We start from the raw sequence: 44,093 nt of genomic DNA on the forward strand, positions 1-44,093 counted from the left end.
GGTTTTAATCGCAGAACCGATCGCAATTGCTGCAATTAACGTCCCTCCCAAACCTCCCAACCACCAGTATTTCGTCGAACAGTCGGAAATCTGGGCACCCAAACGGCGCAAAGTGTAATGGTACCCAATTACGATTACCGATAAACAGATAGTAAAAGTAGGGTGCGTCAGCTATGATTATTTTCGGAACAAACCAACAATTTCAAGCTGACGCACCATTAATTCCATGGTGCGTCAGAATTAGACTTTTCATGCAGATTACAAATCTCACATCTGACGCACCCTACTACTAATTTTTGTGAACACAAAATCGGGGATTAATTGTTAATTTGCAAAGCTCTCCCGCGCCAAGTCCATCCCCAACCTGTTTCGGTTTTAATCGCAGAACCGATCGCAATTGCTGCAATTAACGTCCCTCCCAAACCTCCCAACCACCAGTATTTCGTCGGACAGTCAGAAATTTCGGCACCCAAACTGCGCAAAGTGTAATGGTACCCAATTACGATCGCACATAAACAAATAGTTAACAAGGTAATCGGCAAATGGTAATTAGTAATTGCTAATTGGTAATTGGTAATTATGTTGGCAATTTCACCGTTAGCCAGCAAAATACCTAATGCCAACCACGGCATCGGATAAAGAAATAACATAATTGTGGCCATGTAAATCATCCTCCCCCAACTGCGGTTAGCACCGAGATATAAATTCTTTGTCCAGCCTTCCCACAATGCGTTCCAAGAGCGATACATCCGCACGGATGCCAAATTTGCCCCGGAATAAAGTGCGAGCTTTAAATTCGCACGTTTGATGCGTCTAGCTAATTCCACATCTTCGACAATTTCGCCGGCAACTGCTTCGTGTCCGCCGATTTTTTCGTAAGCCGATCGCCTAAACAGCATAAATGGGCCGCCCGCAAAGGCACTGTCTGTTTTTGCAGCATCATTAACCGCCGTAAAATCGAAGCAAACTGCTAGGTGATTGAACATTAACGGCTGCACCAACCACTCGGCAAAACACTCGCAAACCAGCGCTGGCATACAGGTTAGCAAGTCTATTTTCTCGGTTTCTGCTGTTGCAATTGCCGTTTCGATCGCCCCCGGTTTGAGCCGCACGTCGGCATCGATAAATAATAAGAAGTCTCCGGTTGCTAGCTGCACAGCTTGGGCGCAGGCCCAGTTTTTGCCCGCCCAATATTGGTTGGCAGGTCGCGCCTGACCTGCTAATATTTTAAGGCGGGGGTCGTTGAGCTGCTGTTGCAGAGTTTGCCCGATCGCCTTGGTGTCGTCTGTCGATCGATCGTCTACAATCAAAACCTCTAGGTTGTCCGCAGACAGGGCTGTACTCTCCAAAATGGCGATCGCGCAATCCCGAATATTCTCAGCTTCGTTGTATGCTGGTACGATTACCGAAACTTTCGGGGAGCGCTCCGGTGAGGGCCTCGCTGCACTGCTGTCGGTTCGAGGCGCATTTTTGACCGATTGGCGCAAATTCTTAGTGTAAGCTCTACTTACGATTAGAGAAAAAATTAGCAGGGTTAACAATATCAAAGCGAACTGACCTCAAAATTTCGGTGCACAATTTGTCTCCTTAAATATTAAAAAATTTTAAAACAAAAAGCTAGTCGATCGCCCGAAAAGTTATGCCTCCCCTAAAAAGAATGTAACTGTAGGCCAGCTCCAAACCCATGCAGAATAAGTCATTCCCAATTCTTCAATCTAAAATCTCAAATCTAAAATGGTATAATTTGGGCCCCTTGCTTTGCTATAATTTGTGAGCATCTTTCGGCTCGCCCGCAGCGAGGGGCAAGACCCCTCACCCAGTCAGGGACCGAAAAGCCGAGGATAGATATCAGTCAAGAGAGGATATTGCAATGGGCGAATTTCTTACAGTCGATGTGTTGGCGGACACGATAGCGGTACTCGGTGCTTTGGGTTTTTTCTTTTTGGGATATCAAGCTTTGCAGATGTTGAAAAAATAAAGTATTAGTCAATTGAGCATTCGGCGATCCGTGGCGGTGGAATACAGTTAAATGCTTGTGAGGTGGGAATCTGGCTCGCCAAAAATATGCAATTTAAATGTAAAAAATCTCACCCCACCCAAAAAAAACGGATACTTGCTTTCCGACTCTTGTCGGGAGCAGCCCCAAATTTTAGACTCAAGTTCAAGCTCGCAGATTCACGGAGCTCGAAGTAAATCTAAAATCGAAAAATGGAAAATCTAAAATCGACTGACTGGCTGACTTGCGACTCATAACAGAAAGAAAGTCAACCATCGAGGTGGCACTCTAAAAAATACAGGGCTTGCGCAACAAATTGTTCGATCGGCTATCTAAAGGCTTAAGAGTGCGCGTTGCGTACCCGAAAAACGGGAACTCTCGGCCTTACTTACGTCATAAAATTGCAATTCCTGCCAGAAGTGAAACTGTTTCTTGCGAAAATCAACCAAAAAAAGGCTGCGTTATTATCATGGTGAGCCAACTTTTAGATGGACGCTATCAAATCATTGAAGTCATAGAAACAGGAGAGTTTGGACAAACTTATCTGGCCAAAGATATTCGCCGCCCGGGCGAACCGCAGTGCTTTGTCAAGCACCTGCGTCCCGGTACCAGCGAACCGAAATTAATTAATACTACGCGCCGTCTTTTCCAAAAAGAAGCAGAAGTTCTAGAAAAGCTCGGTCAACACGACCAAATCCCTCAGCTATTCGCTTATTTTGAAGAAAATGAAGAATTTTTCTTAGTTGAATCCTTTATTGCCGGTCACTCGCTATCAACTGAGATTGTACCGGGCAAACCCCTAACAGAAGAACAAATGATTCCTTTGCTGAAGGAACTGTTAGAAATTTTAGTGTTTGTACACGGACAGGGCGTAATTCACCGAGATATTAAACCAGCTAATTTAATTCGCCGCTATTCGGACAATAAGTTAGTTTTGATTGACTTTGGCTCGGTGAAAGAAATTCACATCGCTCAAAGACAAGCGCCGGTAACTGTGCGGATTGGTACGCTGGAATATATGCCGATCGAGCAATTTCAATACAACCCGCAACTCAACAGCGATATCTACGCTTTGGGAATGATTGGCATCCAAGCAATGACGGGTTTGCCGGCTTACGATTTGCCGAAACTGCGGGATTTGAAAAATTCTAATAAAGGCGAAATTGTTTGGCGCCATTTAGCGACGTGTTCCCAAGGGCTGGCCGATGTTTTGGACAATATGGTGCGCTACGATTTTCGGGAGCGCTACCAGTCGGCGGCGGAGGCTTTGGCAGATTTGCGGAAAATTGGCGATCGATCGCGCGCGCGGATTCCCAAGCTGACAATCTATCGCGAAGAAGTCGATCGGCGCAGCAGCAGCCGCGGTGACATTACAGTCGTCGGTCGGAGAATATTAGAAGAATTGCGCGTCAGTTTGGAATTGCAGCCGGAAGAAGCAGAGGCGATCGAAGATGAGGTATTGAACCCTTACCGTAAATACAGGGAAAAAGGCGAACGCTACGAACAATCGCTGCAAGAAGCAATGCAGCAAGAATATCCCTTTTCTGTGGAAACTCGCGAGGAGTTAAGACGGTTGCAGCAAGTTTTAGGGCTTACCGACGAAGATGCCGCCAGAATCGAAGAATTAGTCGTTCCTAAATCTTTATTTGGTAAATTGTATAAGGCGATCGCCACAGTTTTGGAGGGACACCGCAACCCCAACCCCAATCCGTTACCAGCCAGCAGCGCTGTTCCACTCGGGGTGCAGGCAATTCCGGCGGTATCCCCGGAGGTAAATCTGAACGGAAAAGGGGATTTGTCGATCGCCCACAACAGCGCCAGCGCCCCAGCAATTGTCCTCAAAGAACCTCGCAAATTAAATCCTTATCTCGCCGGAGCCACGATGGCGGCTCTCTTAGCTGCGATCGGCGGAATTTACGGATATCTCAAGTGGCAAGAAAGGCAGCAGCGAGTGCAGCAAGAAGCCCAACAATTGAATCAAATCGATGCACTTTATAAAGAAAGCAATTATGAAGGCTGCATCAGCCAAATCCCAACAATTGCCAACACTTCCAGCACCTATACGTCCGCTCAAAACTTACAGGAACAGTGCGGGGCCGGTCTGCGCTGGAAAAACGCCAAAGTCAAAACTTTCGCTCAGCATTCAGATCCAGTTGGGGCTGTTGCTTTCAGTCCAGACGGCTTAATGTTAGCCAGCGGCTCTAAAGACAAAACCATCCAAATTTGGGATTTAGCCACAGGCAAATCGATCCGCACTTTTGGCGGAGATTCATCCACCATTTGGTCGGTTGCTTTTGACTCAAACGGTACGAGACTTGCGACAGGAACAGGTTTTTGGAGAGTCATGCTGTGGGATTTGAAAACAGGGCAAGTGATTCGGAGCCTCGATCATACTGCATCTGTTTGGTCAGTCGCTTTCAGCCCCGACGGACAGGTCGTTGCTAGCGGCAGCGGAGACAAAACCACCAAGATTTCGGATGCAGCAACTGGCAATTTGCTGCAAAATTTACCCGACCATACAGATTTTGTTTATTCTGTTGCTTTTACTCCCGATGGCAAAAGTTTGGTGAGCGCTTCTAAGGATAAAAAAATTACAATTGTGGATGTAGCAACGGGGAGGTTGCTCAAAACTATGGAGGGACACGGCGACGCGGTAAGGTCGGTTGCTGTCAGCCCGGATGGCAAGACAATTGTTAGCGGTTCCTACGATGAAAGTATTAAAATCTGGAATCTCGAAACAGGAGATTTAATTCGCTCGATCAAGGGACATTCTGACGATATTGTCTCGGTTGCTATCAGCCCGGACGGGAATTTTATTGCGAGCGGGAGCAAGGATAAAACTATTAAAATTTGGGACTTTGCTACCGGAGAATTGTTGAATACTTTGACGGGACATACCGATGAGGTTTATGTGGTGACTTTTAGTCCAGACGGCAAAACTATTGCTAGCGGTTCTAAAGACAATACTATTAAGTTGTGGCTCAGGTAAACAGAATTCATTAGTCCTGCCGTCGGGCCGTCGGGCCGTCGGGCCGTCGGGCCGTCATTAGCTACTGGAGTCGTAGGGTGCGGATCCATAAAAAATCCCTAACTCAATATCGACAATCTCACAGCTCCGCACCTGTGCTTACAGTCGTAGGGTGCGGATCCTGAGAAAAATACCTAACTCATACCATTTATAAAAAGTCTTGCTACAAAACAAGTGTTTGGCTTGTTTCCACGGGCCCCATGTGTAAGGTGCGTCGCTATAAGATTGTCGCTCTTTCTTGAGGGATTGTCGATGGATCTGCACCCTACGAATACTATTGTCGCTTGGTGCGGATCCACTCGAAAAGTCGATAGAATTTAGGGATTAATCAGGGATCCGCACCCTACTAATACCGATCGCCTGTCATTTAATTGCAGTAATTAAGCTCAGTTTCTAAGGATTTGGGAAAGTGCCAAGCAGGCGTTTCTAATTCGTCCTCAGTGGGAGAAATTTCAGTTGAATCTTCTCGATTTTGAAAAAAGTAGTAGAGGTTAGCCACAGTCAAATCAGATATTTCTTGCCAGTTCGAGGCAGCTAAACCTAGATAGCCAGTTGCGATCGCCTGCTCGCTGACATAAAATTCGTATCCCCGGCGCAGTTCCGGCTTGACAGCGAAGGCTAGCTGGTCGCGCAAGGATAGAAAGTGAGACTTTTGCTTTAAATTGTCATAAAGTGAAGGTTCCGCAGCTAATACCGCGAATGTAGTGTGGATGCTGCTTTTTAAATTATCGCCGCTGAGTTTATCTAAACTAGCTAACTGGTGCTGCTCTTTGGGAGACAAAGTTTGCATCCAATCTACCTCATTTTGCCAAAATTCTATTACACTTAGATCGTGACCGAGAATCCTGGTAACTTCTGGAAATAAAAAATCAAGTTCTGATTCCGATTGACATCCTTTCACAACAGTTAGAAGATCTTGACGAATTTTTGATTGGAGTTTGAGCAGGCGCGAGCTCACCGTATCGTAGGCCCGCTGCAACTGAAACGTAACGCCCAGCGCCAGCTCGATCGCCCAAACACATTCCATTTGCCGGAGCTGTCCGGCAGAACACAGCCCCTCCAACAAACCGGGATTGTCATAAATTTTCAAAGCCTCAAACAGCATATCCCGCCCGCTATTAATTTCGGAATTCCGAAGTTTGAGATCTGGCACTGTCAGGGCTGACTGGCAGCGTTTGATAGCTTTAGAAAAAATATCGTAACCGTTAACCAGTTTCTGGCGGTGCATTTCAAAATTCGAGTCGTGAGCCACCTTAAAAATCTGCTGGATCACCTCTACTCCCTGATCTTTGAGCATGTATCGGAGATCGATAAACCCGTCTTTAATTTTTAGCTTCTGGTGCTTTGCCTCTTCTCTGATTTTTAATACTTGGTCGAGGTTGACTGCTGACAAAACCGTGCTCGATACAGCGCCAATACCAATGACGGCAGCAGTCGCTTGCATCACAGCCAAATTAATTTTCAGACAGTTAAGCATTCTGTATATTTTTTGAAACCCCTGGTGAGTTTGAGCAAGCTGCAACGGCGCGACTGTCACGTAAACGGGAGCTACGAGCGGCTGTATGGGGCCGCCCCGGGCTAACTGTGCGAGCAATCCTAGAACTCCGCGATGGGATAGAGTTGCAGTTGTTGATGGATAAAATATTTTTGCGATCTCCACAAACTCCCCTGTCACCGGATCTCTAGCTGCGGGGAGCAATTTTCCTGTTTTGGTGGCAGGCTGTACGAGGTTGCCAGTATTGAGTCTAGCCTGAGTTGCAGGGGTGAATACATAATCCATGTTGTGACACCAGTTTAAAAAACAGAATGCAACTGTAGGCCCGCGATCCAAACCATGATAGTCATCAGTCATTCCCCATTCCCAATTCTCAAATCGAAAAATGGAAAATCTCAAATTGTATGACTCAGTTTGCATTCAAAAAGGCAGATGTTCTGTATTGTATGCTATTTAGGGAAAGGAGGGATGAAAGGAAATGAATGAGTATCTCAAGGTATTCCAGGCTATTACCCAGTTTAGCGATCGATTACTAGCAGACGAATATCAATCTGTGGAGATTAAACAGTCAGCTACCCACCTCAGCCTAGATGTGGAACCTTGTATTGAGGAAATTAAGCAGTCTGCCCTCAGACTCAAGGGGTTAGTTCAGGTATGTTTCAAAGATGTATCTCAGGCGGAAGATGTCTGGAATAGCAAGCCGAGAATTGCGAAAGCATCTGCTGTTGATGTCTGGGAGCAACTTGGCGAACTCAGCGGATGCGATGTGAGAATTCGCAGTTTAGGAAAACATGGCAAATATGATGCTGTTGTTAAAGTTCGCAAATCGTGGAGCGACAAGGCTACAAAGTTAAAAAATCAGTGGTTTTTGTGGGATAAAAACAATCAAGTGTTTAAAAGAGATTCTCTCGGTTTTTTTGACAAAGATAATTTGCACAAAGAGTTGCGAAATGAAGTTGACTACCAGGCAGAGCGAGTGATTTTGATTGTGGAGAATGAACTTAATTTGCTTTTTCAAGAGTTACAATCTATTGATATAGAAAAAATTGAAGTTTGTATTGAATGCTTCGACCTCAAGAGTCAATCTAGATTTAGAGAGCGACTGCAATCAATAGGTGGCGAGATTGTGTCGAAGTTTACGGAACCTCTGAAATATTTGCCAGAGTCTTATGTGAAGACTTTTAAAGAAACCTTGAGAGAGCCTGTAGAAACTCTGGTTCATAAAAGCAAAATGGGAATCAGTTTGATCGATTTTGAAGAGTCTTGTAAAGTGATTGGGTCAATCCTAGATAATTTGGTTTTAGAAATTTTTGAGGAGCGCATGAAACTAGCAATTCAAACAGTTGAAAAAGCGATGATGTTCTACAATAATTTTTTAGAGAAGCAGGCGCGGTACCAGCAAGAGACACCCCAACAGCGATCGGCGGAAAAAGATTGGATGGAATACCAGCGGCAGCAACTCAGGGAAGTTGAGCAGTATATTGAATCAGTTATCAATCATTAGTCAGTTGTCAGTTGTCAGTTGTCAGTTGTCAGTTGTCAGTTGTCAGTTGTCAGTTGTCATTGGTTGCAATACCAGGCTCAAGAAACCGGGTTTTTTTCGAGATTAAGGGTTTTTGGCGAGATTTTAGTTGAAAAACCCGGTTTCTGGGTACTCATGCGTCCAGGACTAAATTACCAATTACGCAAAATGCCAGTATCTGTAGGGTGTGGATCCATCGACAATCTCTAAAAAAGAGCGAAAATCTAATAGCGACGCACCTTACACATTGAATGAACGAAACAAACCCAAAAATTGTTATGTAGCAACATTTTTTCTCAACGGTATTAGTTAAAAAACCCGATTTCTGGGTACTCATGCGTCCACGACTAAATTACTAATTATGCAAACTGCCAGCCTACCGCATTGTTTCTGAAACAGGCTATGCAATCCACAAAATTAAGTCAGGGAGACAAAAAAATTAGATTTTAGTTCAAACTCCTAGTCAAGGCTGTGGAGTAAATCTAAAATCTAAAATCTAAAATCTAAAATCGATTGACTTTAGTTTAAGCTCCCAGTCAAGGCTCTGGAGTTAATCTAAAATCTAAAATCTCAACTCTAAAATCTAAAATCAAAAACCTAACATTGATTGACCGCTGAGTTCGTAAACGATCGCGCCCAAAGACGCCAAACTAGCTAGAATAAGCATTCCAGCGGGCATAAACTTACGAGTTTTGACCAGCCGTACAATAAAGACTACTACTAAAACAGCGGAGATGGCTGCTGCTAATGTTAAACCCCAACTTTGTCCCATGAGTTGTGCGCTGCCGGCAAAAATTAGCAGCGAACCGCTAATCAACCCAGAAATCAGCGAGGCTTGGCTTTTGGCCTTGATGTACCCCATGATGCCGCCAATCAGTGTCAAAACGCCGTAGCCGATCGCCGCTGCTGTACCTAAATTCATTTTTAATGCCCCAATTTTCACAAGTTCATCTCAATTTATACAGCGATAGCTGCGATTGCGGTCACAAATTGTTAGAAAATTTATTAAACCCAGTCAAGATATCTAACTGTTATACAATTGGCATTATGTCAGCTCTAACTTCTGTTGCGATCGCCCAAATCCGTTACCTCCAACGCCAAGCAGCATCCCTGCTGCTGTATCAATCAGTTCTCAAAACCCCCGCAGGTCAAGCTTTTCTCGACTTGCTGCAAGCTCTCCACCACAGCGAACTCAGCGGTGTAGAATGTCAGGTAGCTTACGGTAACTGGTTCAAAATTCAAGCAGCTCAAAATTTGAGCTGGAAAGATTCCCTAATTTTGCAAATTCTCAAAGACGAAAATCCCTTTTCTCACCTAGCTCAGCAAACGGATTTTGCAAATTTGCCACCCGCTTTAGTGGAAGCAGCCAGACATGATTTAGAAGTGCTGCAAAATATTTACGACTGCACCAGCGAGCAGTTGAGTAAATGGGTGCGGGTAGCGGGTCAACTTGACGCAGTGCCTCCAATTTGGCATTGCGAAACTGTACCAGAAAACGCCGACAAACCACTGCACGGAAAAATCGAAAAATGGCCGAGCGCTGCCGAATCTTTGGCAGAATATTACCAAAAATTTGGCACTGGTTTGTTTGCAGAATATCGTGCTTTTGGGTGGAGTTCCGGGCAGTTGAAAAGTATTCCGCATCCCGACCGCATAAATTTGAAAGAGTTAGTTTGCTGCGATTGGCAGCGGGATGCTCTGGTGAAAAATACAGAGTTTTTGCTGGCTGGTTATCCGGCTTTGCACGTCTTGCTGTACGGAAGTCGCGGCTCGGGTAAGTCTTCGTTGGTGAAGTCGCTGTTAAATGAATTTGGCTCTCGCAATTTGCGCTTGATTGAAGTATCTAAATCGGATTTGCAAGATTTAGCGCTAATTGTGGAGAAGTTGCGGGGAGTTCCTCAAAAGTTTATTATTTTTGTTGACGACCTTTCATTTGAGGAAGATGATGATGCTTTTAAATCCTTGAAAGTTGTTTTAGAAGGAAATGTCACCGCCCGGCCTCAAAATGTAGTTGTTTACGCCACATCTAACCGCAGGCATTTAATTCGAGAGTTTTTTGATGACAGACCTCGCCCCCGCGACGGTGATGAAGTTCACGCTTGGGATACCGTGCAGGAAAAACTCTCATTTAGCGATCGCTTTGGCTTGACTTTAACTTTTGAACCTGCGGATCAAAACACTTATTTAACAATTGTCCGACATCTCGCCGAACTTGCTGGCATCAAGCTCGCTGTTGAGGATTTGGAACACCGCGCTAAGGAATGGGCAACTCGCCGCAACGGGCGCTCTGGAAGGACTGCGCGGCAGTTTGTTGATTTTCTGAAAGCTGATTTAGCTTTGTTTGACAAGTAGATGGTCTGCACTGGGAGAGCGAGTTTTACCAGAAATAATTGGTTTAAAGCCGGAACCCTTTTAGGGAGAAATTAAAATCAGACGATTCATATCTATTCCGGTTGCACCGTCAGGTGATGTTGACTGTTAACTGTTAACTGTTGACGGTTTAAACAATACCGATGCAACCGGAAACGATATCATTACTCCAATCCTCGGACTTCCTTTGTCAACTGTCAACTGTCAACTGTCAACTGTCACCCGCCCTTACAGCGCTGATGGCAAAAATTAAAAATCTTAATTTTTTCATAATTTTAGTAATAATAAATAACTCAGCAGATTTGATATAATTGTCAAAATGCCCAGCCAAGGAAGCTTCCAAAGCCAGAGCCCATAGGGACTCCGTGAATCCACTACTAAAGAATGAGGAAAGTATTATGGGTTTATTTGACAAAGTATCGCAGACTCGCCAACAAACGGACGTAACGTTAGGGCCGGCCGAAGCATTTGCGGCGATCGCGCTAATTGCGGTAGCAGCAGACGGTTACATCAATGAGAGCGAAAGTAAAGCGATTAGCATGACGCTATCTCGGATGCAACTGTTCCGCAGCTATCCGGATGACGTGATGCGAAAAATGCTCGATCGCCTCCTGAACATTCTGCAACGACAAGGAGTTGAGGTACTGTTTAATGCGGCTTTGGCAACTCTTCCTGACGAACTCAAAGAAACAGTTTTTGCTGTGACAACTGATATCGCTTTAGCAGATGGCGAGGTTTCAGAAGAAGAAGAACAACTTTTGAACGATCTTTACTGTGCATTGGATCTTTCCGAAGAAGTTGCTCTCAAGATTATAGACGTGATGTTGATTAAAAACAAAGGTTAAAAAAGAAGGGAAAGGGGAAGGAGTGAGGAGGGCGAGTTTGAGAATATAAAAAATTAGCGCCTGCTTGCTTAGCCGATCGCTGCTGCAAAAGTGCGGGTTTACCGATATGATGGTTGGTAAAATTTAGCTTTAATTTGCGATCTCCCGCTACTACCTCAAATGCCTTTTACTTACACCCGCACTGTGCGCTTTCAAGATACCGATGCTGCTGGAGTCGTTTACTTTGCTAACGTTTTGGCGATGTGCCACGAAGCTTACGAGGCATCTCTAGCAGCATCGGGAATCAATCTCAAAGCATTTTTTGGCAATCCCGAGGTTGCCTTTCCCATAATTCATGCTAGTGTAGATTTTTATCGCCCACTGTTTGCGGGCGATGTGCTGACGATTCAATTGACGCCCAAACAAGTTGCTGGCGATGAATTTGAAATTGCCTATCAAATATTTTCAGGGGAAGTTGCAGAAAGAAGCGCGGCTAAAGCTCTGACTAAGCACGTCTGCATTGATGCAGTTAGCAGAACTAAAAAACAGCTATCTGAAGACTTGATGCAATGGATGGGGCAATTTTAGATTTTAGATTTTAGATTTTAGATTTTAGATTGCTTCTACAGTGCTTACCTATGGGGCTAAGAAACTCGGTTTCTACGAAAATAAAAGGCTTAGTCACGAGAAATATACGAAGAAACGGGGTTTCTGAAGTCGCTGCGTAAGTTCTATTCCAGCTTTCAAAAATCGTAGGGAATGACAGTCAAATTTCTTGTTTGTTGATAATTTTATCTGAATTTTTGATATTATGACAAATCGCAATTATGCCATAGTGGGAACGGGAGCTTTAGGCGGATTCTACGGTGCTAGACTGCAAAAAGCCGGTTTAGAAGTCAATTTTTTGCTGCGCAGCGATTACGAGCGCGTCAAAAAACACGGTTTGATTGTCGAGTCTCCCGAAGGCGACTTCACCCTTCCGCAAGTCCGCGCCTACCACGACGCGCACAAAATGCCTAAGTGCGACGTAGTAATTCTCGCACTGAAAACCACACAAAATCACTTGTTGCCCAAACTTTTGCCTCCTTTATTAAAGGATAACGGCACGGTTTTAGTCTTGCAAAACGGACTGAATACCGAACCGGAAGTAGCTAAAATTGTCGGTGCAGAGCGAGTGGTGGGCGGGCTGTGTTTTCTCTGTTCTTATAAAGTGAGCCCCGGTCACATCTGCCACCTAGATTACGGTGAAATCACACTGGGCGAATATGCAGAAAATTATCAAGCCATCGGTATTACGAATAGATTGCACCAAATTGCTAGGGATTTTAAACGCGCTCACATTCCGATAAAAATGAGCGAAGATTTGCTATTGTCTAGGTGGAAAAAGCTGGTTTGGAATATTCCTTATAACGGGCTGTCTGTGATTTTGGATGCGAGAACCGATCAACTGATGGCGAATCCGGATACTCTGATTTTAGTCAAGGAAATCATGGGAGAAGTGGTAGCAGGGGCCAAAAGTTGCGATCGCGTTATTCCCGATGACTTTATCCCGCATATGCTAGATTACACTGAGAAAATGAAGCCTTACCGCACTAGCATGAAAATCGATTACGATGAATCGCGTCCCCTGGAAGTTGAAGCGATTTTTGGCAATCCGATGCGGGTGGCTAAAAAAGCAGGTATTAAGTTGCCGCAAATAGAGGTACTTTACCGAATGTTGAAGTTTGTGGATGTTCAAAGGCAAGAAGCTGAGAAGACGAGAAGGTTGTTAGGTGTGGATTAATAGATATAGGTTCGTAGGTTCATAGGTTTGTAGTGAGGACTTTAGTCCTTGATGGATGCGGACTAAAATCCTCACTACGAACCATTTTAATTGCAGGTTTGTAGTGAGGACTTTAGTCCTTTGATGGATGCGGACTAAAGTCCTCACTACGAACCATTTTGATTGCAGGTTCGTAGTGAGGACTTTAGTCCTTTGATGGATGCGGACTAAAGTCCTCACTACGAACCATTTTGATTGCAGGTTTGTAGTGAGGACTTTAGTCCTTCTTCATGCGGACTAAAGTCCTCACTACGAACCATTTTGATCGCAATTTCTTGCAATTGTTCTCGATTGACTTTACCTTGAGCATTCCGAGGCAGTTGTTCGACGACAACCCAATTTTTCGGACGCTTAAATTTGCTCAACTTATCTTCTATTGCCGCTTGCAAGTTTTTGACAGTAACTTCGGAATTAGCGGGAACGCAAACAGCCGTAACGACTTGACCCCAATCTTTGTCTGGCAAGCCAATTACAGCAACATCCGCAACTAAATTGGTATTCTTAATGGCGGCTTCGACTTGCGAAGGAAATACGTTTTCTCCGCCTGTGATAATCTTGTCGCTGCTGCGTCCGACGATATTTAAGTAGTTATTTTTATCAAAAAATCCTAAATCGTCTAATTGGAAGTATTGCCGATCGCCAAATCGTTCAGGATAATAACCCAAGGTCAAAGATTTAGCATCAACCGCAATTTTTCCAATTTGATTGTAGCACAAAATATCGCCGTTTGCACTGCGAATAGTTATTTTTGCGTGGGGCAAGGTTTGACCGGAACTGTTATTACCAGCGAGAAAATCTTCGGGCTTGAGTGTAGCAATTTGCGAGGCGGTTTCTGTCATCCCGTAACTTGGCGCTAATTTGATTTGATAGTTTCTAGCTGTTGCTAAAAGTTCCGGCCAAGCGGGAGCACCGCCCAAAAGTACGGCACGAAACCGGGACAGCCAATTAGCTGTATCTGGGTTTTGCAGCAGCCGTTGCAGTTGAGTTGGCACTAAGGAAATGAAAAATTCTTCGGGTTCGATATCGCATTTTTCGCCTGCTTCTAGTGCTTTGAATGACGCAATTGCCAGTTTTCCGCCTGTCGTAAAAGAGCGCATAAATTGCATTAAACCGCTGACGTGGTATAATGGTAAAACACAGAACGAGTTGATTTTGTCAACTTGAAAATATTGTTGAAAACCTTGGACTGATGCTGTGAGTGTTTCCCAAGTGTGGATGGCAAAACGGATTTTTCCCGATGAACCGCCCGTGGGAATCATGATCTGTTGAAAATTGGGAATTGGGAATTGGGAATTGGGAATTGGGAATTGGGAATTGGGAATTGGGAATTGGGAATTGGGAATTGGGAATTGTTGGTGTGATTCTCTTTTGCTTTGGGATTTTGCCCTAAAATTAGGTCTGGTTGGACTAAATTAAAGACTTGTTCCCATTCTTCTTTTACCCAGTTGGGATTGCACAGGAAAATCTGGCATTTGGCGGCACGGGCGGCGATGAAACTGGCAATAAATTGCACGGGTTCTGGTTCGACTAGGCAAATTTTGAGGGGTGTTTCTCGTGTTTGATTTTGCCGGATTTGTTGCAATTGCCGATCGACAATTCGAGCAAATTCGCCGCTGTCACCACCGATTAGCCAATTATCGGGCAAGTCAAAGGGAAGATTCAGAGTATTTACTGTGAGATTTTCTGCCATAGATGCTGTAACCAGGTGTCTTGATTGTCGTCGAACCAGCTATCGGTACCGAAGCCTAATGCTTTGTTATTTGGATACAATTCTGTTGCTAAATTTAAGGCTGCTTGTCTGCCGATTTTGGTTTCAAATACTGATGAGAAAACTGCGTCTATATTATGAGTTTGACAAAATTTTCTCAGTTGGGATGGAGAACCGCCAATCGCAGGTTTGATGACGAAAATTCCCCGCCAGCCTTGGGTGTAGCATTCTTGGATGCGATCGAGATTGGCGGCGGATTCGTCTAGGGCGATCGGCGTTGCATAAGTAGCATTCAATCTTACCATTTCCTGAAACTGTGCGATCGCCAGCGGCTGTTCCAAAAATTCAATCTCGGCGGCGAAATCGGGTGTTGCTTTGACGCTATCACAAGCTTCCAGCCATTTTTCCGCCTGGGAGTAGGTGAGTCCCCCATTAGCATCTAAGCGCAAAAGTGGTTTTTGGCGATCGCACAAATCGTCCATTCCTGCAATTAGCTGCTGAAAAATAGTTAATTCTTCCTCAATTGCAGCAACGCCAATTTTCCATTTAAAAGTCCGATATCCCTCCAACCAAAGCATTGGTAAAACCTGCAAAGCTGTTTCACCAGCAGGTAATAAGCCACTACAGATTTTTTTGGGGATTTTGTCTTGACGGAGTGCATTTCCGATAACTTCGGTGAGATTTTCCCAAGCTGACTCAAAGCCAAATTGACAAGCAGGTAATTTAGAGGAAATAGCAAAAATCATCTCTGATGAAATATTAGCAGGTAACTGTTGACAAAATTTTAAAGCTTGGTCAAAAGTTTCAGAACCAAACCAACTCAGCGGGGCAATTTCTCCCCAGCCAATTCTACCGTTTTTGTCAACAAGTCGCAGGATAATGCCTTCTCGAACATCCCAAATGCCGTGACTTGTTTGCAGCGGACGCTTAAAATTTCGCTGATAGGTGCGAAAGTCGAATTTATATAGCATTTACTTTTTTGTTAATCATCACTAAGGCGAAAGAAACCGGGTTTTTATCTAATTTGTCGGTGAAAACGAATAATTTTCGTAAAAAACCCGGTTTCTGACTACCCGTTAATCATGACTAAGGCCCAAGAAACCGGGTTTTTACCTGATTTGTCGGTAACAACGAATTATTTTCGTGAAAAACCCGGTTTCTGACTACCCGTTAATCATCACTAAGACCCAAGAAACCGGGTTTTTACCTGATTTGTCGGTAACCAGGAATGATTTTCGTAAAAAACCCGGTTTCTGACTACCCGTTAATCATAAAATTGTCTCACGACTGAGCCAAAGTTCTCAATATTTTCAAAATGGATATTGTGACCAGCTTTTGGTATAATCTTGAGAGTAGCAGCCGGACATAAGCTGGCAATTTCTGCATTGATAGTTGTAAATTTATCATCATATTCTCCCGCTAGCAAGAGAATGGGGATTTGATTTTGTGCGATTTTTTCCCAGAGAGAGGGCTGGTTGCCGGTTCCCATGTTGCGGAGGGATTTGGCTAGTTCTAAGGGATTGTTGGCTAAGCGGCTTTCTATGAGTTGCTCGAATTTGGGGGAATTTTTTAATGATTTGAATAAAGGGCGATCGTACCAATTTAAGATAAAATCTTTGATGTTGCTATTTTCGAGGTTTTGTGCTGTTTGTGAATCGGCTTGCCGTCTGTGCGATCGATCTTTTTCCGTCTTCAATCCTGGAGAAGCTGACTCTAACACGACTTTCTCGAATCTTTCAGGAAAATGTAATGTCATGTACAGCGCCAATCGCCCGCCCATTGAGTAGCCCAACAACAAACATTTGTCTATTTGTAATTCATCTAATAAGTGGATCAATGCTTCGGCTGTATTTGAGATATTGTAGCAACTTTCGTCGCCGCTGACTCTGGTTTGTCCGTGGCCGGGAAGGTCAACTGCGAGACAGCAATATTTTTTAGATAGCAAGGAAATGACGCTGCTAAAGTCTTGACTGTCGCCCGTGAATCCGTGCAATAATAGAATTATTGGCAGATTTTTGTTGCCAGTTAAAGTATAGTGAAAGTGATAATTAGTAAAATTTAACATCTAGGACAATTATTAGTTAAATTTCGTTATGTTTGTAGTAAGGACTTTAGTCCTTCTTGACTAAAATCTTAGGGGAAGGACTAAAGTCCTCACTACGAACCTAAGATTGCATTTTACCGGAATTCTCGATCGCCCGATTTACAGCACAAACCCCAGCGCCAGCAGCAAACCGCTTGTAAAATGCAGCGTCACTGCGATAAACTTAGAGTTGCTGACCTTTGTTGGTTGGTCGTGATAGTCTGCGACATGGCGGCAAAGGTCGATCGCAAAAAACAAACTCCCAAAAATCAACAGCGTCCAAATTGGGAACATTCGCAACGCCACAAACAGCACAGTCAAAGCATAAACGCTACCGCACAACCACTGCAACAACTGCACACCTTTTTGCGTACCGATGCGGACAATCGGCGATTTTTTTCCCGCCGCCAAATCGTCCTCAACTTGATGGAAGTGAGAACAAAATAAGATGATACTCGTAGTAATTCCCACGATAGCCGAAGCTGCAAAATTAGTAGCAGACCAAGTTTGAGTTTGACTGTAATAAGCAGCGGCTAAAGCTAGCGGGCCGAAGGTAAAAAAGCAGATAAATTCTCCTAAACCCTGATAGCCCAAACGAAACGGCGGCCCTTGATAAGTATAGCCGAGGGCGCAGCACAAAACTACTAGCAAAATTACTGTTGGGTCTTTTTGCCACCAGGAAATAGCGCAGATTCCCGACACTCCGATTGCTAAAAACAGATTAGCTAGCCAGAAAATTAAAGCTTTATTTCCGGTTAAGTTTACCAAAGAATGTGCTTTATTTTTATCTATCCCTGTTTCCGAGTCAAATACATCATTCGTGAGATTCAGCCATGCTATAATCAAAATGGCTGACATTAAAAAAGTCAAAAAAATTGACGAATTAATCGTTTGAGTTTCGGCAAAAGCAATTGCAGTTCCTACTGAAATAGGAATCACCGCAACGCTGTACATGGGCGGCTTGATTGCCGCCAGCCACAATTTACTATTTGAACGCTCAATTATCTTTGTTGTCATTACACAAACTTGATGCAATTGATAGCAGCTCAGTAATTTTACAATTTTATTGGTGAAGAATGTCTGCTCTGTATCCGGCTGAGTGCGCCTCCGGCATCCGTTGATAGCTTTTGCGGGCACGCTGCGCGCCCGGGAATGCCCGCCGGTAAACAAGAGCGGGGTCGATCGCCTTTTACCGAGATTCGCCCTCTCAATCTTAAAGTTTTATGTCTAAATGTTTCGGGCGATCGCGCGTTGGCAGATATTGCAGAAGAGAATCGTCTGTTTTCTGCCCGCAGCGCGCCCCAACAGTGGGGAAACTCTAAACGTCATGTTTGGCGATCGCCCGAGCGTGCTTAGATCGAAATAGGGATTATAGCGGGACAAAACCGCACTCTTTCTGACAAATCTGCTATTCTCGATTTCATGACAGTAATACCGCACCGCACCAATCTTTTGCAAGACCGCAATCAACTGCATCAGTTGCTGTTAGATTGCCAGCAGTCTTTAACCGAAAAAGATCAAACAAAAATAGTTAGTATTTCTCAGGAGATTGCCCCCGTCGATCCGCTAGCGGTACTGCAAGAGATTTCCGCACCCGATGGCAGACACTTTTACTTTGAAAAAAGAGACCCTATTGCAGGCAAGAGTTTTGCGATCGCCGCCCTAGATTCGGCGATCGATCTCACCGTAGCAGGAAGCGATCGATTTACCACAGCTCAAAATTTTATTCAATCAAGTCTTTCCCAAACAATTACCATCGGTACGGAACGCTTGCCATTTAGCGGCCCGCACTTTTTTTGTAGCTTTGCCTTTTTCGATGAGAATGTCGCCGCCAATTCTTACTTTCCCCCAGGCACCATATTTTTACCCAAATGGCAAATTACTCGCCTCAAAGATAGCTGTACTATTGTCGCCAATGCCAGGATAGACCGAAATATAAATGTTAAAATTATTACTGAAGCTCTTGGCAAACAATTTGATAAAATCGCCGATCGAAAATACATAAAATTAGCTATAGACGGCAAAAAAATTAGCGATTTAAAACAAATCCCTGTGAATGATGCCGCTCAATTTAAAACATCGGTCAAGTCGGCTTTAGAATTAATCGAGTCTAAATATTTCAGTAAAATTGTGTTGTCACGAGCCATAAATGTCATTTCCCAAACCCCTTTTAGTTTAATAGATTCCTTAAATAATTTGCGCCTCACCTATCCAGGTTGCTACGTGTTTTCTACCAGTAACGGCCAAGGTCAGCAATTTATCGGTGCTAGTCCAGAACGCTTAATTAGCATTCACAACAATCAGTTAATCACAGATGCTTTAGCTGGTTCTGCACCCAGGGGAAAAACTGAAGCGGAAGATGGGAATTTAGGCAAAGATTTACTCAACAGCGAAAAGGATATTCGAGAACATCAAGCTGTAATTGACTTTATAGTCGATCGCCTGTCGAGTCTCGGCATCCATCCCGACTTTTCCCCGCTACCGAGACTGCTGCAACTATCCAACATTCAGCATTTGTGGACACCCATCAGGGCGAGAATTCCCCCAGATATTCACTTGTTGAAAATTTTAGCCCAACTGCATCCAACGCCAGCGGTAGCGGGCGTACCGAGGGATATCGCCCTACAGCAAATTCAGGGCGGCGAAATCTGCGATCGCTCTTTGTATGCAGCACCCCTGGGCTGGATCGATCGCACTGGTAACGGCGAATTTGCTGTCGGCATTCGATCGGCTTTAATCGATGGATCTCGCGCTATACTTCATGCTGGTGTTGGTATTGTCGCAGGTTCGGAACCAGATAAAGAACTAGCAGAAATTCAACTAAAATTACAAGCACTTTTAAATGCTTTAGTTTAGGAATGTCTCATGAGTACGTGGCTAAAAATTTGGTAATTTAAGACTTAGATATGGGTAGCCAGAAACCGGGTTTTTCACCCAATACTAGCCAAAAACCCTCAATCTCGAAAAAACCCGGTTTCTTAAGCTTTGATTGAGAACCGTTATATGTCATAAAATATTATCCGCCAAAACAAAAAAATGCTTGACTTTCGCAACACAAACACCCTCTGGGCTTCCATCATAGCCGAGACATTACAGCGACTCGGACTAACCACAGCCGTAATTTGTCCCGGTTCGCGATCGGCCCCGCTAACTATCGCTTTCGCCCAGAATAAGTTAATAGAAACTATCCCCATACTTGACGAGCGATCTGCGAGTTTCTTCGCCTTAGGAATCGCCAAAAAATCCGGTGTACCAACCGCCCTAATTTGTACCTCAGGAACCGCCGCAGCCAACTTTTATCCGGCGATAATAGAAGCCCGTGAAAGTCGAATTCCGCTGCTAATTCTCACAGCAGATCGACCCCCCGAATTACGCGACTGTCACGCTGGACAGGCGATCGACCAAATTAAACTATACGGCAATTATCCCAACTGGCAAGCCGAATTAGCCATACCTGCTGCCGAAATTGGGATGCTGGGTTACTTGCGACAGACGATCGTGTATGCGATCGAGCGATCGACCTTTCCCACACCCGGCCCAGTCCACCTCAACATTCCCCTGCGCGATCCGCTAGTACCCATTTCAGATATTGCTGTAGAAGCTTTAGAAACACAATTTGATTCAGAATATTTCTTTGCAGGATTAGAAGCGATTGTTGTAGTAGAAACCTTTACCCCCCCCAGCCCCCCCTTGCTAAGGGGGGGAGCAGGAAGTACATTAAGACAATGGCAGGAATCTGAAAAAGGGATAATTATTGCGGGGGTTGCACAGCCTCAAGATGCCGAAAAGTATTGTAGTGCGATCGGCCAAATTTCCCAACTATTAAACTGGCCAGTCTTAGCCGAAGGATTATCGCCCTTAAGAAACCACGCCCAACTCAACCCTAATCTAATTTCCACCTACGATTTAATCCTGCGAAACCGCGAACTAGCCGAAAAATTAACCCCAGAAATCGCCATTCAAATCGGAGACTTACCCACAAGTAAAGAACTCCGAAACTGGCTAGAAAAAACCCAACCCAAACGCTACATAATCGACCCCAGCCACCACAACATAGATCCCCTACACGGCCAAACAATTCACCTGCGAACCTCCATAGAAAATCTCGCAACTATCTCCCCTCAAGTCCCCCCCCTTAACAAGGGGGGGCTAGGGGGGGTTAAAACCTCTCCCACAAACTCCCCTCAAATCCCCCCCCTTAACAAGGGGGGGTTAGGGGGGGTTAAAACCTCTCCATCCCACGAATACCTCCAACTTTGGCGCAACACCGAAACCAAAGTCAGACAAGCAATCGACCAGAAAATGGCAGCAATCACCAACATCATCGAACCCAAAATTCCTTGGCTGCTTTCCCAAATATTGCCACCAGCCACACCAATATTTATTGCTAACAGTATGCCAGTCCGAGATGTCGAGTTTTTCTGGAAACCAAACAACTTACAAATCAAACCTTACATCAATCGCGGCGCCAACGGCATAGACGGCACATTATCAACAGCCTTAGGAGTTGCCCACCGCCATCAAAGCAGTATTTTATTAACAGGCGATTTAACACTTCTGCACGATACGAACGGTTTTTTAATTAAAAATAAATTTGTCGGTCATCTGACAATTATTTTAATTAATAACAACGGCGGCGGAATTTTTGAAATGTTGCCCGTTGCCAAATTTGACCCGCCCTTTGAAGAATTTTTTGCCACGCCGCAGCATATCAACTTTGCTCATTTGTGTGCAACTTACGGCGTGGAACACGAGATAATCAACGATTGGGAACTGTTAAAACAAAAACTTTTGGCGCTGCCAAATAGTGGGATTCGGGTCTTAGAATTGCCAACCAACAGGCGTACAGATGCTAAATGGCGGCAAGACAATATAGGTAAATTTGCCCAAGGTTCGTAGTGAGGACTTTAGTCCTTTATTTAAAGATTTAAGGACTAAAGTCCTCACTACTAACATCATATGCTAAAGGTTCGTAGTAAGGACTTTAGTCCTTAAATTAATAATTTAAGGACTAAAGTCCTTACTACTAACATCATATGCTAAAGGTTCGTAGTGAGGACTTTAGTCCTTTATTTAAAGATTTAAGGACTAAAGTCCTCACTACGAACCTATACTGCTGGTTGGGCTAGCAGCGCATCTAATTCTCCATCGCCATCAAGTTTGTGAATGTCATCGCAGCCGCCGACGTGTTGGTTGTTAATAAAGATTTGGGGGACGCTGCGTTTGCCGTTAGCCCGATCGGCCATCGCATTTCTAGCAGCTTCATCGCCATCAATTTTGTATTCCGTGTAATTGACGCCTTTCCACCACAATAAGGTTTTTGCCCGAATGCAGTAGGGACAGGTTTGCCAAGTGTAAATCTCAACATTGGCTTTGATGCGATCGGGCGATCGGCCCAAAATAGGATTCAGAAAATCAAGCATTTTCGGTACTGGGGTAAATTTTGAACAGATTGAGCGATTAAGTCATTTTAGCTAAACGCCGTCAATCCCGCGTCCTACGAAAGGTTAGGGTGGGATGCCATTACCCGCGGCTACCTTTTGCCCTGTGATGCGTGTCACATATTTACTCTACTCGGATCACTTGCTTTCATCCCAAATAATCACCTGCGGAACCTCCTTAATATCACTGATCTTTTCAGGAAATCAAGGGATTATGAATATATCGAATTCAACCGCACTGCCATGAACGCTTTACAACTCCTCCCCGGCGCTATCTCTGAAATCCTCGCTTCTGTAACCGACACAGGCGTTTTGACTTTAGCCGATCGCTACGGTTTGATGGCCGCTACTTTGGACGAGTCGCTGAATGACGAAGATAGAGGCTGTGTCAACCGCCTGCTGCGGGCAGTCATCAGAGGCCGCGTGAAAATGGTCAACGAACTTTCAGCGTAACGAGGATTTTCACTTTAGTTCTGATGGTAAGGTGAGTCAGCGGTAGATAAAGATGGCGAAATTGGTTGGCAGCCGATCGCCCGCCGGAGTCCTAGAGACTTGATATAACGGCAAATTGAATTCGATTTAAAGTTTTCTCCTCCAACAAAACAACGGTTTTTTTCGACGTGCAGCCTGTAACGGGCTGCTTTTTTTTGGACGGGTTGTCAGAAACCGAGTTTTTTACTCGTTACCAGGCTGTGCCTGGTAACGCAGATCCGGAGGCTCTGCCTCCTTCTTAGGCGAGGCGAGGCAGAGCCTCTGGATCGGGGTTCCCAGGCACAGCCTAGGAACCAGTTAATATCGTGTTCTAATCGCGGATTGCGAGGTTGTAATGGCGGCAGAGGGCGATCAGCTTTTGTTGGAAGCGATCGCGCACGCTGTCTGGGGAGACGATCGCGCAATCTTCCCAATAAGGAGCAATTTCGCGAAAAAACCAGAAGGTATTTGAGATATTCCGAATCACCCGCCTGATCGGTGGATCGCCTTCTGGTTCGCTGACGAACTCATCTTCGTGCTTGCGCCTGTAATTAAAGGCAAGTCTGCCGGATAGATGAAATTCTACGGGAATCCGGGCTAAATCTGGCAGCCAAGGTCGATCGACCGAAATCACCGCAGCATCTTCAATGCGATGGAGGAGTAGCGTCCAATTGTGTTCGAGTCCCGGTACATCTTGATTTCCCTCAGACTCTTCGCAGCGACACATTAAATATTGTCGCTTTTCAATGGGGACAATGCGAGCGTGCAAGATCGTGTAATGCCAAAGGCGATCGCTGGCATCCCGGTAAGACAGGCGAAAAGGTTGCTGTCTGTGAATAAAATGGTCGATTTTTTGCCGCCAAACAGGTAAGGGGTTGCTCAAAAACCGATCGATTTCAGCCCGAAAAGGGAGAGTCAGTTCGCTGCGATCGCTCAATAATTGGGCAATTGCCAGCGCTTCATCAATTTTGCCCAAGTCTAGTAATTCCTGTCGGGCGATGTCCAGGGCTTGGATGCGGGTTTGCGGCCAGTCGTGGTTGGGGGCGATCGTCAGTTGGCGGCGGGCGATCGCTTCTATCAGTTTGGATATGTTCGGGCGATCGCCCCACGTCTTCCCGAATTCTTCGGCCAAAGCTTCCAACTCAGCTTTATCCCGTTCAGAAACCGACAGAGTGATCGATTGACCTTTGCGACTCATAAGTATACGGACACTTTATCTTGATACAGGGTTGATTATCTCTATTGTCGGTGTCAATATGGGAAATATCCACTTTCTACGGACACAGTTTCAGCATATGTCCGATTACCAAATTACTCTCAAATCCGTTTATTCCTGTCCCGCTGCGGAGATTCCCCACGGACTCAAATTACCGGAAGGTTGGACACTTTCTTGGCATCAACTCGAAACTTTAAAAGCAATTCGCGATCCGAATATTGATGTCATCATCAATACGGCGATAACTGGTGATGGTAAAAGTTTAGCCGCTGCTTTAGAAACATTGCAGACCTTTTGTTGTGCAATCTGGCTGTATCCTACGAATGAACTGGCGCGAGATCAGGAAACTCAATTTAAGCACTATATCGAACAATTCCAGCCCGAACATCAACCCCGCGTGGTGCGACTCAGCGGCTCGGAATTAGAAATCTATGCAGAAAATGAAGGATTGAGAAAAGCAGCCGCGATCGCATCTCGCACAGGTCAATCAGAGATTTTATTAACTAACCCCGATATCTTGCACCATTTGCACCGAGGAGCTTATTTAAGCTCTGAAGATAGCCCCGATAAACTGTGGGGTCGCATCGACAAAGATTTTGACCTATTCATTTCTGATGAATTTCATGTTTTGGCGACTCCCCAAACTGGCAGCGTCGCCAATACCATGTTATTAATTCGTCATACAAACCGCCGGAAAAAGTTTGTATTTCTGTCAGCAACTCCAGATGACCAATTAATTAACAGACTAGAAACAGCAGGGTTTCGCTGTCAAACTATTGACCCTTTAAAAGCAGGAAAATATCAGTTTCCCGATCGCCCTGCGGAAATCGAACAGTTGAAATCCGACGGTTGGCGGCAGATATTGAGGGAAAGTACGCTGACTTTTATTTCCCTAGAACCAACTTCAAAAGCTTCGGAAACTTGGCTGAAAGACAGTGCAACTCTCATCCTGAATCACTTTCAAAAATATCCGGGAAGTAAAGGAGCTATTATCCTGAATTCAATTGCTGCCGTCAAGCGGCTGACACCATTTTTCCGGGAATTGTTCCAGCCTCACGGTTTAGTTGTTGGCGAAAATACCGGGTTGTCGGGAAAAACGGAAAAAGAGCGATCGCTCTCGTCAGACTTAGTTCTCGGTACCAGTACGATTGATGTCGGGGTAGACTTCAAAATCAATTTGCTAATTTTTGAATCTGCCGATGGGGGCAACTTCATTCAAAGATTAGGAAGGTTGGGGCGACACGATGGCTGCAACGATCGCAATGGAGAGTTTATGCAGTTTCAAAATTTCACAGCCATAGCACTCATCCCTAATTTCTTAGTTGAACGCTTGTTTGCAGGTGAAGAGCCAATTTTAGAACCTAATGGGATTTATGACCGTCCTTTTTTCTATCAACAAATTCGCGAACAGTACCGCCAAATCAACAATTTTGAGGGATATTACTCGCGGTGGGGCGCGGTGCAGTCAGTTCAAATTTGCTGGGAATTAGGACACCAGACAATTAAACAGCAGTACGCAGCAAGTCAGAAGGCTTTTCAGGAATCGTGTCAAAAAGTATTTAAAACTAGCTTGAGGACAGTAGCAGGTGATATTAAACGGTGGGGCAAAGAGTGGCGAGAATTATCGGGAAATAAGACAGGAAATCCGATCGTTGAGGATGCTAGCAGTTTTCGAGGTTCTAGTCCCCTGCAATGTGGCATCTACGATTTAACCGATTCCCATGAGGCAGACAGATTTAAAACTTACGATTTACCAGGAATTTTGAGCAACTTGGAAATCGAACCGATGACGGAAGCTGGATTTATGCGAATGTTGAAGGAGACATCGGAACGGATCGGGCAACCGATTGCCAAAGGTCGATTTAAGCACTGTCTTGCTTTTTTGAAGTTGCATAGTTATCGGGAGGAAAGACTGAATTGGAAATTTACTTATTCTGGTCTTTTAGAAGAACAATCTTCTGCTTGGAAAGTTCAGGTTTTAACGGGAATTGAGGTTTGGCCACCTGAGAATTATTGGTTCGGGGAAATCAACAAGCGTTTGAAGAAGCAAGCATTGGTTTGTTATGTGCTGCGCCATCCGGTGGCTGAAGTCCGATTGCGCCTGCGACTCCCGATGCACTTTCAGATTTATCCGATTTGCGATCGGTACAGTTTCCACGATACGACTGCACCTTATTCTATAGCGTTTGGCCAGTCGGCTTTGTTGGTGGACACGCTGGCGCACTGGCTCAAAAGCAAGGGGGATGAAATATGGATTTGTTAGTTTCAATCCATGATAGGGATTTGGGTTAAGTCAACAATCTGCAACTTTTTTCACTACTGACTGTGAAAGCATCACGAGTCACAGCTTATATAGACTCCCTAGAGGCGCAAAATGGCTAAAAAACGTCAAAAACCAGACGAAGAACACATACAACTCTCATTATTCGATATCCAAGTGAACTTGAACTCAGAGCGATCGCATAATGCAGATGATACCGATGATGACTGGCTAGAAGATGAGGAATTAGGGTCAAACTTTGAAACGTCCGATCGCACGATCGAACCTCAGACTCGCGACTTACTAACCCTCAAACTCTTGCGAGAAGCCATTCAGAGTCAAAATCCGGGCGATCGTGTCATGGCAGATTTCGCCGAGTACGTACTGCCAAATCTGCTGCGAGTGGCCATTGGCGTCACAGCCAAAGGCGGCAAATTTTTCGACGAACTCGATCGGCAAAAAGGAAAAGAGAATGTTAGACGAGACAATGCAGGAGATCAGTCCCTAAATACTCACCTGCTAAATGGATTATTTCCCGCTAATTTGATAGAACAGCGGTTAGAAAAACTCGATACCACAGTGCGGCGATGCGTCGCAGAACAAGAACGGCGGCTAGTAATTGCTGGATTCATTCTCCACGACTTTGAAAAATTCCCAGATGTCCCCAAAGATTGTCGCAAATTACCGCTAGAACAGCACCGTCAAATTATTGATGAAAAAGTGCGACAGTTAGGACTAGATAGCTTCATCAATCCCGACAATCCAGATACTTATCGAGAATACATTGACGATTTGCTCTGCCTTGCTTACAACGCTCAGCGGCGTTGGGATACTAACTGGAATTTTTCGGAATTTGGGTTAAATCCAGTGTTGCGCGATCGCACACTTCGCAGTCTCTCAGACTTAACCTGTTTAGCAGATTCCCTAGCATCAATTATCAAACATCCCCAAGATGCAGAAAATACCAGGATAAACGAGTTAATTCACAGCCTCAGCGACGGGCAATTAAAATTCACCTATCACAGCATCGCCGAAAACAGAGGCGTACTTACCAACGTCGTCAATAACGCTTTAATGGAAGTACACACGGCGCTGAATACCGACGATCGCACCTACTACGAACCATTACTTTACCTGCCGACAGGCGTAATTTACCTAGCACGCTCCGATGCCCCGGCTATTTCAACTGTAGACTTGCCCGAACGGGTAGTTAGCAACATTAAAAAACTCTGCGCCGGACAACTGCGACTGAGACAAACAGGTTTTGGCAGAGATGGTAAAGGCATGAAATATGCCGAGTATTATAACCTGTTTTTTGATGCGGCTGATTTGATGTTAGTTGCCATCAATGCTACTTTACGCATTCTCAAAATCGGAAAAGACTCTGTTGCCAAAAGTCGCAGCGATAATCTGATAAAATTTCAAAAGCAGGATGTTTTGTCTGCCGATTATAAGTTCAACTTTGACGACGACCTTCGGATTGACCAAATTGCAGAACTTGGCGACTTAGTGAGTCGCAAGATTTGGGGAGAACAGATTAATACCATCGAAGCTGCACGCAAGAAAGACAAAAAACTACCCGTACTACCTCATCTAGATATTGTCGAAGAAATTGCTAAATTTTGGAACCTGTCCGACTATCTGCCAGCCCTGCGAGAAATTCAACAGATTAATGAACGGCTCAAGGAACTTAAGCTAAAAGGCAATACAGGCGGCGTTCCTTACGAATGGTACTATTTAGCAGCCAAATACCTAGAACACCACCCAGGAATTGAGGATGTGCGCGAGGTTTGCGAACAGGCGATCGCCCATATTTCCCAAATGATTGAACCCATTGTTTCACAGTACGAATTGCCCGACGGTTGGGACGATTTGCGCCTGTGGGTAACTCGGGTTGTCATGTTACCGGGAAATACACCATTAGACACGGCATCCGCTAACGTATTTTTAGATGAATTGGCACGCTACCAACTCGCTAAGAAACAGGGTAGAGGAAGACAGTTAATCTGTTCAATTTCCCATTCCGCTTATACGGTAACAGAACAAATGGAATCAGCAGTTTTGTTCACCCCTCAAGTTTACACTAACAAACAAATGTTGGGAGGTTCTAACGCCAAACGCAATATTTCTAGCATTGCAGGTTTGGAAATGATGCTGAGGCAAATTTTAATGAATCAAACTCAAGCTGTGGGCAAAAAGTTTGAAGATGGTAAATATCGCTATCTCTATTTTTATCCCACATACTACTTCACGCCAGAGACAAATAAGTTTCTGCAAAAAGCCTACATGAGTATTGCCCAAACCCGCTTTGATACCAGCATTCGCAATCATTTTATCAGCAAGGATTTGCAAGCCGATTTTGGGCGAGATCGCTACCAAAGCATCGATGCTTTCCTCATAGATGAAAACATCGAACCCGGAAAAGACCGCACCTTCAAACTTTCCTATCCCGAAGACCAACCCCTAACATTTTACTTCATGGCGCTGCCACCAGGTAAAGATGCTACTGATACCGAATCCTGGGTAATGCCAGCTTGGCTAGCTTTTGCTTTTCCCATGATTCTGGATGTCAAAACCGTGGTTTCCGAGTCTCCGATTCCGCCTTTTAACGACGGTGCAGAGTTTGAAGAAAGTGTATTTCTTGACAGTGCACCGCAAGCTTTTAGGGTGTTGGCGAGGCGCGATCGCTTCCGCCTCGACTATATCCTAGAAGGTTGGGAAGAAAACGGCAAATCTTATCCTGCACCTTTGAATGTTTTAACCGCTGCTTATGCTATTCATCTTGATGTTAATGCAAAACAAGGGAAGTCCGGTTATGATTCCAACTGGGGAAAATTAACTGAACTAGCTACTGATTTTGAAACTAGCCCGCTTTATGTATTTAGCTACCTAAATAAGTGGGTTCGGAAACAGAAAAATGAAACGGCGTCAATTCAAAAGATCCAGCTTTATGCTTATCATTTTTACCCGTGTTTTGACGCTTATGCCCAATATAATTTTATATCAGAGGAATGGATCGTGGGAGAACAATCAAGCCTAAATCACCCTGTAAATTTGACAGGATTATATCGCAAGTTTTATAAGGCTGACAAACGGTATAATCCCAAAGCAAATTCTGTGTTAAAACCGATTGATATAGCAGCTAAAGTTATCCTTGATGCCCATCCAAGTTTTGAAGGTGATGTCATATTACCTACTATTCTTGAAGAATATCCAAGTTTTCAAAGTAAAGCATTAATTGCTGCTGTTACTGGGGAAATATGCAAGCTGATGGATCGAGTTCATGCTAAAAATGCTAATGGGCGTTGGGTATTTAATGCTCAACAACGCGATCAAGAACGAGAGGCAATTGTAGAGTTTAGTCGCTACTTTGTTGAGGAGGTATTTGACAAATCTTTTACGGGCGATCGGGCTTGTTTAGCCGGCCGCCAAATCAACTTAATCCGAGATGCCTGCGAATTCATTTATCGTTTAGAGAATGACAAGGAAAATCGGGCGCGAGATGACAAATCTCCTGACGAATCTCAGGAAGAAGGTGACGATTAAAGCTGAAGCTCTTGTTTGATAGGCTACACGCCAACTCCAAAACTAACATTTTTACATAGGACACAAATCATGCCTTTCTTGAAAACAGTTGACTCTAAATTTTTCCACGCAGTCATTCCCTACAAACCAATGGGGAAATATGTACACTTTCTGACTGTGAGAGTCACAGAGTCTTATCCCCTCTTTCAAACAGATGGAGAACTCAATAAAGCACGGGTGAGGTCAGGAATTCAAGACCAGAAACCAATCAGCCGCCTTACCATGTTTAAGCGCAAGCAATCTACACCAGAACGTTTGGTCGGTCGCGAGTTGCTGCGTAACTACGGTTTTATGACGGCTGAAGATTGCGAATACAATGTCAAGTTTGCCATGAATAATCCTGATTGCATTATCTACGGATTTGCGATCGGTGACTCGGGTTCCGAAAAATCAAAAGTAGTAGTTGACACAGCATTTTCAATTACCGCTTTTGACGAATCTCACGAGACTTTTACCCTCAATGCTCCCTTTGAGAATGGCACAATGGCATCTAAGGGCGAAGCAGGTTCCAAGCCGGGGGAAGTTACCAGTCGCATCAATCAGCAAGACCACATCAAACCCCAGATTTTCTTTCCTAGCATTGTCACCCTAAAAGACCCTACAGAAGCTAGTTTTTTGTATGTTTTCAACAACATCCTGAGAACGCGGCACTATGGCGCTCAAACCACCCGTACAGGTAGAGTCAGAAATGAGTTAATTGGTGTGGTATTTGCCGACGGCGAAATTACCAGCAACCTCCGCTGGACGCAAGCAATTTACGATAAATTGCAGGCTGACGATAAACTTAATTCCAACAACCCTCTCAATGAAGATGATGTAATTGTGGCTGCTAGCGCTGCTATGCAAACATTAATGTCTGAGGAGTTTATCGTGCATCAAGACTTTATTGGGGATAATTTTTCACCATTGGTGACTGAGGTTAAAGCTGTTATTGGAAATGAAGATGAACTCAAACAGATGTTGAAAAAAGCTGATGATGAGGCAAAAAATTATGCAAACAAGCACATCAAGAAAAAGAAATCAGATGAGGAACCAACAGAACCTAAAACATCAGCCAAGGCAGGTAAGTAATCATGGTATTAATTTACCGCTGTCAAATCGAGTTGCACGATAGTTTGTATTTTGCAACTCGCGAGATAGGAAGACTTTACGAAACAGAGCCTGTAATTCACAATTACGCCCTTTGTTACGCCCTGGGCTTGGTAGATAGCGAAACCTACTCTACTACCGTTGCCGAACAAGATTCCTATCGCTATTTCTGTCCCGAACAAATTCCTAAATACGAGCAGCATTTAACGGCGCTCAACCAACAGGGGATTTATGTCACTCCGGCGCGATCGCTCTCCCATACCTCGACTCTCAATACCTGGAAATACGCCAACAACAACTATCACGTTGAGATGGAAAAAACCCAGAAAAACATCCCTAGTTTTGGCAGAACCAAAGAAATTGCTCCTGAAAGCAAATTCGAGTTTTTCATAATTTCAGAAAAGCCTCTGAAACTGGCTAAATGGATTCGTCTGGGAAAGTGGATGAGCAAGGCTGAATTAACGGGTGAAGAAATTGGCAACTTTGAAGCCAAAAATGGTGATTTCATTTTTCCTTACTTGCTGAATCCTTTAGATGTGATGTTTTCCCATCAAGTGCTTAGCTACGATGTCGTGAATATGCCCCCAGTAAGTTTGATTCAAAACATCAAGATTCGCGGGCAATATTACAATTTTGAAAACCTCCGAATTCCAGCCTGTATGGAATATCGCTTTCGGGCTAATTAACTTTCAAAAAAGGTTCGTAGTGAGGACTTCAGTCCTTCTGATTGCGGACTAAAGTCCTCACTACAAACTTGGTGCATTTTCTTTTTTTAATACCGAAAAGTGAGCTAGCAAATCATGCCGCACAGCCTAGTCCTCAACCTCCTCCCACTCTCCCCAATATCCCCCGGATACCTAACGGGAAGACACCTGCACGCCCTCTTTCTCACCCTCGCGAGCTCCGTTGACAAAGAACTCGGCGACTACCTGCACGAAGCCGCCGCCGATAAAGCTTTCACCCTCAGCCCTTTACAAACTAAAAAATGCCCTTTCAAAAAACACCATTACCTGCAATGGGAACACCCACAACCTATTCCCGAACATACTCCATGTTGGTGGCGAATTAGTCTCCTGGATGACACTTTATTCCGCAAGTTAACTCACCTGTGGCTGAATCTCAATCCGTCGAAGCCGTGGCATCTCGGCCCCACTGATTTGCTGATTACTAAGATTCTGGGAACGCCACAAGTCGATCGCCCTTGGGCTAATGTTTGCGATTACTCTCAATTGTACGAGCAAGCATCGGAAACTAATCGATTGATTGCGTTCAGTCTGGCGACTCCGACTGCGTTTCGTCAGGGCAAATTTGATTCGGTTTTGCCGACGAGAGAATGCGTTTTTAACAGTCTCCTCAGTCGCTGGAATAAGTACAGCGGCCTTGAATTTTCTCCGCTGGTACTAGATTCAGTTTTTTCTAGCTTTGTCAATATCAAGACTGAAGTTTTGACTAATTATCACAGCAATTTTATCGGGATTGTTGGGGAGGTGAGTTATCGGATTTTAGGGGATGTCGAACCGTCAGCGATTAAACAAATTAATGCTTTGGCTGATTTTGCTTTGTACTGCGGAGTGGGAAGAAAAACGCCGATGGGTATGGGGATGGCGCGGCGGATTGTTGTTAGGAGTTCTCAGGTTGAGAGGATTGAGGAGTGAGGGTAATTTAGGGTTGGATGCTTAGGCTTTCGATCCCCCCTAGCCCCCCTTCTTAAGGGGGGGACAAGAGTGTCAAAGTTCTTTAAGAAAGTGGGAGAACCTGAAGGCTTCAAAGTCCCCCTTCTTAAGGGGGATTTAGGGGGATCGAGACTTGGCTATAAACGAAAAATACAAAGGGTTTTAGGCTTATGAATGATACTGATGATTACATTTCGATCGCATCCTTGAACCAATACTCTTACTGTCCTCACCGCTGCTGGCGGATGTTTTGCGCGGGGGAGTTTGCGGAAAATCAGTATACCATAGAGGGGACGACTTTGCACGATCGCGTTCACACTATGGGCGAGATGAATCGCGATGAAACTTGGCAGGTGCGGGCGATTTGGCTGAAGTCGGAACGCTACAAATTGATTGGTAAGTCGGATTTGATTGAGTCGGAGAATGGTGAGTTGTATCCGGTTGAGTACAAGCGGGGGCGCAAGGGGGAATGGGATAATGATGAGTTGCAAGTGTGCGCGCAAGCCCTGTGTTTGGAAGAGATGACTGGGAAAAGTATTGCGACTGGTTATGTGTATTACGCGCAGTCGCACCAGCGGCAAAAGGTGGAGATTTCTCAGGAGTTGAGGGAAGAAGCAGTTGCAACTATTTCGGCAATTCAAATTTTGATTCAAACGGGAAGAATGCCGCCAGCAAGTTACAGCAAACGCTGTCAGGGGTGCAGTTTGTATGCTCAATGTTTGCCACAAGCTGCTGATAAACTTGGTCGCTATGTAGAAGCTTGCTAATTCAAAACCGCCCGGGTTGAAACCCCTGCGGGGAAAATCGAAAGATAACCAATACATAATTTTAGGAGTCAATCATGGGAACACTTTACATTGCTCAAGATGATGTGTTTATCGGTAAAACTGACGAACGCCTTGTGGTTAAAGGTAATAATAAAATCTTGCAAGATGTGCCTTTGATTCATTTAGAAGCAATTGTGATCTTGGGAAGGGCGACAGTTTCTCCTGCTGCGATCGCAGAACTTCTCCAGCGCAAAATATCTCTGACTTTTATATCAGAGCGAGGCGAGTATCTGGGGACGCTTGAAGGGGAATTAACGAAAAACATATTCGTCCGCGATGCTCAATGGAAAGCTGCTGGAGAGACCGCTCAAGCTATTCACGCTGTGCGAGGGTTTATCCGAGGGAAGTTGAAAAATTACCGCTACAGTTTGTACAAAACTCAAGGAAATCATTCTGAACTGAATTTGCAACCAGCAATGACTCAAATTCATAATATTATCAACAAACTGAATAAGGTTGATAATATAAATTCTCTTCGCGGGTTGGAAGGTGCGGGAAGTGCAGCTTATTTTGGAGTTTTTAACCAACTAATTCGTGCTGAGGGTTTTGTGTTTAAACCGCGACACCGACCGGCGATCGATCCTGTGAATTCCTTGATGAATTTCGGTTACACTCTACTGCGTCGCGACGTGCAAAGCGCTATCAATATAGTTGGTTTTGACCCTTATTTGGGATACCTGCACGTTCAGCGCTACGGTCGCGTCGGGCTGGCCTTCGATTTGATGGAGGAATTTCGAGCTTTGGTGGTTGATAGCATTATTTTGAATGCTATCAATAATCGGATACTAACTCCTAATGATTTTACTGTAGAACCTCTTAGCAATGTGGTGCGGTTGTCAGAAACTGGACGCAAAGAGTTTCTGAAGCTGTACGAGAAGAAAAAACAGTCTGAGTTTAAGCATCCGGTTTTGGGACGTAAGTGCACTTATCGGGAGGCTTTTGAGATTCAGGCGCGGCTGTTGGCGAAATATCTGATGGGCGAAATTGACCAGTATCCTCCTTTGGTTTTGAAATAATGATGCACGTTCTGATTTCCTACGATGTTCCGGAAGATAAGCGGCGGACAAAGATTCACAAGATTCTCAAGTCCTACGGGCAGTGGATGCAGTATAGTGTGTTTGAGTGTGCGGATTTGACGGATACTCAGTATGCTAAGTTGCGATCGCGCCTTGGCAAAGTCATCAAGCCTGCTGAAGACAGCATCCTGTTTTTTCCGCTGTGCGCTTGCTGTCAGGCAAAAATCGAGCGCATCGGCGGGGTAGTCCCGGTCGATCGAACTATATTTTTTGCCTGAGAATTCGCTAACCTGTAGGTGTAAAAATTGGGGTGTCAAATTTTTCGGCTAGAATCCATATACGGCAAAGGTTTGACGCCCCCTCTCCCCCAAAACGGTTAGCGAAATCGATACAACCATTGCTAAATAAGGATTTGAAGTGAAACTGCGATCGAGGGTATTGACAAAGGGAAAGCTGAAATGGTACTTTAAGCTGAGGTTAGTGAAATCGAACCTTGAAAACCAAATAGAGCAAGCCTTTCAAGCACCGGCGGCCGCAATCAAACTAAAACCCTACTAGGGATTGAAACTGAAAGTGGCCCTTTTTTGGCGGGCGATCGAGGCAAATAGTCACTCACGCCGCAATCAAACTAAAACCCTACTAGGGATTGAAACTGAGCAAAAAATAGACCGTCGATTTTAGTAATGTCGAAGCCGCAATCAAACTAAAACCCTACTAGGGATTGAAACTCCTGTAACGCGGGATTTGCAATAATTTATCTGGCCGCAATCAAACTAAAACCCTACTAGGGATTGAAACTAAAGGCTCGTTACCGGGCGATCCTTTATTTGGCACTGAGCCGCAATCAAACTAAAACCCTACTAGGGATTGAAACTTAGTTACAAATCTGTCGAGCGTTGAAGTTGTGGCGGAGGCAGTCAAGCCGCAATCAAACTAAAACCCTACTAGGGATTGAAACTCAATTTGAATAATGTGTTGAATCAAATGCAAATGCCGCAATCAAACTAAAACCCTACTAGGGATTGAAACACCATATGGCAAGCTATCAGACCAGCCCAAGAAATAGAGCCGCAATCAAACTAAAACCCTACTAGGGATTGAAACAAAACTTTGGCAGTTGGAGTTAGTCATACTATTCCCTCAAGCCGCAATCAAACTAAAACCCTACTAGGGATTGAAACATAGATAAAATAAAGCAAAGAGGAGAATATCTTGTCCCGCCGCAATCAAACTAAAACCCTACTAGGGATTGAAACCAAGAATTTCTCCCAGATTTAGTTCGCCAGCCAGTGGTGCCGCAATCAAACTAAAACCCTACTAGGGATTGAAACTTTTACAACAATCAAATCTATCGCCGATTCTTTCAACCGCCGCAATCAAACTAAAACCCTACTAGGGATTGAAACATAAAAGATGTTCCTTTTGCATCCGAAGGATACTGGCCGCAATCAAACTAAAACCCTACTAGGGATTGAAACAGATTTGTTAAAAGTATAAATAAAATTACCACGCTTACGCCGCAATCAAACTAAAACCCTATTAGGGATTGAAACGAAACTTGTCAAGTTAAAGCTGATATGTTGGGTACTTTTGCCGCAATCAAACTAAAACCCTATTAGGGATTGAAACGTTATGTAATCCACCGAATGATTAGGAGAATTATCAAAGCCGCAATCAAACTAAAACCCTATTAGGGATTGAAACTTAGGTTTGGTTTTGCATTTTGGTGTTACTTTGGCCGCGCCGCAATCAAACTAAAACCCTATTAGGGATTGAAACTTTTTTCCCCGCATGAATAGCCAGCCTCCCTCGGGCCGCAATCAAACTAAAACCCTATTAGGGATTGAAACCTTGAAATGAATTGCTTCTTCAGGTAGCGCAAACGGCCGCAATCAAACTAAAACCCTATTAGGGATTGAAACTTAATAATGATATATCTAGTGAATAATGATAAAAAATGGCCGCAATCAAACTAAAACCCTATTAGGGATTGAAACTGGAGGGCTTGAATCTTATCACTGAGCGCTTCGACAAGCCGCAATCAAACTAAAACCCTATTAGGGATTGAAACTGCAAGCTTGCTAGATTTAAGCCGGAAAACACCTCAAACCATCTCGGGCTTGAAACACCCAAACTACAAAATTATTGGCTCAAAAATAGATTTCCCCTCACTCTTTTTAGGCCCCCCAATCACCTCCAACAATCGATCGACTCCACGCCTCCAAGAAAAGTGCTCAGCCACAAAACCCGGGCCCGCAACCCTAGCATTCGCAGCTATTTCAGGCCGATCGATCGCACTTTGCATCAAATCAGTCAAATGCTCCCACTCAGGAGCTAACATAAATAAGGTTTCGCCCTCGATCGCCACAGCCGTAAACTTACTCTCGATCCGCTGTGCAAAGTCCGATCGCGTAAAATCATCCGTAGGCCCGCCCTCCGTGCAGATTACCGGCAAACCGCAAGCCGCAGCCTCCAACACCGGCAGGTTAAAACCTTCCGCCAGATACGGAGAAACATAAACATCCGCTGCTTGGTAAACTTCGGCGATTTCAGCAAAAGATAGCTGACTGCCAGTATAAATTAATCTCGGTAAAACTCTCGCTCTTTCGGCATCGCCGAGCACAACTCGGCAGGCTTCGGCAATCTGGTCTCTGGATGGATAAAGCAGTTCTGAACCTTTTAAAACTAATCTGGCATGGGGATATTTGTCAACTACCGCAGCGAAGGCTTTTAATAAAGGGCGAATGCCTTTGCGATCTGTTTGTCCGCCGATGTTTAAAAATATAAAATAGTTTGACCAGCCGAAGCTTTCTCTGAGCGATTGACGCCGATCGCCCGCAGCGGGATAATAAATCTCAGGATCGACGGACAAAGGTACCACGGCTATGCGATCGCCCTCAATACCGCTGCGGATTAAGCCCGCTTTTGACCACGCCGAAGGTGTAATAATTTTGACTTCTGAATTAACCGGAGTTTGGACGATCGACCTCACGCCGATCGCATCTAATACACTACGGGTAATAATCCCCCATTCTGTGGCTGCAAACACCCAGGTTTCGGCGCTGCTGGATGCCCGAAAGTCCCACGGGCAGTGCATTCGCAGCGTCACGTCGGCTGGCTGATTTACCGCAGGACTCGGAATGCTCCGCAGTAATGCTTCATTTGGGCGATCGAACAAACTAATTTTTGTGTCCCAAGCTGCATCTATATAGGGCATATCCCGGTGGAAAAGTTCTATTTTTCCTCGCGGGCGCTTCATCATTTCTAGTAGTTGAAATTGATTTACTACGCAATAGGAATGAGCGATAAAACGCCACCCTTCAACAATAATCTGCAATTCAAAACTCCAATCTAATAATTTAAAATCATAGCAGAAGGAAGTTATTGGTTATTGGTTATTCGTTATTCGTTATTCGTTATTGTTATTGGTTATTCGTTATTGGTTATTCGTTATTCGTTATTCGTTATTCGTTATTCGTTATTCGTTATTGGTTATTGGTTATTGGTTATTGGTTATTCGTTATTCGTTATTCGTTATTGGTTATTGGTTATCAAATCTGGTGGCATTGGGATTAATATTACCCAAAATTAGGACACGCCAGTGCTCATTGGTGTCAACTTAAGCTTTTAGTCCGCCTGTCCTCCCGCCCGCCCGTTAGTCCGCCAGGGGTTGAAACCCCTGTCTATCTAATAGCGAAAGTCCTCTCCTATGATAGCGAAACTGGAGGTATATTGTCAAGCGTTGAAACCCCTGTCTATCTAATAGCGAAAGTCCTCTCGAAGAGGACTAATGAGTTCTTCAGTCCTATGCAAGAGGACTTTCGCTTTGAGGCTGGGAATTCATTCCCTGCCGGACTATGGGTTGATGCGTTAAGTTGACACCAATGCCCAATGCCCTCCGCAGGCCCATGCCCTGCGCAAGCCAATTCCCCAATTCCCTACTTCATCACTTGCCAATCCATAATCCGCCATTGTCCGTCTTGACGGATCAAGTCGTAGCGGATGCGCAGGTTTTCGTTGCGCGAAGTAACTAGCTGATCGCGATCGAAGGTTTCGGCTTTTTCGCTGACTTGGGCTTCTACTTCGGCGCGATCGGGATTTGTCGGATTCGTCTTAACTCCTTTAACTTCTAGCTTGTGCACGTAACGCTGGTGGGCGTTGTTTTTCTGTTGAGCATCCGCCATCAATTGCCAGCGAGACAAAGCTGGTTCTGTGAGAACTTGCTGTAATTCTTCGACAGCGTGGTTGGGGCCCAAAGCCGCTGCTTTCGCCGACAGCCAGCTTTGCACTATTTGTCCTGCTGCTTGGTCAGTGATTGCTCCCGAGACTGGGGCGGCGGCGGCCGCGCGAGGCTCTGGGGCAGGGGCTAATGCAGGGATTTCTACGGGCGGTGCTTCCAGGCTGACGGAGGCTTGTTCTCCTTGCAGGGATGGGCCCGAGAGGGCTTGCATGGCATTCGCCAACAGACTGAGTATTAACCACAGGATTAACAGGCTCAGGACACCTGCGACTACAAGCAGAGCCAGCCTGTTTGGTGGCATGGACTTGACTTGAGCGGAAATTTGTGCTGCGACAGTGCGCGCTCGATCGGCAAAAGAGCCTGTTAGCCCCTGACCGATCGCGCCGCCTTGCCCGGTTGAATGGGGGCGCCTGCGGTGTTTGGAGGTCGAGGCTGCGGGCCGTCGGGCCTCCGCTGTCGGGAGAGAGACGGCGGAGGCCGCGCCGATTCCTGCTGCCGTTGCCTGGTATTTCGCGCTTGAGGCTGCGCTGGTGCTATCTGCCGGTACGGGGGTCAAGGTGACGCTACTCGCTCCCTGTTTGGCTGCGGGAGGCTGTGGAGGTGCAGGCGGGCGATCGCCCGCTGGTTGCAGTTTCCCCTGGGGTTGGCCCGATCGGGGCTGCACGACGACCCACTCGTTGGCGGTTTCTGCGTCAAGCGGCAAAGCTTCTAAGTAAGCTTGGACTTTCGGGTCGGCAAAGTAATCTTTCAAAGAGACTGACTGATTTGCCAAGTCGCGGAAGTGGGGAAAAACTTCTTCTTGCAGCCAGTGTTCGGCGTACAAGCACAGTCCGGGCAACAAATCGGGTGAATCTTGGGAATGTTCGCGAATGAAGGCAAGGGGTTCTTTTTCCGAACTGAGTTCGAGGGCTCTGCTGGCTTCTTCTGTCTGGCCCAGCAGCAGGGAACACACGGCTTTTTCGAGGTGAACGTCTTGGCGGCGGCCGAGCTGCATCAGCATCAGCTTGGCGCGGCGGATCATCGCGGGCTGTCTGGCGGCAAATCCTTGGGCTAACAGGGTGTAGACCGAGAGGTAAGTGGCGACTGCCGAGGGGCGACCGGCTTCGGTTTCAAATAGGGTCTGCTGCTCGCTGCTGGTTAGGTGTTTGCGCAGTTTCTGGACGAAGCGGAGGAAGTCTTCTATGTCTAAACCCGATCGATCGTCCCCCGAGCCGTCGATACCGCCCCGTTCTTCGAGCATTTCTCGCAGGATTTGCAGTCCCTGGCGGCGCTCCGAGACTTTTTCTTCGGGGAGCGATAGTAATTCTAAAATGTTGTACGGACGGAGTTTGTATATATCGGTTTGCATTTCACCCCTCACGCTTGGAAATAAGCTTTCGCGCAGCAGCAGTTCTTGACCTGCGTCTAGTGATTTGGCGGCATTTTGGTATTGACCTTGCTGCCACTGTTCGCGGCCGAGTTCTAGGCAGGCCAGGGCTACGGTTAAAACTATATCTGGCCGCACGAGCTGGGGATCGCCGAAGCGGCCTTCGTCGATGGCGATGCTGCCATTGTTGAGATACGGGCGACCCAGCTTCTGTACGAGTTCGTATTCCCCCAGTTCTTGCAGTACGAGCAGGGCTCCTACGAATTGGTTGTCATCGATTTCAATACTTGGAGTGTGGGGATCGGGAGCAGCGTCTAAAGCCTTGGACTCTGTCGGAGCGGATTCTCCTGCGTCTTGCAGGACTGTGGCCTGCCCCGCTGACGTTTTCGACCTCTGCTTCGCTGCAATTGATGCTTCCGACTCTCGATCGTAAGTTTTGGCTAAAAAACTGGCATCATAAGCTTTGCGCCCGTCTGAGTCTGACAGAACGGCGCAGGCTTCATCGAGCAGTTGTTTGCGGGCGACGATCGCAACTTCAGAATACTCCCGGCGCGGAAGCTGTAAAGTACGATCGCGATGAGCCTGCTGCAACTGTTCGGCAGTAGCTTGAATCGGTAGACCCAAAATACGGTAGTAATCTAGTGGAATTAACACAGCGTCCACTTCCCCAAAGCGCTAGCAACTGAATTAGCCTATCTTAGCTAAGGTTGGTTTGTAACAAAAGCATTAATCATAACTTAGTCCAGTTTCTGCGGAAGTCGGTGCTGCCAGTCCGGCATTTGACCCCCGATCTCCTTGATTTTAACAATTTGCGATCGGCTACTGGGAAAATGTCCCACTATTTTCTGCTGCGGTTCTGTCCCGTCTCGGTTTACATTGATTGGAGTATGGCAAGATGCCACCTGTCTAGTTCGCCGATCGGGTATTAATTTTTTATGGTTCAGGAACGGACTTTACCAGTTTTTGACGCGCAGAGCGTAACTATTTCTCGGGATGAGGGTTTAATGCTCTACGAGGATATGGTGTTGGGGCGCTACTTTGAGGACAAGTGTGCTGAGATGTACTACCGGGGCAAAATGTTTGGTTTTGTCCACTTGTACAACGGACAGGAAGCTGTCTCGACTGGCGTGATTCGATCGATGCGCCGGGATAGTACGGATTACGTCAGCAGCACCTACCGCGATCACGTTCACGCTTTGAGCGCGGGCGTACCGGCGCGGGAAGTAATGGCGGAGTTGTTCGGGAAAGAAACTGGTTGCTCGAAGGGCCGCGGCGGTTCGATGCATATGTTTTCGGCAGAACACCGGCTGTTGGGAGGCTATGCTTTTGTGGCTGAGGGCATTCCTGTAGCTACGGGGGCGGCTTTTCAATCGAAGTACCGGCGGGAAGCTTTGGGAGATGAAAGTTCCGATGGCGTGACTGCTTGTTTTTTTGGCGATGGTGCTGCAAATAACGGGCAGTTTTTCGAGTGTTTAAATATGGCTGCTTTGTGGAAGTTGCCGATTCTTTATGTTGTGGAAAACAACAAATGGGCGATCGGCATGGCCCACGAGCGAGCTACTTCTGACCCCTTGATTTACAAGAAAGCTCATGCTTTTGGCATGGCTGGTTTTGAGGTTGACGGGATGGATGTTTTGGCGGTGCGGGAAGTCGCGAAGGAAGCTGTAGCGCGGGCGCGGGCCGGCGAAGGGCCGACTGTGATCGAGGCTTTGACTTATCGTTTTCGCGGCCATTCCTTGGCCGATCCTGATGAGTTGCGCTCTAAGGAAGAGAAGGAATATTGGTTCCCCCGCGATCCAATTAAGAAGTTGGCTGCTGATTTGATCGATCGCACTTTGGCTACTGCTGAAGAATTAAAGGCGATCGACAAAAAGATCGAAGCTGTAATTGATGATGCGGTAGATTTTGCAGAGAAAAGCCCCGAGCCAGATCCGAGCGAATTGTATCGGTATATCTATGCTGAAGATTAATAATTTTTAGCGATAATTTGCGGTTGCAGCCTACAGGATAAAACCTGTAGCTGCACGCATTTTAAGCTATAATTAAACCTATAGCATTTCTCAAGTAAATGAGGTACGTTGTTGGGCTTTAGCCCTCTTATACTGATTGTGTAGTGCGTAAAAAACTCCAATTACAGTCCTATAGCCTTTCTCACATTAGTGAGGTATGAATTTTGACCTTAAAAGCTTGCTGCTGTAAGGCTTGTAGCATACCTCATCTTTCTGAGAAACGCTATATCTCACTATCTGAGAAGGACTCTACTTTTTATACAAAAAGAGAGGCACCATGATAAATATCGATCGCAATCTAAGTCAAATCAGCCAAAATATGGGCGCAGTTCGAGTCAAGGTCAAACTAACGAATGCCATTGATTAAGCCTTAGTGCGTCGAGGATTGCTCGATCCGAATCTTTTGCCTGTTTGCGAAGCAGAAGCACTGATAAATACTGGCGCATTCAGAACTACTATACCTGTAGAAATTTGTGAACGCCTAGATTTAAGAATTCGGAGTCAGGAAATAGCAAAATATGCTGATGGCCGACAAGAAACAGTAGGATTACTGGGCCTGTGATTATTGAAATCGCAGGGCGCGAGACAATTGAGGCTGCAATAGTTTTAGGCGATATCGTACTCATCGGTCAAACTGTTTTAGAAACTTTAGATTTGTTAGTAGATTGCAAAAATCAGCGTTTAGTTCCAAATCCCGAAAATCCCGAAAGACCTGTGTTGAGAGTTTAAGCAATCTAACAACTTTAAACTATTTTCGGTACAGGCCGCAACCTTCCCGCGACTTCTACACTCGGCCAACGCGGATCGAAAGTCAAATTTTCCAAAGTTCCATCGCTACCAATTACAAACGTATCCTCAATTTTTGCTCCCGACAAACTCGGATTCCAAGCCACAACCATATTTTCTGATAAAACATCTGAAGTAGCCGGATTCGCCACAACTTCTCGCGCCAAATATCCAGTAGTTCCGCCTTGATGGTGTTCCCGAATTGCTAGAGGATATCCGTGCTGTTCGTAAGCTGTTTTTAGCCTATCATAAACAGCATTCAGCGATACTCCCGGGCGGCACGAATCTAAGCCAGCAGCTTCAATTTCTCTGACTTGTCGGTGCAACTCTGAATGCTGTTTTTCAAGAGAACCGAAACAGACAAATCGAGTTAAATTCGCATACAAACCCCATCCTCTCGCGCAAAATACTAACATCGCTTGCTTCCCGATTTGTTCGGCGGTAGCGGTGGCGTGGCGGTATAGCGGCAAACGCCTTTCTCCAGCAACTAACGTCAGGGCTGGATGCAAACCTCTCGCCCACAAAGCTTCTGCACCGGCACCCGCTAGCTGATATTCTGTCCATGTTGGTTTGGCTGCTAAAAGTACCTCTGTCATGGCTTCGCTGGCTAAACTTCCGACTCGCCGGTAGCGCTCTAATTCGCTTGACATCATGGTTTGTTTGCGGGATTGTAAGGAGGGGGCGATCGCAGTTTCGTGATGATGAATTGGTCGATCGCTCATCACGTTACCGCCCGCAGTAATTTCCTTGACAAAAGCTTCGCGCTGTGCAACATCCGCCCAAGGATAGATGTGCATTTGAAAGTTAGCTGGAAGTTCTTCATCCTGCAAGCGCTGGGCTTCAATTTCATCGGTGAGTACCCAAGCAGTATCGGCGGTGACTAAGACTTCTGCAACTCCGGTTTCCGCGGTAAGCAAAACAGTATGGGAAGCACCGGCGGTGGCCCAAGCAAACCAATCAGTGCCGCGCAACCGCAGGGCGATCGCTCCGGTTTCAATTAAGGCTTGGCGGATGAATTCGAGTTTGCAGTCAACTTCTGCATTTAATAAGTTTATCATCGTTCGTAGTAAGGACTTCAGTCCTTCTAAAAAAGGTTCGTAGTAAGGACTTCAGTCCTTCTAAAAAAGGTTCGTAGTAAGGACTTCAGTCCTTCTAAAAAAGGATCGAGCGTGAGGACTTCAGTCCTTCTAAAAAAGGTTCGTAGTAAGGACTTCAGTCCTTCTAAAAAAGGATCGAGCGTGAGGACTTCAGTCCTTCTAAAAAAGG

General features: G+C 45.3%; 33 protein-coding genes and 1 CRISPR repeat array. Of the genes, 20 read left to right on the forward strand and 13 right to left on the reverse strand.

Translation table 11 applies throughout. From position 1 onward, the window contains the following. Positions 1 to 317: 317 nt before the first annotated feature. The gene (locus QUB64_RS05665; protein ID WP_333265729.1) at positions 318 to 1,547 is read right to left on the reverse strand and encodes a glycosyltransferase; all 1,230 of its coding nucleotides are present in this window, start codon (positions 1,545 to 1,547) and stop codon (positions 318 to 320) included. 918 nt (positions 1,548 to 2,465) lie between these two features. On the opposite strand from QUB64_RS05665, the gene QUB64_RS05670 reads away from it, so the two are divergent. Further along, positions 2,466 to 4,985 carry a protein kinase domain-containing protein gene (locus QUB64_RS05670; protein ID WP_333265731.1) on the forward strand — a complete coding sequence of 840 codons (2,520 nt, stop codon included), beginning with the start codon at positions 2,466 to 2,468 and terminating at the stop codon, positions 4,983 to 4,985. Positions 4,986 to 5,391: 406 nt separating this feature from the next. Here the strand turns inward: QUB64_RS05670 and QUB64_RS05675 are convergent, their stop codons facing one another. Beyond that, a complete protein-coding gene (locus QUB64_RS05675; protein ID WP_333265733.1) occupies positions 5,392 to 6,876 on the reverse strand; it encodes a hypothetical protein in 1,485 nt (494 codons plus the stop codon). A gap of 121 nt (positions 6,877 to 6,997) precedes the next feature. On the opposite strand from QUB64_RS05675, the gene QUB64_RS05680 reads away from it, so the two are divergent. Continuing rightward, positions 6,998 to 8,023, forward strand: a complete 1,026-nt coding sequence (locus QUB64_RS05680) for a hypothetical protein (protein WP_333265735.1) — start codon at positions 6,998 to 7,000, stop codon at positions 8,021 to 8,023. Positions 8,024 to 8,630: 607 nt separating this feature from the next. Here QUB64_RS05680 and QUB64_RS05685 read toward each other — a convergent pair. After that, positions 8,631 to 8,984, reverse strand: a complete 354-nt coding sequence (locus QUB64_RS05685) for a TMEM14 family protein (RefSeq protein WP_333265737.1) — start codon at positions 8,982 to 8,984, stop codon at positions 8,631 to 8,633. Positions 8,985 to 9,088: 104 nt separating this feature from the next. On the opposite strand from QUB64_RS05685, the gene QUB64_RS05690 reads away from it, so the two are divergent. From QUB64_RS05690 to QUB64_RS05705, 4 genes are all read left to right on the forward strand, one after another. Further along, entirely contained in the window at positions 9,089 to 10,393 is a 1,305-nt protein-coding gene (locus QUB64_RS05690) for an ATP-binding protein (RefSeq protein WP_333265741.1), read from the forward strand. Between the two features lie 416 nt (positions 10,394 to 10,809). Then, positions 10,810 to 11,256: a tellurite resistance TerB family protein gene (locus QUB64_RS05695; protein ID WP_333265742.1), complete on the forward strand. Its 447-nt coding sequence runs from the start codon at positions 10,810 to 10,812 to the stop codon at positions 11,254 to 11,256. A 159-nt stretch (positions 11,257 to 11,415) separates the two neighbouring features. Next, positions 11,416 to 11,823: an acyl-CoA thioesterase gene (locus tag QUB64_RS05700; protein WP_333265744.1), complete on the forward strand. Its 408-nt coding sequence runs from the start codon at positions 11,416 to 11,418 to the stop codon at positions 11,821 to 11,823. Positions 11,824 to 12,046: 223 nt separating this feature from the next. Continuing rightward, positions 12,047 to 13,018 carry a putative 2-dehydropantoate 2-reductase gene (locus QUB64_RS05705; protein ID WP_333265746.1) on the forward strand — a complete coding sequence of 324 codons (972 nt, stop codon included), beginning with the start codon at positions 12,047 to 12,049 and terminating at the stop codon, positions 13,016 to 13,018. A gap of 218 nt (positions 13,019 to 13,236) precedes the next feature. Here the strand turns inward: QUB64_RS05705 and QUB64_RS05710 are convergent, their stop codons facing one another. From QUB64_RS05710 to menA, 5 genes are all read right to left on the reverse strand, one after another. Beyond that, entirely contained in the window at positions 13,237 to 14,316 is a 1,080-nt protein-coding gene (locus QUB64_RS05710; protein ID WP_333265748.1) for a 2-succinylbenzoate--CoA ligase, read from the reverse strand. After that, the gene (locus QUB64_RS05715) at positions 14,313 to 14,747 is read right to left on the reverse strand and encodes a hypothetical protein (protein WP_333265750.1); all 435 of its coding nucleotides are present in this window, start codon (positions 14,745 to 14,747) and stop codon (positions 14,313 to 14,315) included. The genes QUB64_RS05710 and QUB64_RS05715 overlap by 4 nt, the downstream gene beginning before the upstream one ends. After that, the gene (locus tag QUB64_RS05720; protein WP_333265752.1) at positions 14,726 to 15,736 is read right to left on the reverse strand and encodes an o-succinylbenzoate synthase; all 1,011 of its coding nucleotides are present in this window, start codon (positions 15,734 to 15,736) and stop codon (positions 14,726 to 14,728) included. The genes QUB64_RS05715 and QUB64_RS05720 overlap by 22 nt, the downstream gene beginning before the upstream one ends. Before the next feature lie 293 nt (positions 15,737 to 16,029). Then, positions 16,030 to 16,830 carry a 2-succinyl-6-hydroxy-2,4-cyclohexadiene-1-carboxylate synthase gene (gene menH / locus QUB64_RS05725; RefSeq protein ID WP_333265754.1) on the reverse strand — a complete coding sequence of 267 codons (801 nt, stop codon included), beginning with the start codon at positions 16,828 to 16,830 and terminating at the stop codon, positions 16,030 to 16,032. A 138-nt stretch (positions 16,831 to 16,968) separates the two neighbouring features. Next, on the reverse strand, positions 16,969 to 17,865 hold the full coding sequence (gene menA / locus QUB64_RS05730; protein ID WP_333265756.1) for a 2-carboxy-1,4-naphthoquinone phytyltransferase: 897 nt from the start codon (positions 17,863 to 17,865) through the stop codon (positions 16,969 to 16,971). Positions 17,866 to 18,000: 135 nt separating this feature from the next. Between menA and QUB64_RS05735 the strand changes: the two genes are divergently transcribed. From QUB64_RS05735 to menD, 3 genes are all read left to right on the forward strand, one after another. Then, complete coding sequence (locus tag QUB64_RS05735; RefSeq protein ID WP_333265758.1) at positions 18,001 to 18,204, forward strand: hypothetical protein; 204 nt, start codon at positions 18,001 to 18,003, stop codon at positions 18,202 to 18,204. Positions 18,205 to 18,270: 66 nt separating this feature from the next. Next, complete coding sequence (locus tag QUB64_RS05740; protein WP_333265760.1) at positions 18,271 to 19,704, forward strand: isochorismate synthase; 1,434 nt, start codon at positions 18,271 to 18,273, stop codon at positions 19,702 to 19,704. 180 nt (positions 19,705 to 19,884) lie between these two features. Next, positions 19,885 to 21,747, forward strand: a complete 1,863-nt coding sequence (gene menD / locus QUB64_RS05745; RefSeq protein WP_333265762.1) for a 2-succinyl-5-enolpyruvyl-6-hydroxy-3-cyclohexene-1-carboxylic-acid synthase — start codon at positions 19,885 to 19,887, stop codon at positions 21,745 to 21,747. A 209-nt stretch (positions 21,748 to 21,956) separates the two neighbouring features. Here menD and grxC read toward each other — a convergent pair whose 3' ends face one another. Continuing rightward, entirely contained in the window at positions 21,957 to 22,271 is a 315-nt protein-coding gene (grxC, locus tag QUB64_RS05750; protein ID WP_333265764.1) for a glutaredoxin 3, read from the reverse strand. Between the two features lie 261 nt (positions 22,272 to 22,532). On the opposite strand from grxC, the gene QUB64_RS05755 reads away from it, so the two are divergent. After that, positions 22,533 to 22,742: a hypothetical protein gene (locus QUB64_RS05755; protein ID WP_333265766.1), complete on the forward strand. Its 210-nt coding sequence runs from the start codon at positions 22,533 to 22,535 to the stop codon at positions 22,740 to 22,742. 349 nt (positions 22,743 to 23,091) lie between these two features. On the opposite strand, the gene QUB64_RS05760 is transcribed toward QUB64_RS05755, so the two are convergent. After that, positions 23,092 to 23,958, reverse strand: a complete 867-nt coding sequence (locus QUB64_RS05760; protein ID WP_333265768.1) for a WYL domain-containing protein — start codon at positions 23,956 to 23,958, stop codon at positions 23,092 to 23,094. A 97-nt stretch (positions 23,959 to 24,055) separates the two neighbouring features. On the opposite strand from QUB64_RS05760, the gene cas3 reads away from it, so the two are divergent. The 8 genes from cas3 (at position 24,056) to cas2 (ending at position 34,704) form a co-directional block, all read left to right on the forward strand. After that, positions 24,056 to 26,239 carry a type I-D CRISPR-associated helicase Cas3' gene (gene cas3 / locus QUB64_RS05765; protein WP_333265770.1) on the forward strand — a complete coding sequence of 728 codons (2,184 nt, stop codon included), beginning with the start codon at positions 24,056 to 24,058 and terminating at the stop codon, positions 26,237 to 26,239. Positions 26,240 to 26,350: 111 nt separating this feature from the next. After that, entirely contained in the window at positions 26,351 to 29,782 is a 3,432-nt protein-coding gene (cas10d, locus tag QUB64_RS05770; RefSeq protein ID WP_333265771.1) for a type I-D CRISPR-associated protein Cas10d/Csc3, read from the forward strand. A 69-nt stretch (positions 29,783 to 29,851) separates the two neighbouring features. Then, entirely contained in the window at positions 29,852 to 30,892 is a 1,041-nt protein-coding gene (cas7d, locus tag QUB64_RS05775) for a type I-D CRISPR-associated protein Cas7/Csc2 (RefSeq protein ID WP_333265773.1), read from the forward strand. A 2-nt stretch (positions 30,893 to 30,894) separates the two neighbouring features. After that, the gene (gene cas5d / locus QUB64_RS05780) at positions 30,895 to 31,596 is read left to right on the forward strand and encodes a type I-D CRISPR-associated protein Cas5/Csc1 (RefSeq protein WP_333265775.1); all 702 of its coding nucleotides are present in this window, start codon (positions 30,895 to 30,897) and stop codon (positions 31,594 to 31,596) included. Between the two features lie 114 nt (positions 31,597 to 31,710). After that, positions 31,711 to 32,565 (forward strand): CRISPR-associated endoribonuclease Cas6, encoded by an 855-nt coding sequence (gene cas6 / locus QUB64_RS05785; RefSeq protein ID WP_333265777.1) that lies wholly within the window; start codon positions 31,711 to 31,713, stop codon positions 32,563 to 32,565. Between the two features lie 188 nt (positions 32,566 to 32,753). After that, a complete protein-coding gene (gene cas4 / locus QUB64_RS05790) occupies positions 32,754 to 33,350 on the forward strand; it encodes a CRISPR-associated protein Cas4 (protein WP_333265779.1) in 597 nt (198 codons plus the stop codon). 74 nt (positions 33,351 to 33,424) lie between these two features. Continuing rightward, a complete protein-coding gene (gene cas1d, locus QUB64_RS05795) occupies positions 33,425 to 34,426 on the forward strand; it encodes a type I-D CRISPR-associated endonuclease Cas1d (protein WP_333265781.1) in 1,002 nt (333 codons plus the stop codon). Next, positions 34,426 to 34,704: a CRISPR-associated endonuclease Cas2 gene (gene cas2 / locus QUB64_RS05800; RefSeq protein ID WP_333265783.1), complete on the forward strand. Its 279-nt coding sequence runs from the start codon at positions 34,426 to 34,428 to the stop codon at positions 34,702 to 34,704. Before cas1d ends, cas2 begins: the two co-directional genes overlap by 1 nt. Before the next feature lie 253 nt (positions 34,705 to 34,957). After that, positions 34,958 to 36,497: a CRISPR direct-repeat array (repeat unit 37 nt; unit sequence GCCGCAATCAAACTAAAACCCTACTAGGGATTGAAAC). A gap of 63 nt (positions 36,498 to 36,560) precedes the next feature. Here cas2 and QUB64_RS05805 read toward each other — a convergent pair. Both QUB64_RS05805 and QUB64_RS05810 read right to left on the reverse strand, forming a co-directional pair. Continuing rightward, positions 36,561 to 37,763 (reverse strand): glycosyltransferase family 4 protein, encoded by a 1,203-nt coding sequence (locus QUB64_RS05805; protein ID WP_333265785.1) that lies wholly within the window; start codon positions 37,761 to 37,763, stop codon positions 36,561 to 36,563. Between the two features lie 601 nt (positions 37,764 to 38,364). Beyond that, positions 38,365 to 40,686 carry an IMS domain-containing protein gene (locus tag QUB64_RS05810; protein ID WP_333265787.1) on the reverse strand — a complete coding sequence of 774 codons (2,322 nt, stop codon included), beginning with the start codon at positions 40,684 to 40,686 and terminating at the stop codon, positions 38,365 to 38,367. A 281-nt stretch (positions 40,687 to 40,967) separates the two neighbouring features. Here QUB64_RS05810 and pdhA point away from each other — a divergent pair, with 281 nt between their 5' ends. Together pdhA and QUB64_RS05820 are read left to right on the forward strand one after the other, a co-directional pair. Then, positions 40,968 to 42,002: a pyruvate dehydrogenase (acetyl-transferring) E1 component subunit alpha gene (gene pdhA, locus QUB64_RS05815; RefSeq protein ID WP_333265789.1), complete on the forward strand. Its 1,035-nt coding sequence runs from the start codon at positions 40,968 to 40,970 to the stop codon at positions 42,000 to 42,002. A gap of 597 nt (positions 42,003 to 42,599) precedes the next feature. Then, positions 42,600 to 42,770: a hypothetical protein gene (locus QUB64_RS05820; protein ID WP_333265791.1), complete on the forward strand. Its 171-nt coding sequence runs from the start codon at positions 42,600 to 42,602 to the stop codon at positions 42,768 to 42,770. A 14-nt stretch (positions 42,771 to 42,784) separates the two neighbouring features. Here QUB64_RS05820 and QUB64_RS05825 read toward each other — a convergent pair whose 3' ends face one another. Beyond that, on the reverse strand, positions 42,785 to 43,885 hold the full coding sequence (locus tag QUB64_RS05825; RefSeq protein WP_333265793.1) for a M24 family metallopeptidase: 1,101 nt from the start codon (positions 43,883 to 43,885) through the stop codon (positions 42,785 to 42,787). Positions 43,886 to 44,093: the final 208 nt, after the last annotated feature.

It is taken from the genome of Microcoleus sp. Aus8_D2 (genome assembly GCF_036702665.1).
In the GTDB taxonomy this organism is placed as follows: Bacteria; Cyanobacteriota; Cyanobacteriia; order Cyanobacteriales; family Microcoleaceae; genus Microcoleus.

Bases quoted from the DNA above. Each gene is read 5' to 3' on its own strand.
- QUB64_RS05670 (WP_333265731.1), top strand. From the start codon at position 2,466: ATGGTGAGCCAACTTTTAGATGGACGCTATCAAATCATTGAAGTCATA.
- QUB64_RS05675 (WP_333265733.1), bottom strand. From the start codon at position 6,876: ATGACTGATGACTATCATGGTTTGGATCGCGGGCCTACAGTTGCATTC.
- QUB64_RS05680 (WP_333265735.1), top strand. From the start codon at position 6,998: ATGAATGAGTATCTCAAGGTATTCCAGGCTATTACCCAGTTTAGCGAT.
- QUB64_RS05690 (WP_333265741.1), top strand. From the start codon at position 9,089: ATGTCAGCTCTAACTTCTGTTGCGATCGCCCAAATCCGTTACCTCCAA.
- QUB64_RS05695 (WP_333265742.1), top strand. From the start codon at position 10,810: ATGGGTTTATTTGACAAAGTATCGCAGACTCGCCAACAAACGGACGTA.
- QUB64_RS05700 (WP_333265744.1), top strand. From the start codon at position 11,416: ATGCCTTTTACTTACACCCGCACTGTGCGCTTTCAAGATACCGATGCT.
- QUB64_RS05705 (WP_333265746.1), top strand. From the start codon at position 12,047: ATGACAAATCGCAATTATGCCATAGTGGGAACGGGAGCTTTAGGCGGA.
- QUB64_RS05710 (WP_333265748.1), bottom strand. From the start codon at position 14,316: ATGATTCCCACGGGCGGTTCATCGGGAAAAATCCGTTTTGCCATCCAC.
- QUB64_RS05715 (WP_333265750.1), bottom strand. From the start codon at position 14,747: ATGGCAGAAAATCTCACAGTAAATACTCTGAATCTTCCCTTTGACTTG.
- QUB64_RS05720 (WP_333265752.1), bottom strand. From the start codon at position 15,736: ATGCTATATAAATTCGACTTTCGCACCTATCAGCGAAATTTTAAGCGT.
- menH (WP_333265754.1), bottom strand. From the start codon at position 16,830: ATGTTAAATTTTACTAATTATCACTTTCACTATACTTTAACTGGCAAC.
- menA (WP_333265756.1), bottom strand. From the start codon at position 17,865: ATGACAACAAAGATAATTGAGCGTTCAAATAGTAAATTGTGGCTGGCG.
- QUB64_RS05735 (WP_333265758.1), top strand. From the start codon at position 18,001: ATGCCCGCCGGTAAACAAGAGCGGGGTCGATCGCCTTTTACCGAGATT.
- QUB64_RS05740 (WP_333265760.1), top strand. From the start codon at position 18,271: ATGACAGTAATACCGCACCGCACCAATCTTTTGCAAGACCGCAATCAA.
- menD (WP_333265762.1), top strand. From the start codon at position 19,885: ATGCTTGACTTTCGCAACACAAACACCCTCTGGGCTTCCATCATAGCC.
- grxC (WP_333265764.1), bottom strand. From the start codon at position 22,271: ATGCTTGATTTTCTGAATCCTATTTTGGGCCGATCGCCCGATCGCATC.
- QUB64_RS05755 (WP_333265766.1), top strand. From the start codon at position 22,533: ATGAACGCTTTACAACTCCTCCCCGGCGCTATCTCTGAAATCCTCGCT.
- QUB64_RS05760 (WP_333265768.1), bottom strand. From the start codon at position 23,958: ATGAGTCGCAAAGGTCAATCGATCACTCTGTCGGTTTCTGAACGGGAT.
- cas3 (WP_333265770.1), top strand. From the start codon at position 24,056: ATGTCCGATTACCAAATTACTCTCAAATCCGTTTATTCCTGTCCCGCT.
- cas10d (WP_333265771.1), top strand. From the start codon at position 26,351: ATGGCTAAAAAACGTCAAAAACCAGACGAAGAACACATACAACTCTCA.
- cas7d (WP_333265773.1), top strand. From the start codon at position 29,852: ATGCCTTTCTTGAAAACAGTTGACTCTAAATTTTTCCACGCAGTCATT.
- cas5d (WP_333265775.1), top strand. From the start codon at position 30,895: ATGGTATTAATTTACCGCTGTCAAATCGAGTTGCACGATAGTTTGTAT.
- cas6 (WP_333265777.1), top strand. From the start codon at position 31,711: ATGCCGCACAGCCTAGTCCTCAACCTCCTCCCACTCTCCCCAATATCC.
- cas4 (WP_333265779.1), top strand. From the start codon at position 32,754: ATGAATGATACTGATGATTACATTTCGATCGCATCCTTGAACCAATAC.
- cas1d (WP_333265781.1), top strand. From the start codon at position 33,425: ATGGGAACACTTTACATTGCTCAAGATGATGTGTTTATCGGTAAAACT.
- cas2 (WP_333265783.1), top strand. From the start codon at position 34,426: ATGATGCACGTTCTGATTTCCTACGATGTTCCGGAAGATAAGCGGCGG.
- pdhA (WP_333265789.1), top strand. From the start codon at position 40,968: ATGGTTCAGGAACGGACTTTACCAGTTTTTGACGCGCAGAGCGTAACT.
- QUB64_RS05825 (WP_333265793.1), bottom strand. From the start codon at position 43,885: ATGATAAACTTATTAAATGCAGAAGTTGACTGCAAACTCGAATTCATC.